The 48749-nt window shown below is 61.6% G+C and carries 46 protein-coding genes; 18 read left to right on the top strand and 28 right to left on the bottom strand.

Annotated elements, in window-relative coordinates:
- The 4 genes from N5D53_RS22570 to zur all read right to left on the bottom strand — a co-directional run.
- The coding region (locus tag N5D53_RS22570; RefSeq protein ID WP_279840860.1) for a PA5502 family lipoprotein at window positions 1-690 on the bottom strand (690 nt) is incomplete at its 3' end.
- Window positions 691-816: 126 nt separating this feature from the next.
- The gene (gene znuB / locus N5D53_RS22575) at window positions 817-1599 is read right to left on the bottom strand and encodes a zinc ABC transporter permease subunit ZnuB (protein ID WP_004575255.1); all 783 of its coding nucleotides are present in this window, start codon (window positions 1597-1599) and stop codon (window positions 817-819) included.
- On the bottom strand, window positions 1592-2365 hold the full coding sequence (znuC, locus tag N5D53_RS22580) for a zinc ABC transporter ATP-binding protein ZnuC (RefSeq protein ID WP_010951517.1): 774 nt from the start codon (window positions 2363-2365) through the stop codon (window positions 1592-1594). The genes znuB and znuC overlap by 8 nt, the downstream gene beginning before the upstream one ends.
- Window positions 2362-2847 (bottom strand): zinc uptake transcriptional repressor Zur, encoded by a 486-nt coding sequence (gene zur, locus N5D53_RS22585; RefSeq protein ID WP_020191160.1) that lies wholly within the window; start codon window positions 2845-2847, stop codon window positions 2362-2364. Before zur ends, znuC begins: the two co-directional genes overlap by 4 nt.
- 66 nt (window positions 2848-2913) lie before the next feature.
- On the opposite strand from zur, the gene N5D53_RS22590 reads away from it, so the two are divergent.
- Window positions 2914-3822, top strand: coding sequence for a zinc ABC transporter substrate-binding protein (locus N5D53_RS22590; protein ID WP_104960547.1), 909 nt, complete (start codon window positions 2914-2916; stop codon window positions 3820-3822).
- A 49-nt stretch (window positions 3823-3871) separates the two neighbouring features.
- Here N5D53_RS22590 and N5D53_RS22595 read toward each other — a convergent pair whose 3' ends face one another.
- Together N5D53_RS22595 and N5D53_RS22600 are read right to left on the bottom strand one after the other, a co-directional pair.
- The gene (locus tag N5D53_RS22595) at window positions 3872-4822 is read right to left on the bottom strand and encodes a homoserine kinase (RefSeq protein WP_003252998.1); all 951 of its coding nucleotides are present in this window, start codon (window positions 4820-4822) and stop codon (window positions 3872-3874) included.
- A gap of 69 nt (window positions 4823-4891) precedes the next feature.
- Entirely contained in the window at window positions 4892-5179 is a 288-nt protein-coding gene (locus N5D53_RS22600; RefSeq protein WP_010951520.1) for a DUF2782 domain-containing protein, read from the bottom strand.
- Window positions 5180-5254: 75 nt separating this feature from the next.
- Here N5D53_RS22600 and polA point away from each other — a divergent pair, with 75 nt between their 5' ends.
- Window positions 5255-8002 carry a DNA polymerase I gene (gene polA / locus N5D53_RS22605; protein ID WP_104960548.1) on the top strand — a complete coding sequence of 916 codons (2748 nt, stop codon included), beginning with the start codon at window positions 5255-5257 and terminating at the stop codon, window positions 8000-8002.
- A 537-nt stretch (window positions 8003-8539) separates the two neighbouring features.
- On the opposite strand, the gene yihA is transcribed toward polA, so the two are convergent.
- Window positions 8540-9172, bottom strand: coding sequence for a ribosome biogenesis GTP-binding protein YihA/YsxC (gene yihA / locus N5D53_RS22610; protein ID WP_010951522.1), 633 nt, complete (start codon window positions 9170-9172; stop codon window positions 8540-8542).
- A gap of 201 nt (window positions 9173-9373) precedes the next feature.
- Between yihA and N5D53_RS22615 the strand changes: the two genes are divergently transcribed.
- From N5D53_RS22615 to N5D53_RS22645, 7 genes are all read left to right on the top strand, one after another.
- Window positions 9374-9676, top strand: a complete 303-nt coding sequence (locus tag N5D53_RS22615; protein WP_003252992.1) for a c-type cytochrome — start codon at window positions 9374-9376, stop codon at window positions 9674-9676.
- 31 nt (window positions 9677-9707) lie between these two features.
- Entirely contained in the window at window positions 9708-10325 is a 618-nt protein-coding gene (locus tag N5D53_RS22620; RefSeq protein WP_003252989.1) for a c-type cytochrome, read from the top strand.
- Window positions 10326-10476: 151 nt separating this feature from the next.
- Window positions 10477-11109, top strand: a complete 633-nt coding sequence (gene dsbA / locus N5D53_RS22625) for a thiol:disulfide interchange protein DsbA (protein ID WP_010951523.1) — start codon at window positions 10477-10479, stop codon at window positions 11107-11109.
- Between the two features lie 12 nt (window positions 11110-11121).
- Window positions 11122-11976, top strand: a complete 855-nt coding sequence (locus N5D53_RS22630; protein WP_003252985.1) for an endonuclease/exonuclease/phosphatase family protein — start codon at window positions 11122-11124, stop codon at window positions 11974-11976.
- 27 nt (window positions 11977-12003) lie between these two features.
- The gene (locus tag N5D53_RS22635; RefSeq protein WP_121160904.1) at window positions 12004-13941 is read left to right on the top strand and encodes a GGDEF domain-containing protein; all 1938 of its coding nucleotides are present in this window, start codon (window positions 12004-12006) and stop codon (window positions 13939-13941) included.
- 73 nt (window positions 13942-14014) lie between these two features.
- A complete protein-coding gene (locus N5D53_RS22640; protein WP_104960550.1) occupies window positions 14015-14803 on the top strand; it encodes an N-acetylmuramoyl-L-alanine amidase in 789 nt (262 codons plus the stop codon).
- A gap of 204 nt (window positions 14804-15007) precedes the next feature.
- On the top strand, window positions 15008-16606 hold the full coding sequence (locus tag N5D53_RS22645) for an EAL domain-containing protein (protein WP_019437393.1): 1599 nt from the start codon (window positions 15008-15010) through the stop codon (window positions 16604-16606).
- Window positions 16607-16620: 14 nt separating this feature from the next.
- Here N5D53_RS22645 and N5D53_RS22650 read toward each other — a convergent pair whose 3' ends face one another.
- Window positions 16621-18402 (bottom strand): KinB sensor domain-containing domain, encoded by a 1782-nt coding sequence (locus N5D53_RS22650; protein ID WP_010951527.1) that lies wholly within the window; start codon window positions 18400-18402, stop codon window positions 16621-16623.
- A complete protein-coding gene (gene algB, locus N5D53_RS22655) occupies window positions 18399-19745 on the bottom strand; it encodes a sigma-54-dependent response regulator transcription factor AlgB (RefSeq protein ID WP_014589262.1) in 1347 nt (448 codons plus the stop codon). Before algB ends, N5D53_RS22650 begins: the two co-directional genes overlap by 4 nt.
- 210 nt (window positions 19746-19955) lie before the next feature.
- On the opposite strand from algB, the gene N5D53_RS22660 reads away from it, so the two are divergent.
- The 6 genes from N5D53_RS22660 (at window position 19956) to N5D53_RS22685 (ending at window position 25433) form a co-directional block, all read left to right on the top strand.
- The gene (locus N5D53_RS22660) at window positions 19956-20777 is read left to right on the top strand and encodes a BON domain-containing protein (protein WP_020191152.1); all 822 of its coding nucleotides are present in this window, start codon (window positions 19956-19958) and stop codon (window positions 20775-20777) included.
- Between the two features lie 174 nt (window positions 20778-20951).
- Window positions 20952-21242 carry a hypothetical protein gene (locus N5D53_RS22665; protein ID WP_003252968.1) on the top strand — a complete coding sequence of 97 codons (291 nt, stop codon included), beginning with the start codon at window positions 20952-20954 and terminating at the stop codon, window positions 21240-21242.
- A 43-nt stretch (window positions 21243-21285) separates the two neighbouring features.
- Window positions 21286-21447, top strand: a complete 162-nt coding sequence (locus tag N5D53_RS22670; protein WP_003252966.1) for a DUF1328 domain-containing protein — start codon at window positions 21286-21288, stop codon at window positions 21445-21447.
- A gap of 2 nt (window positions 21448-21449) precedes the next feature.
- Window positions 21450-21920, top strand: coding sequence for an inhibitor of vertebrate lysozyme family protein (locus N5D53_RS22675; protein ID WP_014861521.1), 471 nt, complete (start codon window positions 21450-21452; stop codon window positions 21918-21920).
- A gap of 744 nt (window positions 21921-22664) precedes the next feature.
- Window positions 22665-23993 (top strand): glutamate/aspartate:proton symporter GltP, encoded by a 1329-nt coding sequence (gltP, locus tag N5D53_RS22680; RefSeq protein WP_064490882.1) that lies wholly within the window; start codon window positions 22665-22667, stop codon window positions 23991-23993.
- Between the two features lie 210 nt (window positions 23994-24203).
- On the top strand, window positions 24204-25433 hold the full coding sequence (locus tag N5D53_RS22685) for a spore maturation protein (RefSeq protein WP_190869795.1): 1230 nt from the start codon (window positions 24204-24206) through the stop codon (window positions 25431-25433).
- On the opposite strand, the gene N5D53_RS22690 is transcribed toward N5D53_RS22685, so the two are convergent.
- The 9 genes from N5D53_RS22690 to N5D53_RS22730 form a co-directional block, all read right to left on the bottom strand.
- A complete protein-coding gene (locus N5D53_RS22690; RefSeq protein ID WP_014589268.1) occupies window positions 25415-26050 on the bottom strand; it encodes an ABC-type transport auxiliary lipoprotein family protein in 636 nt (211 codons plus the stop codon). The genes N5D53_RS22685 and N5D53_RS22690 overlap by 19 nt on opposite strands.
- Window positions 26047-26985, bottom strand: coding sequence for an MlaD family protein (locus N5D53_RS22695; RefSeq protein ID WP_010951534.1), 939 nt, complete (start codon window positions 26983-26985; stop codon window positions 26047-26049). The genes N5D53_RS22690 and N5D53_RS22695 overlap by 4 nt, the downstream gene beginning before the upstream one ends.
- A gap of 3 nt (window positions 26986-26988) precedes the next feature.
- Window positions 26989-27780 carry an ATP-binding cassette domain-containing protein gene (locus N5D53_RS22700; protein WP_010951535.1) on the bottom strand — a complete coding sequence of 264 codons (792 nt, stop codon included), beginning with the start codon at window positions 27778-27780 and terminating at the stop codon, window positions 26989-26991.
- Window positions 27777-28910, bottom strand: coding sequence for an MlaE family lipid ABC transporter permease subunit (locus tag N5D53_RS22705; protein ID WP_064490880.1), 1134 nt, complete (start codon window positions 28908-28910; stop codon window positions 27777-27779). Before N5D53_RS22705 ends, N5D53_RS22700 begins: the two co-directional genes overlap by 4 nt.
- A gap of 131 nt (window positions 28911-29041) precedes the next feature.
- Window positions 29042-30067, bottom strand: coding sequence for a DUF5924 family protein (locus N5D53_RS22710; protein WP_064490879.1), 1026 nt, complete (start codon window positions 30065-30067; stop codon window positions 29042-29044).
- Between the two features lie 93 nt (window positions 30068-30160).
- Window positions 30161-31567: a pitrilysin family protein gene (locus N5D53_RS22715; RefSeq protein ID WP_010951538.1), complete on the bottom strand. Its 1407-nt coding sequence runs from the start codon at window positions 31565-31567 to the stop codon at window positions 30161-30163.
- A gap of 30 nt (window positions 31568-31597) precedes the next feature.
- On the bottom strand, window positions 31598-33256 hold the full coding sequence (locus N5D53_RS22720; protein ID WP_129933001.1) for a Na/Pi cotransporter family protein: 1659 nt from the start codon (window positions 33254-33256) through the stop codon (window positions 31598-31600).
- A 282-nt stretch (window positions 33257-33538) separates the two neighbouring features.
- A complete protein-coding gene (locus tag N5D53_RS22725; RefSeq protein ID WP_003252940.1) occupies window positions 33539-34309 on the bottom strand; it encodes a TerC family protein in 771 nt (256 codons plus the stop codon).
- A 69-nt stretch (window positions 34310-34378) separates the two neighbouring features.
- Window positions 34379-35686, bottom strand: a complete 1308-nt coding sequence (locus N5D53_RS22730; RefSeq protein WP_010951541.1) for a CitMHS family transporter — start codon at window positions 35684-35686, stop codon at window positions 34379-34381.
- 267 nt (window positions 35687-35953) lie between these two features.
- Between N5D53_RS22730 and N5D53_RS22735 the strand changes: the two genes are divergently transcribed.
- The gene (locus N5D53_RS22735; RefSeq protein ID WP_104960558.1) at window positions 35954-36355 is read left to right on the top strand and encodes a GFA family protein; all 402 of its coding nucleotides are present in this window, start codon (window positions 35954-35956) and stop codon (window positions 36353-36355) included.
- A 38-nt stretch (window positions 36356-36393) separates the two neighbouring features.
- On the opposite strand, the gene N5D53_RS22740 is transcribed toward N5D53_RS22735, so the two are convergent.
- The 10 genes from N5D53_RS22740 to N5D53_RS22785 form a co-directional block, all read right to left on the bottom strand.
- Window positions 36394-38349 (bottom strand): DUF4105 domain-containing protein, encoded by a 1956-nt coding sequence (locus tag N5D53_RS22740; RefSeq protein WP_121160917.1) that lies wholly within the window; start codon window positions 38347-38349, stop codon window positions 36394-36396.
- Window positions 38346-38666, bottom strand: coding sequence for a DUF2388 domain-containing protein (locus N5D53_RS22745; RefSeq protein WP_020192357.1), 321 nt, complete (start codon window positions 38664-38666; stop codon window positions 38346-38348). Before N5D53_RS22745 ends, N5D53_RS22740 begins: the two co-directional genes overlap by 4 nt.
- A gap of 36 nt (window positions 38667-38702) precedes the next feature.
- The gene (locus N5D53_RS22750; protein ID WP_010951544.1) at window positions 38703-38996 is read right to left on the bottom strand and encodes a DUF2388 domain-containing protein; all 294 of its coding nucleotides are present in this window, start codon (window positions 38994-38996) and stop codon (window positions 38703-38705) included.
- A gap of 89 nt (window positions 38997-39085) precedes the next feature.
- Window positions 39086-39403: a DUF2388 domain-containing protein gene (locus N5D53_RS22755; protein ID WP_014589278.1), complete on the bottom strand. Its 318-nt coding sequence runs from the start codon at window positions 39401-39403 to the stop codon at window positions 39086-39088.
- 308 nt (window positions 39404-39711) lie between these two features.
- The gene (locus N5D53_RS22760; protein ID WP_003252924.1) at window positions 39712-39927 is read right to left on the bottom strand and encodes a DUF1127 domain-containing protein; all 216 of its coding nucleotides are present in this window, start codon (window positions 39925-39927) and stop codon (window positions 39712-39714) included.
- A gap of 373 nt (window positions 39928-40300) precedes the next feature.
- Window positions 40301-41794, bottom strand: a complete 1494-nt coding sequence (locus tag N5D53_RS22765; RefSeq protein ID WP_003252922.1) for an acetyl-CoA hydrolase/transferase family protein — start codon at window positions 41792-41794, stop codon at window positions 40301-40303.
- Window positions 41795-41980: 186 nt separating this feature from the next.
- A complete protein-coding gene (locus N5D53_RS22770) occupies window positions 41981-43417 on the bottom strand; it encodes an NAD(P)(+) transhydrogenase (Re/Si-specific) subunit beta (protein WP_003252919.1) in 1437 nt (478 codons plus the stop codon).
- A gap of 2 nt (window positions 43418-43419) precedes the next feature.
- Window positions 43420-43734, bottom strand: coding sequence for an NAD(P) transhydrogenase subunit alpha (locus tag N5D53_RS22775; RefSeq protein ID WP_003252914.1), 315 nt, complete (start codon window positions 43732-43734; stop codon window positions 43420-43422).
- Between the two features lie 11 nt (window positions 43735-43745).
- Complete coding sequence (locus N5D53_RS22780) at window positions 43746-44867, bottom strand: Re/Si-specific NAD(P)(+) transhydrogenase subunit alpha (RefSeq protein ID WP_020191551.1); 1122 nt, start codon at window positions 44865-44867, stop codon at window positions 43746-43748.
- Between the two features lie 418 nt (window positions 44868-45285).
- The gene (locus tag N5D53_RS22785; protein WP_104960561.1) at window positions 45286-46203 is read right to left on the bottom strand and encodes a LysR family transcriptional regulator; all 918 of its coding nucleotides are present in this window, start codon (window positions 46201-46203) and stop codon (window positions 45286-45288) included.
- Between the two features lie 160 nt (window positions 46204-46363).
- Between N5D53_RS22785 and N5D53_RS22790 the strand changes: the two genes are divergently transcribed.
- Window positions 46364-47545 (top strand): acyl-CoA dehydrogenase, encoded by a 1182-nt coding sequence (locus N5D53_RS22790; protein WP_003252907.1) that lies wholly within the window; start codon window positions 46364-46366, stop codon window positions 47543-47545.
- A gap of 13 nt (window positions 47546-47558) precedes the next feature.
- Window positions 47559-48749: CaiB/BaiF CoA-transferase family protein (locus N5D53_RS22795; RefSeq protein ID WP_279840872.1), on the top strand; the 1191-nt coding region annotated here is incomplete at its 3' end.

Below are 48749 nucleotides of genomic sequence, written 5' to 3' on the forward strand. Positions count from 1 at the left end.
CAGCACCACCTGCGCCGGCAGCGAGCGCTGGATCTGATGCTTCTGCTTCAGCTCGAACCCACTGTCAATCTTGCGCACGCGCTTTTCCAGCAAGGTCTTCAGCCAAGGCGCATCCTCGGTGCGCGGTACCTGGAATACCACCTCACACTGGTAACTCACCACATCGGCGGCAATGTCGTCCAGTTGGCGGCGCAGCGCACGGCTGTCAGTGGTCTTCAAGGCCACCACGGTACTTGGCGCTGTCGGGTCGATGATGCGTGCCTCGGGCTTGGCCTCGGCGGCTTTCAGCGCCGCTTCAGCCTTTTCCAGCTCGGCCTTGCGGGCCTGGGTCACGGCATCCCCGCCGGTGACCGCTGGCGCCTGCGGCATCAGTGCCCGGGCACGGGCCAGCGCGGTAGCTGCCGCGTTTACATCGCCCTTCTGCAGAACGATCTGGCTACGTTGCAGGTAAGCTTCGGCCAGTTGGCGCTGGTATTGCTCCAGGCGTGCATCATCCGGCGACTGGGCCTGCAGTGCAGCAAGCTGGTCTTCGGCGGTAGCCAGCTCATTGCTGGCGATGTTCTGTTGCAACTGCTGCCAGGCATCTGCTTGAGCAGGTGCGGTGGCCTGTTCGACCGGCGCATTGGAACAGGCAGCCAGGATCAGGGAAAACGCGGCAACAAGCAGATAACGGGAGGCGAACGGCTTCATTCCTGCGACTCTCTATTTGCGCAAAAAGCGAGCAAGTCTACACCCAGGTGCGCACGCTCGAAAATAGGCCTTACAGACCCTTTACGGGCCGAAGGTTGCAAGGCGTGCCTGCACACGCCTTGCTTTTCAGCGTTTTGGCAGAGCCAGGCTCAGCAAGAATAGCACCGCGGCGCAGACCACGATCGAGGGCCCGGCGGGGGTGTCCTTGAACCAGGACATGGCCAGGCCGCCGCACACTGCGGTGACACCCAGCAGGCTGGCACCCAGGGCCATCTGCTCTGGTGAGCGGGCGTGACGCTGTGCCGCAGCGGCAGGAATGATCAGCAGTGAGGTAATCAGCAACACGCCAACGATTTTCATGGCAACCGCAATCACCACCGCGATCAGCAGCATCAGCGCCATGCGCAAGCCGGCCACGGGCAGGCCTTCTACCATGGCCAGTTCTTCGTGCACGGTAACCGCCAGCAGCGGCCGCCACAGCACAGCGAGCAGCAGCAGGACCAGTGCACTGCCGCCGAGGATCCAGGCCAGGTCGGTGGTGCTGATGGCCAGCAGATCGCCGAACAGGTAAGCCATCAGGTCGATGCGCACATCGTGCATGAAGCTCAGCACCACCAGGCCCAGCGACAAGGTGCTGGGGGCCAGGATACCCAGGAGGGTGTCGGAGGCCAGCGGCTGGCGTTGCTGCAATGTCACCAGCAGAATCGCCAGCAACAGGCAGCCCACGGTTACCGCCAGTGCGGGGCTGACATCCAGGGCAAAGCCCAAGGCCACACCGAGCAGCGCGGCGTGAGACAGGGTGTCGCCAAAATAGGCCATGCGCCGCCATACCACGAAAGAGCCCAGTGGGCCTGCAACCAGTGCCAGGGACAAGCCGGCAAGCAAGGCGTAGAGAAGAAAATCAGCCATGCTTGCAGTGCTCTCCGTGAACATGGGTGCCAGGGGCGACCACCGAGCCATGCAGGTCATGGCTGTGGTCGTGATGGTGGTGGTAGATGGCCAGGCTCGGTGCGGTCTTGCCGAACAGCTCGACGAACGCCGGGTCACCGCTGACTTGCTCAGGGTGGCCCGAGCAGCACACGTGGCGGTTCAGGCACACCACCTGGTCGGTGGCGCTCATGACCAGGTGCAGGTCGTGGGACACCATCAGTACGCCGCAGCCGTGGCGGTCGCGCAGGCGGGTGATGAGGTTGTAAAGCTCGGTCTGGCCGACCACGTCCACACCTTGTACCGGTTCGTCGAGCACCAGCAGCTGGGGTTCGCGCAGCAAGGCGCGGGCCAGCAGCACGCGTTGCATTTCGCCGCCGGAAATAGTCTGGATCGGGCTGTCGATGACCTGCTCGGCGCCCACTTCCTGCAGCGCCGACAAGGCTGCCGCGCGGTCTACGCCGGGCACAAGGCGCAGGAAGCGCAGCACCGACAGCGGTAGCGTGGCATCAACCTGAATCTTCTGCGGCATGTAGCCAATGCGCAGCTTGGGCTTGCGCCATACCTTGCCGCGATGTGGCTTGAGCAGGCCAAGTACGGCGCGCACCAGGGTCGTCTTGCCCGCCCCGTTGGGGCCAATCAGGGTGACGATCTGGCCTGGGGCGACCGACAGGTCGATGCTGTCGAGCACCGCCTCGCCGCCAAAGGTGACGCCGACCTGATCCAGGCGAATCAGGGCGTCGCTCATGCCGCGCTCCGGCAGTTACCGCACAGGCCGACCACTTCCACGGTCTGGGTCTCGACGGTGAAACCCACGCCTTTGGCGCTGTTGATGATGGCCTCGCTGATGCTGCTCTGCTCGAGCTCGATGGCCACATGGCAAGCCCGGCAGATCAGGAACTGGCCTTGGTGCACGTGCTCGGGGTGGCTGCAGCCGATGAAGGCGTTCAGCGATGCGATGCGATGTACCAGGCCGTTTTCCAGCAGGAAGTCCAGCGCGCGGTACACCGTGGGCGGCGCGGCGCGGCGGCCGTCCTGCTCACTGAGCACAGCGAGGATGTCGTAGGCGCCCAGTGGCTTGTGGCTCTGCCACACCAGCTCCAGCACACGGCGGCGCAGGGCTGTCAGGCGCAGGCCCTGGCGGGTGCACAAGGTGTCGGCTTCAGCCAGTGCGCTGTGTACGCAATGGGAGTGGTCGTGAGGACGGTTGGCCAGCGGTGTGATGGACATGGGCAGCGACGGTTCTGGACAGAGACGTTATTATGTTACCTGTTTCTGAAGATTCGAGTATCCACCGTGTCCCGATTCCTGGCTCTGTTTGTCGCTTTCATCGCATTATCCGCGCAGGCCGACGTGCGTGTGCTCACCACTATCAAGCCCTTGCAGCAGATTGCCGCTGCCGTGCAGGAGGGTGTTGGCAGCCCTGACGTGCTGCTGCCGCCCGGCGCTTCACCCCACCACTATGCGCTGCGTCCCTCCGACGTGCGGCGGGTAGGCGATGCCGACCTGCTGTACTGGATCGGCCCGGACATGGAGAACTTCCTTGCGCGTGTGCTGGGAAGCCGCAGCAAGGCCACAGTGGCTGTGCAGTCGCTGCCGGGCATGAAGCTGCGCCACTTTGGCGAGGACAGCCATTCCCATGAGGAAGAAGACCATGACGATCATGACCACGATCACCGCCCAGGCAGCCTGGATGCGCATTTGTGGCTATCGTCGGTCAATGCGCGAGTAATCGCGGCAAAAATGGCAGCTGACCTGGCCCAGGTCGACCCGGCCAATGCGGCTCGCTATCAGAGCAACCTGAAGGCCTTCGATGAACGCCTGGATGCGTTGGATGGGCGTATCAAGGCGCGCGTGACCGGTATTGCCGGCAAGCCGTACTTCGTCTTCCACGAAGCCTTCGACTATTTTGAAGCTGAATATGGCTTGAAGCACGCGGGCGTGTTCAGCGTGGCATCCGAGGTGCAGCCTGGGGCGCAACATGTGGCGGCCATGCGCAAGCGTCTTCAGGAAGTGGGCAAGACCTGCGTGTTCAGCGAGCCACCACTGCGGCCGCGATTGGCCGAGACCCTGACTGCCGGGTTGCCGGTTCGCCTGGCCGAGCTGGATGCCTTGGGTGGCACCGATCCGGTGGATGGCAAAGGGTATGAGCGCTTGCTGGAGAAGCTGGGCGGTGACCTGGCAGGCTGCCTGGAGCAGTTGTAAGCCTGTACCGGCCCCTTCGCGGGCGTGCCCGCGAAGAAGCAGGCGCGGTCTACAGCGCGAACGGCAGGTGCAAAGCCACCTGCTGGCGCTGCGCCAGACGCACTTCGAACTCGCTCGGATCGTGGATCATCACATCCATCCCGGCGAACGACTCGGCCGCAATCAGGCGCGACAGCCAGAAACGCACGCAGCCTACCCTCAACATTTCCGGCCACAGCTCGGCTTCGGCTGCAGTGAACGGCCGCAGCGCCGCGTAGGCTGCCAGCAGTGCCTGGGCGCGTGGCACATCCACCGCTCCCTGCTCATCCAGGCACCAGTCGTTCACGGTGATGGCGATGTCATACAGCATCGGCCCGGAGCAGGCATTGTAGAAGTCGATCACGCCGGTCAGGTGGGTGCCTTCGAACATCACGTTGTCGCGGAACAGGTCGGCATGCAGGTTGGCCCGCGGCAAGGCCAGGATCTGCGCCTTGTGTGCGCTGATTTCGTCCAGCGCTGGCTGCAGCAATGCGGCTTGCTCCGCAGTCAGGCGTGGCAGTAGCTCGGCACCCGAGGCCAGCATCCAGTCCAGGCCGCGGTCGGTGCGGCGCTCGATGATGTGCTCGCGGGTGGCCAGGTGAATGTGTGCCAGTAGTTCGCCGACCTGGGCGCAGTGCTGGTTGTTGGGTGCCTTGATGTGTTTGCCCGACAGCCTGGGCTGCAGCAATGCCGGCTTGCCGCACAGCTCGCGCAGGCCGTTGCCGTCGCGATCACGAATGGCATAGGGCACCGGCATGTCGGCACCGTGCAGGGTATCGAGCAGCTCGATGAAGAACGGCATGTCCTCGCTGGGCCCACGCTCGATCAGCGTCAGGACGAACTCCCCCTGTTCGAGGCTGACGAAGAAATTGCTGTTCTCGGTACCGGCGGCAATGCCCTGGAAGTCGAGCAGACGGCCCAGCTCGTACGGCGCCAGAAAGGTTTCCAGCTCAGGCCGGGTCACGGGGGTGAAGACTGACATGATGAAAAATTGCCCATACGGGCACTTCCGCCGGGAAGTGCCGGGTTGATGTGAACGGTGCGCGTCAGCTTACCACTCGAAGATCTTCCAGGACGGAATCAGCATGTCCGGCTGGTCGGATCGAATGAAATTGGCATCAGTGCCATCAGCGCGTACCAGAAAATAAGGCTTGCCGTTTTTCGGCGTGATCTTGATCGCATACAGGAAGCCGTTCTGCCGGTATTCCTGGATGGTTTTATCGCCTTCCGTGCGAATGGTCACCTCGGGATCGGCCGAGGGGGCGTCGTCCGCCGCCAGGGTGACGACAGGCATGGTTGCCAACAGGCCGAGCAGTAACAGGCGATTGAGTGTGCGCATGATAACCTAGTCCCTTTGTCGTCAATGATTCTGGCTATTCTAGCGCCGGACCCGTCGAAAAGGTTGATTCTGCTCATGAGCCAAGCGCCCCTCGTCCTGGTGGACGGTTCCTCCTACCTTTATCGCGCCTTCCACGCGCTGCCACCGCTGACCACCTCCAAGGGCATGCCGACCGGCGCGGTGAAGGGTGTGCTGAACATGCTCAAGAGCCTGCGCAAGCAATACCCCGACAGCCTCTTCGCCGTGGTGTTCGACGCCAAGGGCGGCACTTTCCGCGATGCCATGTTCGCCGAGTACAAGGCCAACCGCCCCAGCATGCCGGACGACCTGCGGGTACAGATCGAGCCGCTGCACGCCAGCGTCAAGGCGCTGGGCTACCCGCTGCTGTGCGTGGAGGGCGTCGAGGCTGACGACGTGATCGGCACCCTGGCGCGCAGCAGCGCCGCCCTGGGTCGCCCGGTGATCATCTCGACCGGTGACAAGGACATGGCGCAGCTGGTGGACGGGCACATTACCTTGGTCAACACCATGACCGGAAGCGTGCTGGACGTGGCTGGCGTGCACGAGAAATTCGGCGTCGGCCCGGAACACATCATCGACTTCCTGGCCCTGATGGGTGACAAGGTCGACAACATCCCCGGCGTGCCGGGTGTGGGCGAAAAAACGGCGGTGGGGCTGCTGACCGGTATCGGCGGCGGTCTCAGCGACCTTTACGCCAACCTGGACAAGGTGCCAGCGCTGGCCATTCGCGGCGCCAAGACCTTGCCGGCCAAGCTGGAGGAGCACCGCGACGCGGCATTCCTGTCCTACGAGCTGGCCACCATCAAGGTTGACGTGCCGCTGGATGTGGAGGTCGAGGCGCTGGTGTGCGGTGAACCTGACCGCGAGGCGTTGCTGGCGTTGTACACCGAGATGGAGTTCAAGAGCTGGGTCGCCGAAGTGCAGCGCGATGCGGCCAAGGCTGGTGATGATGTCGCCCCGGCCGTGGAGCCTGCGGCCAAGATCGAGCCCAAATACGAAACCATTCTCGACCAGGCCCGTTTCGACGCCTGGCTGGAGAAGCTGCGCCAGGCACCGCTATTTGCCTTCGACACCGAGACCACCGGCCTGGACGCCCAGCAGGCGCAGTTGGTCGGCCTGTCCTTCGCAGTCGAGCCGCATGAAGCGGCCTATGTGCCGCTGGCCCACGATTACGAAGGCGCGCCGGCCCAGCTGGACCGCGAGGCCGTGCTGCTGGCGCTGAAGCCACTGCTGGAGGACCCGGCCAAGGCCAAGGTCGGGCAGAACGCCAAGTACGACATCAACATCCTCGCCAATGGCTCCCCCGCCATCGAGATGCGCGGCGTGGCCTACGACACCATGCTCGAATCGTACGTGCTGAACTCCACCGCCACCCGTCATGACATGGACAGCCTGGCGCAGAAGTACCTCGACCACACCACGATCGCCTTCGAGGACATCGCCGGCAAGGGTGCCAAGCAGCTTACCTTCAACCAGATCAACCTGGACAAGGCCGGCCCCTACGCCGCCGAAGACGCCGACATCACCCTGCGCCTGCACCATGCATTGCAGGCCCGCCTGGCACAGACGCCGAGCGTGCAACCGGTGCTGATGGATATCGAGATGCCGCTGGTGCCGGTGCTGGCCAGGATCGAGCGCCAGGGTGCGTTGGTCGATGCCGAGCTGTTGAAAGTACAGAGCGGTGAGCTGGGCGTGAAGATGGCTGAGCTGGAGCTGCGTGCCTACGAGCTCGCCGGTGAGACGTTCAACCTCGGCTCGCCCAAGCAGCTGGGCACGATTCTTTACGACAAGCTGGGCATGCCGGTGCTGAGCAAGACCGCCAAGGGCCAGCCATCCACCGCCGAAGCAGTGCTCGACGAACTGGCCGAACAAGGCTACCCGCTGCCAGAGGTGCTGATGCAGTACCGCAGCCTGAGCAAGCTCAAGAGCACCTACACCGACAAGTTACCGGGGCAGATCAACCCGCGCACCGGGCGTATCCACACGTCCTACCAGCAGGCCGTGGCGGCCACCGGCCGGTTGTCGTCGAGCGACCCGAACCTGCAGAACATTCCGATCCGCACCGCTGAAGGGCGGCGTATCCGCCAGGCGTTCATCGCCAGTCCGGGTTACAAGCTTCTGGCGGCGGACTATTCACAGATCGAGCTGCGCATCATGGCCCACCTGGCCAAGGACGAAGGCTTGCTGCATGCCTTCCGCAATGACCTGGACGTGCACCGCGCCACAGCAGCCGAAGTGTTCGGTGTGGCCCTGGAAGACGTGACCACCGACCAGCGCCGCAGCGCCAAGGCCATCAACTTCGGCCTGATCTACGGCATGAGCGCCTTTGGCCTGGCCAAGCAGATCGGCGTCGACCGCAAGCAGTCACAGGACTACATCGACCGCTACTTTGCCCGCTACCCAGGCGTGCTGGCCTACATGGAGCGCACCCGCGCCCAGGCGGCCGAGCAAGGCTTTGTCGAAACCCTGTTTGGCCGCCGGCTGTACTTGCCAGACATCAATGCCAAGAACCCTGCCCTGCGCAAGGGCGCCGAGCGCACGGCGATCAACGCCCCGATGCAGGGTACTGCTGCCGACATCATCAAGCGTGCCATGGTCAAGGTAGATAACTGGTTGAGCGAGAGCGGGCTGGATGCCCGGGTGATCCTGCAGGTGCACGACGAACTGGTGCTTGAAGTACGCGAGGACCTGGTGCAGCAGGTGAAAGATGAAATTCGCCAGCACATGAGTCAGGCCGCGCAGCTGGATGTGCCGCTGCTTGTCGAAGCAGGCGTTGGTGCGAATTGGGACGAAGCTCACTGATTGAGCAGGTAAAACTGTGTAGGATCTGCGACGTAGTGACGCGGATCCGAGCACCGCTCAGTGCCGGGGGTGCTTAAGTTTCATGAAACTATCGCAAATAGTTTTATGGGCTTCGGAACTAAACCGGTGAAGCGGAACTCAGAGTAACTGAATGGCTGGTGAAGCCCTTCGATGCTCCTATGTTGTGTTAAGTGTTGGCAGATATCTGGACCCCGCCCTAGCGGTCCGGACTTGGACCCCGAACTTCCCCCTCCCCATACGAAGTCCGGGGTTTTTTTTGCCCGGAATTTGCCGGATGGCTTGTACTGAGCCCCCGTAGGAGCGGGTTTACCCGCGAATGCGATGTCGAATTCACCGCTGCATTCGCGGGTAAACCCGCTCCTACAAGGACCTGCGCCCAATCACCAAAGCGTGTCCAACCCCGATCAGGTGTAGGAGCGGGTTTACCCGCGAATACGGTAGTGGCGGCAACGGTGAACGGCGGGTGGAGAGCAGGCCCGGCCCTTTCGCGGGTAAACCCGGGTCAGGCGCAAACCACTAAACGACCGGCTTGTCTTCCAGTTCCATCCAGTCCGCCAGCACACGGTAGGCGTCTTCCACGCCCAGGCGCTTGGGTGCCGAGAACAGCTGGATGGTCACGCCATCCCCCCAGCCCTTGCGGATTTCCGACTGCACTTTCAGCAATGTGTTCTTGCCCGCGCCGTGGGTCAGCTTGTCGGCCTTGGTCAGCAGGATGTGCATCGGCATGCTGCTGGCCTTGGCCCAGTCGAGCATCATCTTGTCGAAGTCGGTCATCGGGTGACGCACGTCCATCATCAGGATCACGCCACGCAGGCACTCACGGCTGCCCAGGTAGGCTTCCAGGTGTTTCTGCCAGTGCTGCTTGAGCGGAATCGGGACTTTTGCATAACCATAGCCCGGCAGGTCGACCAAACGCCGTTCATCGTCCAGACTGAAGAAATTCAACAGCTGGGTGCGCCCGGGAGTCTTCGAGGTACGCGCCAGGCTGGCATGGGTCAGGGTATTGAGGGCGCTGGATTTGCCGGCGTTGGAACGGCCGGCAAAAGCCACCTCGTAACCCTGGTCGTCCGGGCATTGTTCGACCTTGGCTGCGCTGAGGGCGAATTTGGCTTTCTGGCAGAGGCCGAGGATGGGGTTCTTGACTTGCATGGGATATCCGATGTGGGTGTTGCCTGACTTTGTAGAGCCAAGCCTGGCAAGCGGTGTCGTTTCCGTTTGGATGGCGGAAGTATATAATGCCCCAGTTTTTGTGTGCTCATTCTCCCAGCGAAGGAGAACGGGCATGGGGTGTCGAACAATAGCTCGCGCAACAGAACGCAGCGCGGCCCCCAACCCTGAAGGTCGTTCCGCATGGCGAAATGGCTGCTTGCTGTCGGTATGTTCCTGCCGTTTTTCAGCGCACAGGCTACACAGGATCCCGAGGTGTTGTACAACCGCACGTGTGCGGCCTGTCACACCGGGCAGTTGCCACAGGCACCCAGACGGGGTGACCGGGCAGCATGGGAGCCAAGGCTGGCGCAAGGCATGGATGTACTGGTGAAGCACGTGACCCAGGGTTTCAAGGCTATGCCGCCGCGTGGATTGTGCATGGACTGCAGTGCCGAGGACTACCGTTTGGTCATCCTTTGGATGAGCGGCAGTCCCGATACATAACATTTCACCCTTAGCCGTGTTGGATTAGCTGATGAACAAACTAGTCGTGAGTCTGCTGTTGACCTTGGGTGTCGCTGGTGCGGCCACTGCTGCGCAACCTATCAAAGGCGATGCCGCCGCTGGCCAGGCCAAGACCGCCGTGTGTGGCGCCTGCCACAACCCCGACGGCAACAGCCTGGCACCGAACTTCCCGAAACTGGCCGGCCAAGGCCAGCGCTATCTCGAAAAACAACTTCACGATATCAAGTCGGGCAAGCGTACCGTGCTGGAAATGACCGGCATGCTGGCCGCATTCAGCGACCAGGATCTGGCCGATATCGCCGCCTACTTCTCCAGCCAGAAAGGCAGCGTGGGTGCCGCCGATCCCAAGCTGGTCGAGCGCGGCCGCGCGTTGTTCAATGGCGGCGACCTGGAAAAGGGCATGCCGGCCTGCACTGGCTGCCACTCGCCCAACGGCGCGGGCATCGCCCTGGCCGGCTTCCCGCACCTGGGCGGGCAGCACTCGCAGTACGTGGCCAAGCAGCTCACTGACTTCCGCGAAGGCAACCGCACCAACGATGGCGATGCCATGACCATGCGCACCATCGCTGGCAAGCTGAGCAACCATGACATCGAAGCGTTGGCCAGCTACATCCAGGGCCTGCATTAACTTTCGGTTAATGTTGTAGGTCAATGATGAAAGGGCGGCCGGGCTGCCCTTTTTTCCGTCCGCAGCCGTTACACTACAGAACTCGAGCCCTTCCCGGCCTGTCTCAGTGCAGGTCGCGTCGTGGCGACCCATGACTGCTCAGGAGTAAAGCATGCGTAAACTGATTCTCAGCGCTGCGCTGGTCGCCGCCAGCGTATTCGGTATGACTGCCGTTCAGGCTGCCGAGCCTGTCGCCGGCAAGGAATACATCGAGCTGAGCAACCCTGTTCCGGTTTCCGTGCCTGGCAAGATCGAAGTCGTCGAGCTGTTCTGGTACGGCTGCCCACACTGCTACCACTTCGAGCCGACCATCAACCCTTGGGCTGAAAAGCTGCCGAAGGACGTCAACTTCAAGCGCGTACCGGCCATGTTCGGTGGCCCGTGGGATGCACACGGCCAGATGTTCCTGACCCTCGAAGCCATGGGCGTCGAGCACAAGGTTCATGCTGCGGTGTTCGATGCCATCCAGAACCAGCACAAGCGCCTGACCGACAAGAACGAGATGGCCGACTTCCTCGCCACTCAAGGTGTGGACAAGGACAAGTTCCTCGCCACCTTCGACTCGTTCGCCATCAAGGGCCAGGTCAAACAGGCCAAGGAATTGGCGAAGAAGTATGAGATCACCGGCGTACCGAGCCTGGTCGTCAACGGCAAGTACCGCTTCGACCTGGGGACTGCCGGCGGACCGGAAGGCGTGCTGAATGTCGCCGACCAGCTGATCGACAAGGAGCGCGCTGCCAAGTAGGCGGCGTCACCCATGCCCCGCTTCAGAGCTACGCGTGGCATTGGCCTGCACGAGCCGCAGGTCAACGAGCATCACCTGCAGGCCCCGGGCCTGCCCGAGGATGGCCGTCTGCGGCTGCTCAGTTTCAACATCCAGGTGGGCATCAGCACCGAGCGCTACCGCCATTACCTGACGCGTAGCTGGCAGCACCTGCTGCCGCATAACGGGCGTGCCGGTAACCTGCAGAAGATCGGCAGGCTGCTGGGCGACTTCGACCTGGTGGCCCTGCAGGAAGCCGATGGTGGCAGCCTGCGCTCGGGCTACGTCAACCAGGTCGAACACCTGGCCCACTTGGGGGCCTTCCCCTACTGGTACCAGCAGCTCAACCGCAACCTTGGGCGTTTTGCCCAGCACAGCAACGGTGTGCTCAGCCGCCTGAAGCCGCAACTGCTCGAAGACCATCCGTTGCCTGGCCCGGCCGGGCGTGGCGCGATTCTGGTGCGGTTTGGCGAAGGCGAAGATGCGCTGATAGTGGTGATGATGCACCTGGCATTGGGGGCCAAGACCCGCGCCCTGCAGCTGGGTTATATCCGCGAGCTGATAGGCGGTTACCGTCACCAGGTGCTGATGGGTGACATGAACACCCATGCCACTGACCTGCTGGAGCATTCGCCGCTGCGCGATTTGGGCCTGGTCGCCCCACAAGTCGAGGCCACCTTCCCCAGCTGGCGACCGCAGCGTTGCCTCGATCATATTCTGCTCAGTTCAAGCCTCACGCTGGAGCGTGTCGAGGTGCTGGCGCAGCCAATTTCGGACCACCTTCCCGTTGCTGTCGAGATTCGATTGCCTGATGCATTGACTGTGGATACGCTGCCGGTTTTGAGCTAATTGCCATCACCGTTTGCGGACCCGGGCATGACTGAAGACGCTGAGCGCTGGAAAGAAAAATACCTTAAAAGCATCGAGCAGCAAGAAAAGCTCGAGCGCCGTTGGGATGCCCGTCTTGACCTGCTGCGCCGAGGCCTGGTGCGCAGCACCCTGGCTGCTGAAGGCAGTGACAAGGTGGTAGACGAGTGCATGAAGGAAATGCGCGATGTCATTCGCAGCGACAATATGGACGCCGGCCTCGCTGGCTTGATTCCGCGCCTTGAGAAAGCGGTACTGGATTCCGAACAGCGTCGCGAAACCCGCATGAACCAGGTCAGCGATGCGCTGACCGCACTGGTTGGCCAACTGCAAGGCCTGCCCCTGCCCAGCGATATCTCGCGGCCATTGAAAAAACTGGCGAAGAAGCTCGAGGGCGGGGTTGCCCAGTCACGCGAGCTGCCGCCGCTGTTGGGCGAGTTGAGCGGCTTGCAGGGGCGCGCGCTGTCGGCCCTTGGCAAGCCGAGTGAAGAAGCCCGACCCGGTTTTCTGCAGCGGTTGTTTGGAAGCCGTGAGGAAGATGCACAGGCAGGAGCAGAGCTTGCGCCGGTAGCGTTGCCTGCAGCCGCGGTTGTGCCCCAGGCAGCCGGCAGTGCCGAGCCATTGCGGCACGATGACGTCGATGCGCTACAACCGTTGCCGGCCCCTGCTGCTCCGACTGCCGAGGTGGCCGAAGCGCCCGAGCTTGAGCTGGAGGCATTTGGCCCGGCGCTGATCGAAACGGCCGAAATGCCGCCAGCCCCGTTGCCAAGGGACAAGGCGCCATTGCCGGAAGCTGAAGTTTCCGCCAGCGAGCCGTTGGCAGAGGCAGAACCCTTACAAGCCCTTGAAGAAACCTTTGGTGAAGACGGCCCCTATGCCCTGCCCTACGCAGTGGAGCCCCCTTACAGCCAGGTTGCCGCGCACATCGAGCAGACCCTGATCGGTCTGCTCGATGACCTCAGCCTGCCCGAGCGACACAAGGCTCAGGCGCAGGAAATGCGCGAGCGGGTTGCTCGCGGCTTGAACTGGTATGAATTGATCCCGGTGTTGGATGACTTGGCAGTACTCATGCTGGCGATCACCGACAGCGGTCAGCACGAATTCGAAACCTACCTGCAGCAGCTCAATGAACGCCTGGAAGGTTTCCAGAGCCACCTGCACGAGGCCAGCGCCGGCCACGCGGACAACAGCACCGCTGCCCGCGAGCTGGATAGCCAACTGCGTGAGCACGTCGACGGCCTGCAGAGCAGCGTGCAAGGTGCCGCCGATGTAGACAGCCTCAAGCACATTCTGGAAAACCGCCTGGAAGGCTTGCTGGTGACGATGGACGAACACAAGCACGAGCGTGATCGCCGCGAGCAGGAACTGGCCGGTCGCCTGCAAGGCTTGTCGGAGCGGGTGGCGAGCATGGAGCATGAGGCGCTTGGCTATCGCGAGCACCTGGAAGAACAGCGCCAGAAAGCCCTGCTGGACCCGCTCACCGGCCTGCCCAACCGTGCGGCCTGGAGCGAGCGAGTCGAACGCGAAATGCTTGACTGGCAGGAAAACGGCGGCCATCTGGCGATGGCGATTCTTGACCTGGACCATTTCAAACGTATCAACGACAACTATGGTCATCTGGCTGGGGACAAGGTCCTCAAGATCGTGGCCGACCAGTTGCGCAAGCGTCTGCGGGGCCGGGATTTCATCGCCCGTTTTGGCGGCGAGGAATTCGTCTTGCTGCTGCCGCAGACTACGCCCGCAGTCGCTGCGCAAGTGGCCGAGGTGTTGCGTGCCACAGTCGAAGCCTGCCCATTCCACTTCAAGGGAGAACGGGTGGTGATCACCACCTCCATCGGCCTGGGTGCATTCCGTTCTGGCGAACGCAGCGACCAGGTGCTCAAACGGGCCGATGCAGCGCTGTACCGGGCAAAGGAGCTGGGGCGTAATCGCGTCGAGCATGGCTAGCCAGCCGCTGTCCGGCAGGCACAGCGCAGGTGAGCACGTTATACTGTAGCGCTCATACGCTGAGGCCACTGACGTGCTTTCCACGCTTAAAAAAACCCTGATTTCCTTTTTGCTGTTGTCTGTCGCCGGTTGCTCGACGGGCCTGCGTATCGACCGCAGTCACCCTTCGGCCAATCAGGACAACCGCATCCAGTTCGTTGTCCTGCATTACACCAATGCTTCGCTGGAGCGCTCCCTGGCGCTGCTTACCCATGGTGAAGTCAGCAGCCATTACCTGATCGGCGATGGCCCGGCTACTGTGTATCAGCTGGTGGATGAAAACCGTCGCGCCTGGCATGCCGGTGAGAGCCAGTGGCAGGGGCGCACCTGGCTGAACTCCTCGTCCATTGGTATCGAGATCGTCAACCCGGGCTTCACCGACACCCCGAACGGCCGGGTCTGGCACCCTTACAGCGAGGCGCAGGTCCAGGCGCTGATCGCGCTGCTCAAGGACATTGTCAAACGCAACAACATCGAACCACGCCATATCATCGGCCACAGTGACATCGCCCCGCTGCGCAAGCTGGACCCGGGGCCATTGTTCCCGTGGAAGCGCCTGGCCGACGCCGGGCTGGGTATCTGGCCGGATGCCAACGCCGTGGCACGGCAGCAAGCCTACTTCAGCGTCAACCCGCCAAGCGTTGGCTGGTACCAGCAGGAGCTGGCACGGTTTGGCTATCAGATCGAGCAGACCGGCGTGCTGGATGTCGCCACACGTCATGTGATCGCCGCCTTCCAGATGCGCTTCCGCCCGCAGCGCTTCGACGGCATGCCTGATGCGCAGACAGCAGCGATGCTGCAGGTACTAAACCGCATGCGTTGAGTCACGGCGGGCGGGGTCCTTGTTGCAAAGCCTTGCGCTGCGAAGAGGCGAGTTGGGTCGACGCAGTTGTATCGACTTAACGGTCGCATCGCAGCCACAAGGCTGTTTCTACAAAGCGCGTGGGTGGATTGCAGCGAAGCGCCAAACGGTGAGGGTGATTATTGATTCCGTTGCTATACCTTGGTTATCAACTGGATGCCTTCGATGTCAGCCTTCATCGCCTTGCTGCGCCAAATTTTTTACCGTCCCTGGATGCTGGCCACTTTGGCAGCGCTGGCCAGCGCCGCGGTGTTGCTCTCTGCCAGCATCGGCATTGCCCTGCAACAAATGAAACAAAGCGAAAGCGAACAGATGAATGCCCAGGGCGAGCGTTTTCTGGAACGGCTCGAACAGGTGTTCGGCCAATTGCGCGAAGGGGTCGACCTGCTGCAGGCCCAACCCTTGCGCGGCTGCAGCCCGGCAATGCTGGCAGCCTTGCAGCAGGTTGGCCTGAACTCGCGTTTCATCTATGAAGCGGCTTATGTAGATGGCAATGTTGCCTGCTCCAACCGCGGTGATGAGCGAGCGTTCGTTCCCTTGCGGGCGCCAGATATCCAGGGGCCGACGTACAGCTACTGGCTTAACACCACCACCGAGCCGAACGAGAACCTGGCAGCACTGATGCTGGGTCGGGGCAAGTTTCTGGTTTCCACCTCCCGTGGGCATTTGACCGATGTGGTGGACCTGCCCCCAGGTGGCAGCCTGGTGGTGGTGCTGGACAACGGCGCCCGGGCCATTCCGGTGCTTGGCCCGCCACAGGTATGGCCACCACCCTCGGCCTGGTCGACCAGCCACAAGTCGCTGTTGGAACTCAGTGATCGGCTGATCTACCGAATGCCGACCAAGTCGCCGGATTACCAGTTGGTGCTGATTGCCCCGAGGGCCAGTCTGCCGTTGAAGATGAACGGCATGCTCTGGTTGCTGTTCCCCGGTAGCGTGCTGGCGGCCTGCTGCATCGGTTGGTTGGTACTGCAGTTGATTCTGCAACGACGGTCGATGAGTTCAGAGTTGCAGAATGCCTTGCGCCGTGGAGAGCTGCAGGTGCTCTACCAGCCAATCATCGAGCTCGACAGCCGGCGCTGTGTGGGCGCCGAGGCCTTGGTGCGCTGGCGCCGCCCGGACGGCACCCTGACCAGCCCGGACCTTTTCATTCCGCTGGCGGAGAATACCGGGCAGATTCGTCAGATCACCGACTTTGTCCTGCAGCGTGTGCTTGAACAGCTAGGACAGCTACTGCGCTCGCACCCCAAGCTATACATATCGATAAACCTGGCGGCCTGCGATGTGATGGTGCCACGTATTGGCCGGGTGGCGGCGCGCTTGCTGGCCTTGCATCGAGTGGCGCCCAGCCAGATTGCCTTCGAGGTGACCGAGCGCGGCCTGATCGACGTGGTGGTCGCCCGTGACAATCTGCAGGCGCTACGTGCCGTGGGGCACCAGGTGCTGATCGACGACTTTGGTACCGGTTATTGCAGCCTGGCCTACCTGCAAACCCTGCCAGTGGACTGCCTGAAGATCGACAAGGCATTCATCGACGCTCTGGGCCACGATGCCGCCAGTAGCGGTGTGGCCCCGCATATCATCCGCATGGCCCATGACTTGCACCTGCGGGTAATTGCCGAAGGAATCGAGTTCGAGGACCAGGCGGTGCTGCTGAACAGCGAGGGGGTCAATTATGGCCAGGGCTGGTTGTTTGCCCGGCCGCTGAACGCCCGGCAGTTTGCCGAGTTGGTGACTCGTGGGCACCTGCCGCGGCGGGTGTAGGCGCGTTGAAGCAATCAGACCGGCAACGCCATGTAGAACTGGGTCCCCTGCCCCGGCCGCGAAAACACGCCCATGCGCCCTCCGTGCAGTTGCACAATTTCCTTGCACAGCGCGAGCCCCAGCCCAGCGCCGCCTTTCTTGCGACCTACCTGCACGAAAGGCTCGAAGATGCGCGCTTGTTGCCCATAGGAAATGCCCTCTCCGTTGTCCTCGACGCTGATGATCACCCGTTCTGCATGCCGTCTGGCATGCAGGCGGATGCGCCCGCCGTTGGCGGTATGGCGGATGGCGTTGTGCAGCAGGTTGTCCAGCACCCGGTCCAACTGGGCGACGTCGGCCTGGATGCGCGGTAGCGGCGGGTCCAGTTCCTTGATCAACTCGATCTGCTTGTGCGCGGCCTGTTCGGCAAAGCGCGATTGCGCGTGGTCCAGCAGGTCGTCGATGGCACAGGGGGCCAGCTCGAGCTTTTGCAAACCGCTCTGATAACGGGAGAAGTTGAGCAGGTCGTTGATCAGTTGGGTAAGACGCTGCATTTCTTCGCCGATGGTTTCCAGCAGGTCGTTCTCGCGGGCTTCGGGCGGGAACTTGACCCGCTCGCGCAGCAGGCCGAAGGCCATGTGCATGCCGGTCACCGGGGTACGCAGTTCGTGGGAGGCGCGCAGCACGAATTCGCTGCGCACCCGCTCGAAGGCCCTTTGCTCGGTCACATCGTGCAGCACCATCACCGCGCCGAGGATTGGTCCCTGCGGGTGGCTGACCGGGGTCAGGCTGTAGGTGAGCAGACGTGATTCTTCATCGACCTCCATGTTCAGGTCGTCCGGTGGCCGGTCGAGGCTGCCCCCGCGCAGAACCTGGCGCAGTTGTTGCTCAAGCTCGGGGCGCTGCAGGGCTTCGACCAGGCTGCTGCCCAAGCGGCTGTCGTTCCAGCCCAGCTGGCGCTGCGCCACCGGGTTGAGGTGCTCGAGGCGGCCCTGACGGTCGATGATCAGCAGGCCGTCGTCGATGCTGTCGAGTACCGCCTGTAAACGCTGCTGGCCGGCCAGCAGCTCGTCGACGTTGGTGGCCTGGTGCTTGCGCAAGGCATCGGCCATCAGACCAAAACGGCGGGTCAGCTGGTTGAGCTCGGCGGCCTGGGTGACCGGCAAGGTCACATCGAAATTGCCCTTGCCCAACTGGTCGGCCGCCTTGGCCAAGGCTTCGATCGGCTGGCCGAAACGCCGGGCGATGTTGTGCGCGGTGATAAAGCCCAGTACCAACACCACCAACCCCATCAGGCCGAGTACACCACTGACCAGCAAGGCGCGGTCACGGGTGCGTTCCTCGCTACGGGTAATCAGGTCCAATGCCTGCTTGTGGGAATCGATGAGGTCGGTGCGCACCTGATTGAACGCGGCCCCAAGCGGCTGATCGACACCCATGCTGCGAGCGGGTGTGGCGCTGTCGCGATAGGTCTGGAGGAAGGCCTGGTAATTGCTGCTCGCCTTGCTGAAACCGGTGCGCTCACCGCCTTGTTCCAGCCCTTGGTTGAGCAGGTCCTGGAAGTTGTCCTGCAGCAGCCGCAGGCTTTCTGGGGCGGTGTCTTCATCGAGAATCAGCATCAGCTGTTCGCCCAGGTTCTGGCGCAACTTCAGCCCCACTTCCAGGGCATGGGTGGTATCGCGCACCAGTCGCTGTTGCACTGTAGCCATCTGCAGCATGCTGACCAGACCCAGCAGCAGCCCCAGCAACGCCACGGTGACGAGCGTCGAGATGCTGAGGAAAAGCCGCGTACGCAGCTTCATGGGCGGCCATTTCATAGGTTGTACTGCTTGCGCTTGCGGTACAGGGTAGAAGCATCGATGCCCAAGGTCTTGGCGGCTTGGTCGAGGGTATCGCTGGCGGCCAGTACGGCACCGATATGGGCACGCTCCAGCTCATCCAGGCTAAGCGCGGCACCTACGCGCGGGGCATTGCCGGCGGGTTGTTCACCCATGCCCAGGTGGCTGATTTCCACGCGTTCCTGCGGGCAGATGATGCTGGCCCGTTCCACTACGTTGCGCAGTTCGCGAATGTTGCCAGGCCAGCGGTAGTTGAGCAGGGCAGTGCGCGCCTCGTCACTGAAACCGCGGGCGGGCCGGGAGTATTCCTTGACGAAACGGGCGAGGAAGCGGTCGGCCAGGATGAGGATGTCTTCACTGCGCTCGCGCAGCGGGGGCAGGTGCAGGGTAATCACGTTCAAGCGATACAGCAGGTCTTCGCGAAAGCGGCTTTCGCGCACCATCTCTTCAAGGTTGAGGTTGGTGGCAGCCAGGATACGTACATCGGCACGCCGGGTAACCGGGTCGCCGACGCGTTCGTATTCCTTGTCCTGGATGAAACGCAACAGTTTGGGCTGCAAGGTCAGCGGGAAATCGCCGATCTCGTCGAGGAATAGCGTGCCCCCGTCAGCCTGGCTGACCCGCCCGAGGGTGCTTTCGCTGGCGCCGGTGAAGGCGCCGCGGGTATGGCCGAATAGCTCGCTTTCCATCAGCTCGGCGTTAAGCGACGGGCAGTTGATGGTCACGCAGGCTTTGCGTGCACGCTTGCTCCAACCATGGATGGCCCGTGCCAGCTCGCCCTTGCCGGTACCCGATTCGCCAAGGATGAGGATGTTGGCGTCAGTGATGGCGACTTGGCGGGCGGTTTCAAGCACCGCCATCATGGCCGGGCTATGGGAGTCGAGGCCGTCCTTGGGTTTGCGTATTTCACCTTCCAGCGCTTCCAGGCGTGCAGAAAGCTGGCGCACCTCCAGTTGCTTGGCAGTGGCCAGGCGCAACTGGTCGGGGCTGCATGGCTTGACCAAGTAGTCGGCAGCGCCGGCCTGGATTGCGTCTACTGCGGTGTCGATCGCCGAGTGTGCGGTGACGATCACCACCCGCATCCACGGGGCCTGGATACGCATCTGTGCCAGCACGTCGAGGCCGTTGTCTTCACCCAGGCGCAAATCGAGGAAGCATAGGTCGAACACCTGGCGTTGCAGTAGGGTTTCTGCCTGGGCGGCGCTGTTCGCCGTGGCCACGCTGTAGCCCTCGTCTTCCAGGCAGTAGCGGAACGTGCGCAGGATCGCGGACTCGTCATCCACCAGCAGAATTCGGCCTTGGTTGTCCTGGGCTGATTCCATTTCCTGTGCTCCTTAGGGAAAGATCTTTATTTAGTGTGGGAAAAATCGGGCAAGTTGCATGGTCAATTCTGAAGGATTCTGTCCTTTGCATGCTAGCCAGTGGCCAAACGATGTCTACAAGCCGTGATTCTTCAATGATTTGCTTAGAGGCACGCGCTGGCACATTGGTTGCGATGATTTTCAGATTTTGCCCACGAAGGAGGCGCTGTCATGCCCTTTTCCCTGCGTACAGCCGTTTTGGCCGCCACCCTGCTGCCAATCTTTACCCCGGCATTCGCCGACCCTGTGCAGGACGCGCGCCTGGAAGGCGCCCTGCAAACCGCCTTGTCACTGAACCGCATGCTTGATTCATTTCGCATCAAGGTTGAAGTGGACGGCAAGCAGGCGCGGCTTTCCGGTGAGGTGGAGAACGAGGTCGAGCGGCAGCTGGCCGAGGACGTGGCCCGTGCTACCCGGGGCATCGAACAGGTAGAGAACCTGCTGCAACTCAATGCCCAACTGGTGGAGCGTCCGCAGGAGCTGCGTGCCTACGCCCAGCGCCTGGAGGACGTGACCCTGGCGGCGGTGATCCGTGCTCGGCTGTTGTGGAGCCGTACCACCGAAAAGGCACCTATAGAAGTACAGAGCAGCGAGGGTGTGGTGACGTTGCGTGGCAAGGTCGACAGTGCCGAAGCCAAGGAGCTGGCGGGCGTGGTAGCGCGTACCACCGACGGCGTGTACCTGGTCAACAACCTGGTCAGCCTCGATACCGCCGCCATGGCCAAGGCGCGGGAAACACCGGCGGGCGCGCCAATCGGGCCGCAGCCAAGCGACAGCTGGATCGTCGACAAGATCCAGAGCAGTTATCGCTTCAGCCGCAACCTCGATGGCCTGAACCTGAAGGTGGCCAGCGAAGCAGGCATGGTGCGGCTCTCGGGCGAGGTGGTCAGCGCGGAGCAGAAAACCATCGCCGTGGAGATCGCGCGGCAGATCATCGGCGTACGGGGCGTGGATGCTGACCTGCTGAAAGTCGCGACCAAGGTGGAAGGCTGATCGTGCAATTCGCACGACCACACAGGCGTCATCGTGCAGGATACGTCCTCACGGTGTCTTTTAATAATCACTAACTAGTTGATTTGTAAGGGTTTTATTTAAATCAAAAGGCTGGCATGCAGGCTGCAATTACCTGTTCAGGTTTGAACAAAAAATACAGCAGGAGGAGCCAGCATGAACCGCCAATCCGTCAACCGCTCGCAGAGCGCTGCACTGCCTTTGCGCCAGATGCTGACACTCGGCATGGCGATGCTGCTGACCTTGGCCGCTGGCCTCTTCTATTACAGCTTGCAGACGGCGCGTCTGGCTGAGCAGGTGGCGGCTCAGACTGCCCTGTTGACGCAAATTCAGGCAACTCGTGCCAACACCTTGGTCAAGGCCGCTGACTGGCAGCCCGCTGGCCAGGCCATTGCCTCACCGGCCACTGTGGAAAAAGTTGTTCCCCAGGAACGCTGGGTTTTTTGACCAGGCGGCCGGATCGATTCCGCAAAAAGAAAGGAGAACTACCATGCTGAGTTGGGCTATCACTTTCCTCATCATCGCCATTGTCGCCGCTGTACTGGGCTTCGGTGGTATCGCGGGCGCTGCTACAGGTATCGCCAAGATCCTGTTCATTGTCTTCCTGGTGTTGTTTGTAGCCTCCTTCTTCTTTGGACGCGGACGAGGTTGAAGATGAGCAGGAAGCTTCGTTCAGCCGTGGTCGCCGCCCTGTTGCTGGGCGGCAGCGCGGCGGCCATGGCGGCCAATGACGGCCAGGTTCGGGTCGACCAACTGCTCGGCTCCGACCCGGAGTACCGGGAAACCTGGCAGGACACCCTCGAAGGCGAGGAACGCCTGCCCGATTGGGTGGTCAATCTGACCGGCAGTGCCCAGCAGCAGATGTCTGCCGTTACTGAGGACGGCGACAAGTACCTGGTCGGCCCGCTGTGCGAAAAACAGGACAATTGCACCTACAAGCGGCTGATCGTGGCGTTCAGCTGGGACAAGGATGATGCCTACGGGATGCTCGTCGAGGTGCCCGAAGGTTTGCCGAGCGACAAGTCGCCCACCCGTCATGCGCAGTACCGCTGGCTGGGCGAACCTGACGACGGCATGAAGGCAATGCTGCAGGAGCAGCTCAAGCGTGACCCGAACTGGTACTGAGCATGGTTGCCGGTACGGATAAAAGGTCACTCACTGTCACGTAATAGAAGCTGAAGCTTTCTATAGTTCAGCCTTCTATGATGCGCCGCCCCGAGGAGGGGTAGCACATGACCAAGGGGTCGGGCTGCTCTGATTGTTACAGGACCGGAGTGGCCTAGGGGTACAGGGAGTGCCTCCAGTAATGGGCCGGGTCAGGAAAGGCGGAATCGGAAGTCTCAGGTCGGCGGTGTCACAGGGATACCTTGCCAGACCTGACTTCCGAGGAGCCATGTAGGAAACGTCGCCTCTCTTGCGCGTTTTTTCCCCTGGGACACATTTTGTCTCGACCGTACATCAATTTTTTTTCGACCTTCCTGGCGCTGCTACAAGTGGCATTTCCGCCATTCGGATTGTCGAACAGGCCATCTTTCGTGTCCTATCTGTCCCGCCAAATCTGCCGAAATATGGCGGTTTGGTCTTGTTCGGGATTCCGAATGTTATAAATCAAGCACTTGCGAAGCTGCCGGCTAGGTCGAAAACAGTATGCATAAACGGCATGGGCTATGCATTTCAGGCATTAGCTTTCGCCCCTTGCCGTCGCAATAGTTGCCGCCTTTTTCGCTGGCCAGAGCGCCCTGTCGCTCGCCTGCGGTGTCCTTACATGACGTCGCCTGACGGAAGTCCTTACTGCTCGTGACCTTGCCTATGGCTCTGTTACGCGTGTTTCCGCCAGGTGCCATGACCACTAAAACAAAGGGTAAAGACATGAAGAAGGCAAAACTGAGCCTCGCCTGGCAGATCGTTATCGGTCTGGTCCTGGGTGTTGCAATCGGCGCGCTACTGAATCATTTCAGTGCAGAAAAGGCATGGTGGATCAGCAACGTCCTTCAGCCCGCTGGTGACATCTTCATCCGCCTGATCAAGATGATCGTCGTCCCGATCGTGATTTCGTCGCTGATCGTGGGCATCGCCGGTGTTGGCGACGCGAAGAAGCTGGGCAGCATCGGCCTGAAGACCATCATCTACTTCGAAGTGGTGACCACGATCGCCATCGTCGTAGGCCTGGTGCTGGCCAACCTGTTCCATCCGGGTGCCGGCATCGACATGAGCACCCTGGGCACTGTGGATATCTCCAAGTACCAGGCGACAGCGGCCGAAGTGCAACATGAGCACGCGTTCATCGAAACCCTACTCAACCTGATTCCGTCGAACATCTTCGCAGCGCTGATGCGTGGCGAAATGCTGCCGATCATCTTCTTCTCGGTGATGTTCGGCCTGGGTCTGTCGAGCCTGCAGGCAGAGCTGCGTGACCCGCTGGTGCGTACCTTCCAGGCTGTTTCGGAGACCATGTTCAAGGTCACCCACATGATCATGAACTACGCCCCGATCGGCGTGTTCGCCCTGATTGCGGTGACCGTGGCCAACTTCGGTTTCAGCTCGCTGCTGCCGCTGGCCAAGCTGGTTGTGCTGGTGTACTTCGCCATCGCCTTCTTCGCCTTCATGGTACTGGGCCTGGTTGCCCGCCTGTTCGGCTTCTCGGTGATCAAGATCATGCGCATCATGAAAGATGAGCTGATCCTGGCCTACTCCACCTCCAGTTCGGAAACCGTGCTGCCGCGGGTGATCGAGAAGATGGAGAAGTACGGCGCGCCGAAGTCGATCTGCTCGTTCGTGGTACCGACCGGCTATTCGTTCAACCTCGACGGTTCGACCCTGTACCAGAGCATCGCGGCGATCTTCATTGCCCAGTTGTACGGTATCGACCTGTCGTGGAGCCAGCAGCTGCTGCTGGTGCTGACCCTGATGGTCACTTCCAAAGGTATCGCGGGTGTGCCGGGCGTATCGTTCGTGGTACTGCTGGCCACCTTGGGCAGCGTGGGCATTCCGCTGGAAGGCCTGGCCTTCATCGCGGGCGTGGACCGCATCATGGACATGGCCCGTACTGCACTGAACGTTGTGGGCAACGCCTTGGCTGCATTGGTCATTGCTCGCTGGGAAGGCATGTACGACGCGGTCAAGGGCGAGCAGTACTACGCCTCGCTGATGGCCGAGAAGCAGGGAGCTGCAGTGGTTGGCGAAACCGCCAAGCGCTGAGCCTGATGGCTGTTTGACCAAGAGCCCCGACTTGTCGGGGCTTTTTGCTATCTGCGAGAACCTGGGCCTCTAGTGGCAGCGACAGTCTTGCTCGAACGCTGAGGGGGCGCGCAGTCTTAAGGGTTATACAGTCCCTGTGTCAGGCCCGCGGTCTCCAGTCACCAGCTGCGATACGCTATTATTCGGGCACTTTTCAGGGGGAACATACGGATGCTCAACGGCCTTTGGCTCGGCTTTTTCCTGGTGGCGGCGTTGTCCGCCATAGCCCAATGGCTGGTGGGTGGCAACGCAGGCATCTTCGCGGCAATGGTCGAAAGCATCTTCGCCATGGCCAAGCTGTCGGTCGAGGTGATGGTGCTGCTGTTCGGCACACTGACCCTGTGGCTGGGCTTTCTCAAAATCGCCGAAAAGGCCGGCATCGTCGAATGGTTGGCCAGGGTGCTGGGCCCGTTGTTCGCCCGCCTGATGCCGGAGGTGCCGCCCGGCCACCCAGCCCTGGGCCTGATCACCATGAACTTCGCTGCCAACGGCCTGGGACTGGACAACGCTGCTACGCCGATTGGCCTGAAGGCCATGCGCGCGCTGCAGGAGCTGAACCCCGGCAGCACCACCGCGAGCAACGCGCAGATCCTGTTTCTGGTGCTCAACGCCTCGTCGCTGACCCTGCTACCGGTAACTGTCTTCATGTACCGGGCCCAGCAAGGCGCGCCAGACCCGACCATGGTGTTTCTGCCAATCCTGCTAGCGACCAGCGTCTCGACCCTGGTTGGTCTGCTGTCGGTGGCAGTGATGCAGCGTTTGCGTCTGTGGGACCCGGTGGTGCTTGCCTACTTCATCCCCGGCGCTTTGCTGCTGGGAGGCTTCATGGCTTTTCTTGGCACCCTGTCGGCCGCCGCGCTGGCCAGCCTGTCGTCGCTCCTGGGCAACCTCACGCTGTTTGGCGTGATCATGCTGTTCCTGGTGGTGGGCGCCCTGAAGCGGGTGAAGGTGTATGAAGCCTTTGTCGAAGGCGCCACGGAAGGCTTCGATGTGGCCAAGAGCCTGCTGCCCTACCTGGTGGCGATGCTGGTGGCGGTGGGTGTGCTGCGCGCCTCTGGTGCCCTGGAGCTGGCCCTGGACGGTATCCGCCATGCGGTTAGCTGGATGGGACTGGACACGCGCTTCGTCGAGGGCCTGCCCACCGCGCTGGTCAAGCCGTTCTCTGGCAGCGCAGCGCGGGCAATGCTGATCGAGACCATGCAGACCCAAGGCGTGGACAGTTTCGCTGCCTTGGTGGCAGCGACGATTCAGGGCAGCACCGAAACCACCTTCTACGTACTGGCCGTGTACTTTGGTGCCGTGGGCATCCAGCGCGTGCGCCATGCGGTCGGTTGCGCACTGCTGGCCGAGTTTTCAGGGGTGGTCGCGGCGATCTTCGTCTGCTACTGGTTCTTTGCCTGAAGCTTCAGTTGTGCCTGGTTGGCCTGGGTGATGGTCCAGTTCACGACTTGCCCCACCAGCTGGTCGCTGGCCTGGCCGAAGCCGGCGACCACTGCTGATACCTGTTTGTCGTCCAGCGGTTGGCGGATTTCGAAGCGCTTGCTGGCCAGGATGCGTTGGTTGCGGCCCTGGACCAAGCGAGCGTCATAGCGGATCACCACCTCCACTGCCCCATCCGTGCGGTATTCACTCTGAAATGCCTGCAGCTCGCCGGCCAGCTCGTAGTCTGCCTGCAGGTTACTGTCGTCAGCGCTCAGGCGCTGTACCTGGCCCTCACGCTGGAACCCGTCGAGCAAGCGGTTACGCAGCAGCACCGGGGCCGCATCGCTCCAGCGCGCGCCCTTGTAGCTGCTCACCACATTGCCCTGGGGAACCACGGCAATCCTTGGCCCGGCCAACACTTCACTGGCCAGCGGCTTGTTCAGGCGCAATGACCAGTCCAGCGGCGGCGCTGTGCGGCTGGGCTGGTTCACCGGCAGGCGATAAAGATCCACAGGTTCGCTCTGCGGCAGGATCGAGCAGGCACTGGCCAGGCTCAGCGAGGCCGCCAGGGTCAGCAGGCGCAGCGACGGATTCATGGCTGGAACTCCTTGTTGTTGTCGCGGCCAAGCAGGTAGCCGCTTGGGTCGGCCTCCAGTTGCCGGGAAATGCCTTTGAGTGCGTTCAGGGTTTCGCGCAGTTCACGAATGGCCGGGGCGAGCTGGTTCAGGCTCTGGGCGCCGTCACCGATAGCCTCGCTGTTGTTCTGGAGCAGGTTATTGATGGTTGCCGTGCTTTGGGCCAGTGACTGCATGGCCTGTTCGGCGCTGCCGATCGCCTGTTTGCCTTCGCTATCCAGCAGGCCGTTGGCATTGCGCATCAATGCCTGGGTTTCGGCCAGGGTGGCGCTGGCCTGCTTGCCCACCTGCACCAGCTGTGCGATGGCCTCGGCGATGCTGCCGTGCTGGCCGGCAAAGGCGCCGGTGGTCTTGTCGAGGTTGGCCAGCGTGTTGCTGAGGTGGCCTATGTTGTCCTCGGAGAACATCTGGTTGGCGTTATGGAGCAGCATGTTGATGTTGGTCACCAGGTCGCTGCTGTCGTTGAGCAGACGCGAGATTGGCGATGGCGAAGCGATGATCACCGGCAGCTTGCCATCCTTGCCTTTAAGCTCGGGGCTTTGCGGGGTGCCGCCGCTGAGCTGGATGAACGAGTTGCCGGTGACGCCGGCCAGGGTCAGCTTGGCCTGGGTGTCTTCCTTCACCGGGGTATCGGCGCTCAGGCGCACGCGTGCCAGTACCCGGCGCGGGTCTTTCGGGTCCAGACGCAGGGTGGACACGTCGCCCACCTTGATGCCGTTGTACTGGACCGTGCTGCCGGGAGAAAGGCCGGACACGGCTTCGTTGAACACCACTTCGTAATCCTTGAAGGCGTCGTCGACACTGGACTTGGCCAGCCACAGGCCGAACAGCATGGCCCCTGTCACCACCAGAACGGTGACCAGGCCTATGAGGACGTGATGGGCTCGGGTTTCCATTGCTCAGCGCTCCTGCCCGGCACGGGTGGCAGCCTGTTCGGCTGCGCGCCCGCGTGGGCCGTGAAAGTATTCTTGGATCCAGGTGTCGTTGGTCTTCTCGACCTCGGCCAGCGGGCCGGCCACCAGGACCTTCTTTTGCGACAGCACCGCGATGCGGTCGGTGATGGTGTACAGGGTGTCGAGGTCGTGGGTGATCAGGAACACCGACAGGCCCAGCGCATCGCGCAGGGTAAGGATCAACTGGTCAAATGCCGCGGCACCGATCGGGTCCAGGCCTGCCGTGGGTTCGTCGAGGAACAGGATGTCCGGGTCCAGGGCCAAGGCGCGGGCCAGCGCTGCGCGCTTGATCATGCCCCCCGACAACGAGGCCGGGTACTTGTCGGCAGCCGAGATCGGCAACCCGGCAAGGGCCAGTTTCACCCCGGCCAGGTGCTCGGCATCGCTACGGGACAGCCCGGCGTGCTCGATCAGCGGCAAGGCCACGTTTTCGGTCACCGTCAGCGAAGAGAACAGCGCCCCCTTCTGGAACAGCACGCCAAAGCGCCGTTCGACCAGTGAACGCTGTTCTTCGCGCAGGCCGGTCAGGTCCTGGCCGAGCACCTTGATCTGCCCTTCATTGGGCCGGCGCAGCCCAATGATGCTGCGCAGAAGCACCGATTTGCCGCTGCCTGAACCGCCTACCACGGCGAGGATTTCGCCGCGGTACAGGTCAAGGTCAAGGTTTTCATGCACCACCTGGCGGCCGAAGCGGTTGCAGATGCCGCGGGCTTCGATTACGCAATTCTGGCCACTCACCAGCCCATCTCCATGAAGAACAGCGCTGCCACCGCATCCAGCACGATGACCACAAAAATCGACTGCACCACTGCCGAGGTGGTGTGTGCCCCCACCGACTCGGCGCTGCCGCTGACCTTGAAGCCTTCCAGGCAGCCGATGGCGGCGATCAGGAAGGCGAAGAACGGTGCCTTGGCCAGGCCTACCAGGAAGTGCTGCACGCCAATGTCGGTTTGCAGCAGCGACAGGAACATGGCCGGTGAAATATCCAGTGTCAGGGCGCATACCACCGCCCCGCCAACGATGCCGCAGATCATGGCGACAAAGGTGAGCAACGGCAGCGAAATCAGCAGAGCCAGTACCCGCGGCACCACCAGCAGCTCCATGGGGTTGAGGCCCAGCGTGCGGATGGCGTCAATTTCTTCGTTGGCCTTCATCGAGCCGATCTGCGCGGTGAACGCGCTGGCAGTGCGGCCGGCCATGAGAATGGCTGTCAGCAGCACGGCGAACTCGCGCAGGAACGAGAACGCGACCAGGTCGACGGTGAAAATGGTCGCGCCGAAGTCGGCCAGCACCGTGGCACCGAGAAAAGCGACTACGGCGCCTACCAGAAAGGTCAGCAACGCAACGATGGGCGCGGCGTCCAGCCCGGTCTGCTCAATATGTGCCACCACAGGAGTGAAGCGCCAGCGATGTGGCTGGAAGGCGCGGCGCAGCAAGGTTTCCAGAATCACACCGACGAAACCAAGCAGCTGCATGCTGTCCTGCCACAGCGTGCCGACGGCGCGGCCGATACGCTCCAGCAGCAGCAACAGCACATTGCGCTCGGGCTCCTTGACCGGGATGCAGTAATCCTGGACCGAACAGTAGACGTTTTTCAGCAGCGCCTGGCTGGCTTCAGGCAGCGCGTGGGTGCAGTGCGACAGGCGCTCGGAGCCTAGCAGTTCGGCCAGCAGCGAAGCGCCGGCAGTGTCCAGGCGGCCCAGCTGGCTGAGGTCGGCGACGGTGTCGGCAGGGCACTGCGAGCGCAGGCGCTCGCTCTCGCGCTTGAGGTTGGCGTAGTGTGCCAGGGTCCAGTCACCGGTAATACGCAGGCAGGCCGGTTGGCTGCTGGTGTCCAGGGTGGCGCTGGGGTTGGTCATAGGCTCCATGCAATTGACTCGGCGCTAAGGCTTAGGGGCTGATCATAGCGCAGGGGGCATGGGCTGTTTGGTGATTATGTGCTGTGTGTACGCTTGGCAACAGTGACCTGGAGCCGCCTTGTGCTGCGCAAGGCAGGGGGTCAACTACTCGCGGGTGCATCATTGACCACCTTGAAGCGCAGCACGCCGATCACTTGCCCATCCTCGGTCAGCACCCTCACCTGCCACTTGCCTACCGGGTTGGGCGGGAAGTTCTGCTTGTGGGTCCAGGCACGATAGCCTTCCTTGCGCCCGCCGTGGATGTCCAGGGCAATGCGGTCGACCTCTTGGCCGTCCTTCTGCCACACGTGGTAGATCCGCTCGTTCAGGCCGCGTGGCGCGTTGATGGCGGTGTAGGCATACAGGCCACTGCTGCGGATGCGGCTGGCGGCAATTTCGTCCAGCGAGTCGCCCGGTTGGCGGTTCATTACTTCGGTACTCACCGCCACCTCGGTCATCCACAGGGTTGCCGGCGGTACCCAGGAGCGCAGCAGCCAGCCGCCGGCACCGACCGACAGGGTAACCAGCACCAGTGCCACGGCGCGGCGCCAGTTGTTGATCGGGAAGCTGCTGGCCAGGCTGGGGAACGACAAGGCCATGGCTGCGATCAGGGCCAGCTTGAAGCTTTGTGCGGTGGTCAGGTGCAGGATGATCGGTAGCGCGGTCAGCAGAGCGGCGAACAACGTCAGGGTATGCAGCGCCAGGAACAGCCAGCGCCGTGGTGCCAGCCACTTGTAGTACAGCGGGTCGGTGATCGAAACCAGGCCGGCGGCGCCGAGCAAGCCGGTGAAGACCAGCTGACCGCTGTTCCAGGTGGTGGTGATGAAAAAGAACGGCAGCACGAAGAACAGCGTTTCCTGGTGGATCATCTGCGTTGCGTAGCGCAGCAGCGGCTGAGGGATCTCGCGGTTGAAAGTGCGCGCGAATAGCCCGGTGAGGGTGTTCTCCAGCATCAGCCAGACCCAGCTGACCAGCATGAGCACGGCGACCCAGCTGGCCAGGCCAGCCTGGCGGTCGACCAGGATGAAGCTGCCGATACCGGAGAGGAAACCGCCGAGCGCAATGATGCCGGGGTAGCGCTTGAGTAGTTCGATGATGCGCTGGACGATATGGGGGATTTGGGGCATTGGGGGCTACGACAGAAAAGTGAGGTGGCTGTGCCAGCCTCTTCGCGGGCAAGCCCGCGAAAGGGTCGGTACTGGCAAAAGGATACCGCCGATTTACCGCTGCCGTGTAGCACCACTGGGCCGTTCAGGTCCATGCCGCCGCCAGCGCAACAGCCCCGCCGCCAGGCCCAGCCCCACAAGCAAGGCCATCAGCCCGTAAAGCTCGTCATAGCCTAGCAACGGCTTTTCGATGCGCACATAGCCATCTTCCTTGAGCAGATCCTTCAATGCCTCGTTGGCCTGTTCCAGGCTGACCTGGCGCAGCTTGCGCATCGGGTTGGCAAAGCGCCCGTCGGTATAGTCGTTCAGCGCCCCCCAGTAGTAGTCGGCCAAGGCGCTGTTGCCTTGGGTGCTCCAGCTTTCCTTGGCGATGCTGGCTTCCTTGATGCGGGCGAAGGTGTCCGGGTCCAGGCCTTCCTTGCGCAGGTGGTCGAACAGGGCCTGCATCACCTTGACAGCCTTGTCGATGTCATCGCGCTCAAGGTCCGCATTGAGGCTGAGCAAGCCGGTGTCGCCAAAGCTCTCACGCTGCACGGAGGGGCCGTAGGACAGCTCGTTGCGCAGGCGCAGCTGGTCGTACAGCGCCCAGTCCAGGTAGCGCGACAGCAGGTCGAGGGTGGCTTGGTGGTCATTGTCCAGCACCGGCTCGATGAACAGCCAGTGCAATTTGACGCCATCACCCAGCCAGCCGCGGGTCAGGTTGCGGCGCTGCTCGGCCTGTCGGGTGATGCTTTCAAGGTTGCGGCGCTCTTCGGGTTCAGTGGCGGGCAGTTCGCCAAACGACCGCTCCAGATAGGCCGGAAGCAGGCGGTCGAGGCCACCGACCATGATCAGGGTCATGTTGTTGGCGGCGTACCAGCGGTCACGCAACGCCTGAACTTGCGCCAAGGTCATGTCGTCGAGGTTGGAGCGCTCCGGGCATTTCAGCCCCAGCTCGGTGGCCAACTGGTCGCTGGCGGGGTGGCCGATATCCTGGCGGTCGAGCCAGCGCTGCAGATGGCCATAGTGGCCGCCATCCTCGCGCTCTATGATGCGCTTGGCGGTGGCCAAGGCCTTGGCGTCGATGGTGGTATCGCGGATGACTGCCAACAGCAGGTCGAGGACCTTTCGCTGGTTGCGTGCCGGGGCCTCGATGACAAAGGTGGTGTCGGCACTGCTGGTATAGGCGTTCCACTCTCCGCCGAGCGCTTGCAGGCGCTCTTCCAGCCCGCCTTCGCCTGTTTCGTCGATGCCACTGAACAGCAGGTGCTCAAGCAGGTGTGGCAGCTCTTTCTGCTCGCAGTCGAAATCATCCAGGCCCACGCCGACCACCAGACGAATCGCCACATGGTCACGTTCGTAGCCGTCTTTCAGGATGACCTGCAGACCATTGGGCAACAGGTAGCCTTCAACCCGCGAGCGGTCGAGGGCGAACGAGGGCAGGCTGCAGATCAGCAGGCAAACGAACATCAGGCAACGCATGGGCGAGCGAGGGTCCTCAGCTAGGAGAAATCACGGCAGGCGGGCTTCATCGGGCACACTGTCGAGCATCAGCCCTCCGGTGTCCGAGCCGCCCAGTACCACATAGGCACTGCTACAGAACAAAGAGTTCAACCGCTTCATGTCGGCGATCAGCTCCAAGTGTAGCGAACTGGTCTCGATACTTTGCACGACCTTGCGCTGCAGGCGGCTGACATGGGCGTGGGCGAGGCGCCGTTCCTGGGCCCGGAACCGGCGTTTTTCCCGCAGCAGCAAGCGGGCGCTTTCCGGGTCGGCACTGAGGAACACCGACAGGCCCAGGCGCAGGTTGGCCAGCAATTGCTCCTGCAGGCCGGTCAGCTCTTCCAGGCCTACCTGGGAAAATTCCCGACGCTGGCTGGTTTTCTGCTGCTGGACCTTGCGCAGCATGCGTTCGATCAGGTCGCAGGCGAGTTTGAGGTTAATCGACAGCTCGATGATTTCGGCCCAGCGGCGGTTGTCCTGTTCGCTGAGGTCTTCCCGTGACATCTGCGCCAGGTACAGCTTGATTGCGCTGTACAGGGCTTCGGCGTCTTCGCCCAAGGCGCGAACTTGCTGTGGCATGGCGGTCTGGGTGCCACGCAGGGCTCCAAGCATGGCTTCGAGCAGGCTGTCGACGATGTCCCCCAGGCGCAAAGTCTCGCGGGCGGCGTTGGCCAGGGCCAGGCTGGGCGTTTCCAGGGCCGAGGCGTCAAGGTGGCGCGGGCGCACCTGACCATTGCCGATTTCCCGTTCAGGTAGCAGGGCGTTGCACAGCCGACCCATCGGTTTGACCGTGGGCAGCATGATCAGACAGCGCAGCGTGTTGTAGAGCAGGTGAAAGCCGATGACCAGTTCCTGAGGGCTGAAACTCAGCGAGTCCATCCATGCCACCAGCGGGTGCAGCACAGGGATGATCAGCACCAGGCCGATCAGCTTGTACAGCAGGCTGCCCAAGGCCACCCGTCGCCCGGCGGCGTTCTGCATGCTGGTACTGATGAAGGCCAGCAGCCCGCTGCCGATGTTGGCGCCGACCACCAGCCCGATGGCTACCGGCAAGCTGATCAGTTCGGCGCCGGCCAGTGTCGCTGTGAGCAGAACGGCGGCCAGGCTGGAATAGGAAATCATGGCGAACATTGCACCGACCAGAGCGTCGAGCATGATGTCGCCGGTCAGTGAGGCAAACAGCACTTTCACGCCCTGGGCATGGGTGATCGGCGCAGCTGCCTGCACGATAAGCTCAAGTGCCAGGATGATCAGGCCAAGCCCGATGCCAACTCGGCCCAATTGGCCGGCCCGTGTCTGCTTGCGCGAAAGGAAGAAGATCACGCCAAGGAAGATCAGCAGTGGCGACAGCCAAGACAGGTCGAAGGTCAGTACCCGGGCCATCAGTGCGGTACCCACATCGGCACCCAGCATGATCGCCAAGGCCGGGGTCATGGCCATCAGGCCTTGGCCGACGAAAGAGGTGACCAGCATGGCCGTGGCGTTGCTGCTTTGAACCATGGCCGTGACCAGAATACCGGCGATGAATGCCAGCGGGCGCTTGTCCATGTTCTGGCTGATGATGCGTCGCAGGTTCGAGCCGAATACCCGGAGGATGCCGGTGCGCACAATGTGGGTACCCCAGACCAGAAGCGTCACGGCCGAGAGCAGGTTGAGCAGGGTCAGCATGGCGAAGGCCCCCTGTTGCATAGGCCCATCGGGCCAAGAAAAGAAACGTGAGCGTTTGAAGAATTTTCAGTGCTCACTCAAAGCTTTAGTTGTTTTGCGCAGCTGTCGCCAGCTTCGCATGGCAGTCATTTATTTGAAACAGATCTTGAAACGAATGACTGCCCGTGGGGGCTGCTTCGCGGGCAAGCCTCCACAGTGACAACGCGCAGGAAAAAACGCACAGAAAAAAGGCATTAAAAAGGGCCCTGCGAAGGGCCCTTGTTGTGCTGCACTTCCTTGGCCTTATTGACCCGGAATGTCCTTGCGCAGTTTCACCGGTTCATGATCCTTGCCTTCCTTGCGGGCCATGGCGGTGCGCATGCGTATGTTGATGGCTTCCACCCCCAGCGAGAAGGCCATGGCGAAGTAGACATAGCCCTTCGGCACATGCACATCGAACGCTTCAGCGATCAGTACAGTACCGACCACGATCAGGAACGACAGCGCGAGCATCTTCAGCGACGGGTGCTTGTCGATGAAATTGCTGATGGCGCCGGCGCACAGCATCATCACCAGCACGGCCACGACGATGGCGGCGATCATCACTGGTACGTGGGAAACCATGCCCACAGCGGTGATCACCGAGTCCAGCGAGAACACGATGTCGATGATGGCGATCTGGATGATGGTGTAGAAGAACTTGCCACCTGCGCCTTTGGGCTCCTCTGCGTTCTCGTCCTCGCCTTCCAGACCGTGGTAGATCTCTTGCGAGCTCTTCCACAGCAGGAACAGGCCACCGAAGAACAGGATCAGGTCACGCCCGGAGATGCCTTGGCCAAAGACCACGAACAGGTCGGCGGTGAGGCGCATGACCCAGGTAATCGACAGCAGCAGCATGATACGGGTGACCATGGCCAGGGCCAGGCCGAAGATCCGGGTGCGTGGCTGCATGTGCTTGGGCATGCGGCTGACCAGAATCGAGATCATTATGATGTTGTCGATACCGAGGACGATCTCAAGCGCGGTAAGGGTGAAAAAGGCAACCCAGATTTCCGGGCTGGTCAGCCATTCCATGTATTTTCCTTCGAGCGGTAATGGCAACGCGCCCCGGTCAGGGCGCGTCGCGTACGTGATACGGATGTATTAAAGACTACTGAACAGCGGGAAAATCCCCATCAGCAGTGCGCCGAGCATTATGCACAGGCATACCAGCACTGCCCACTTGAGCGTGAAGCGCTGATGATCGCCGAACTCGATACCGGCCAGGGCTACCAGCAGGTAGGTGGAGGGTACCAGCGGGCTGAGCAGGTGTACCGGCTGCCCGACGATCGACGCACGGGCCATTTCCACCGGGGTGATGCCATAGTGGCTGGCGGCTTCGGCCAGCACCGGCAGCACGCCGTAGTAGAACGCATCGTTGGACATGAAGAACGTGAACGGCATGCTCACGATCGCGGTGATTACGGCCAAGTATGGGCCCAGCGCCTCGGGGATGACCGCCAGCAGGCTCTTGGACATGGCGTCGACCATGCCGGTGCCGGACAGGATGCCGGTGAAGATGCCGGCGGCGAAGATCAGCCCGGTCACGGCCAGTACGCTGCCGGCGTGGGCGGCGATGCGGTCTTTCTGCTGTTGCAGGCACGGGTAGTTGACGATCATGGCGATACTGAAGGCAATCATGAACAGCACTGGCAGCGGCAGCAGGCCGGCGATCAGCGCGACCATCAGGGCAGCGGTCAGGGCACCGTTGAAGTACAGCAGCTTGGGCCGGCGTGCGTCCGGGTACTGCGAGACGGTGATTTCGCTGTGGTCGATGTCGTCGGTAGGCAGATGCAGTTCGCCCAGGCGGGCACGCTCACGCTTGCCATACATGTAGGCAATGGCCAGGATCGCCAGTACACCGAACAGCATGGCCGGGATCATCGGCACGAAGATGTCTGACGGGTCTACGTGCAGGGCGCTGGCAGCACGCGCGGTCGGCCCACCCCATGGGGTCATGTTCATCACGCCGCCGGCGAGGATGATCAGGCCGGCCATGATCCGCGGGCTCATGCCCAGGCGGCTGTACATCGGCAGCATGGCGGCGCAGCAGATCATGTAGGTGGTGGCGCCGTCACCGTCGAGCGAGACCACCAGGGCCAGTACAGCGGTGCCGACCGAGACTTTCAGCGGATCGCCCTTGACCAGCTTGAGGATCTTGCGAACGGCCGGGTCGAACAGGCCGGAATCGATCATCAGGGCGAAATAGAGGATGGCGAACATCAGCATCACGCCGGTAGGTGCGAGCTTGCTGATGCCCTCTAGCATCATGGGGCCGATCTTGGCGGAAAAACCACCGAACAGGGCGAACAGGATCGGTACCAGAATCAGCGCGATCAAGGCCGAAAGGCGCTTGGTCATGATCAGGTACATGAACGTGATGACCATGGCAAAGCCGAGGAAGGTCAGCATGGCAATACTCCAGGCGTGGCGCGGCGAAAGGACAGTCGATTCGGGCGTATCAGCGCGTAGGGCGCTGTGCGGGGAGCATGCGGAGGGGGACTACGAAAAGGCGGGCACAGGAAGACATCAGAATCACCATTGTTGTTGTTGATTGGGCCGGGCGCGGTATTGACCGGGTGCCCTGGCTGACCGGTCTTGTGCCGGTAGTGGGCGCTATCCTAAAAGGGCAAGCTTTCAGCCAGCTTTCGCTGAAGCAAAGGTGACGAGAGGTAGGTGATGCAGGATGTAACCGAAGGTGGCTGCCATTGTGGAGCCCTGCGTTATCGGCTGGAGGGCAACCTGACGGACATTGCCCACTGCCATTGTTCGATCTGCAGGCGGGTCAGCGGTGGACTGGTGGTCACCTGGCTTACCCTGCCCCGTTCTGGGTTCCAGTGGTTAAGGGGCGAGCCGAGCTGCTATGTGGCGCCTGCCAGTTGCAGCCGCTACTTCTGTGGGCAGTGTGGGGCGCATGTGGCGCTGGTGACCACGCATAGCCCGCAGACGATCGATGTGACGGTGGCGACGCTGGATCACCCTGAGCGGGTACGAGCCAACCGACATATCTGGGCAGGCAGCCGGTTGGCTTGGCTGCATCTGGATGAGGATTTGCCCTCGGAAGATGAGGAGCGCCTGTAGGCGCGGGCTCGCCCGCGAAAGGGCCAGCCCTTCATACATCACAACTGCAGGCCACCAGCAGCCTTGTGCAACGCTCGCAAGTGCTCGCCGATCTGCTTCACGTTTGCCTCGACCGCTGCAATTTCCTTGGCTCGCGACGGCTCCAGCAGCGCCCTCACCTCTTTGTCCAGGCTTGTGCTCAAGCGCAACAGCTGTGCCTGGCGCTCTCTGCTCACCTGCTCCAGGTGCTTGCGCTCTTCTGGCTGCGGCAGCCCGTAGCCTTTGGAATCGAGCAACTCTGCCGGGCGGCTGAGAAAACCGCTGTTGGCAAGCATTTGCTTGAGCGTGGCATCGGCTTTGTTGATGCTGCCATCCTTCAAGGCTGCGGCATTCAGGTAACGCTGCTTGACCTCGTCCTGGGCCAGCAGAAGCTGCCGGCGCAGGCTGGCCTGCTCAAGCAGAAGCAGTGCCGCACTGGTGCGCAGGTCAGCCTTGGCGAACCAGCTACGGCGCTGCTCGGCATTGAGGGCCAGCCAGTCTTCAACCAGAGCTTGCTTGATTGGCAACTGCTTTCTCAGCACCTCGAACATGGCCTGGTACCGGTCGCGGTAAGAATCGAAGCGGTAGCCCAGGCGTAACGCTTCGCGCGGGTTATCAAGCACGCTGGTGTCTGCCAACCCCCTGCCCTTGAGCACTGCCAGCAAACCGTTGGGCATGATGCTGTCCAGGTCGTTGAGGCGTGGATTGGCGGTGCCGCTGCGCAGCAGCTTCAACGACTCCACGGCACAGTTGTTGGACAGGAACCAGTAGTTGCCGTCATAGCTCCAGTGCATCTCGGCGGCCTGGCGCACCAGGTTCTCGATTTCGTCGCGGCTGAGCTTCAAGGGCACCGAGGCCAGGCTGCGCAGCTCGGTCTTGGTGTATTCGTCGATCACCTGGCCCAGCGGCAGCACGAATAGCCGCGACGGGTAGTTGCCGACCAGGCCGTCCCAGCTGGACAGTTGCACGTCGTTGACGAAGGCGCGGTACGACAGCACCAGGCTTTGATCGAGGTCCAGGCGGCAGTCTGGTCCGCGTGGGCGGCCCGGCTTGCAGATCACCAGGCGCAGCATGCTGTGCCCCCAGCGGCTGACCAGGTTCTGATTGGCTTCAGCCAGCAGATAGTCCACTTCGTAGACCCTTTCCGGGTCTATTTCACCTAGGGGCTGGCGGGCGAAGTCGCTGCCGGCATTGATGAATGGCAGGCCCTTGGCACAGGTGTCCTGTTGGGGTGCCCAGCCGAAGTGTTCGCGAAGGTACTGATACAGCGCCGGGCGACGGCAGCTGTAGCTCGGGTCGAGGAGGAAATACTCCATGTTGACCGCGATGTATTCCTTGGAGCTGCTCAACTCATAGCTGTCGGGGCTGCGCACGAATTGGCCATTGTGCTGTTCGCGCTCGCCTCGTCGGCCCACGTACTGCTGCCACCCGGCCAGGTCGAGCAGGCGTGGGTCGTCGCTCAGGGTGAAGCGGCGCTCGGCCTGCCCGCGGCATTCTTCCGGCAGGCCGACCTTGCCCAGCGTGCCTTGCTGGCGTTTGCAGCGTGCAATCAGCGCATTTTCGGCGCTGGGCCACAGGCGGGCACGGTCGTAGAGATGGGTGAGCTCGTGCAGCACGGTGGCCAGCAGCTCTTCACGCACCGTGCCATGTGGGCGGTCGGTGCGCTTAGCGGCGGCGCTGCCATCGGCGAGGCTGGGCAGCAAGCGGCGGTTGAGCTCGAGGGTGGATATCAGTGATGCCTGCCCATAGGCGTCGGCAGGCATGTTGTCGCTCCAGCTGACCCGCACGCGGCGGTCCAGCTGTTGCTTGAAGCGCGGTGGCAGCTTGCCCATGGCCTCGTCGAGCAGGGCTTGGGAGGCTTTTGTTTGTTGTGGGTCGAGGCCGGACGCCTGCAGCTCAAGCTGCAGGTCGGCCAAGGCGGGCGTGCCGAGCAGCGTCAGGGCGCAGCCAAGCAGCCAGGCACGCACGCGCTTCACAGTGCGAGTATGGCTTCAGCCAATACCTGGTCGCTGGCGCCGCGCGCTTCCGGTACTCGCTCGCGCAGGGTACTGAAGGCCGCCTCGAGTTGGACGCCGCGGATGTCACCGTTGCTGGCGACGAAGCTTGCAGCGTCGTCGTGGGCTTCGCGCACCACTTTGGAGTCGCGGATCGAGGTGGTGGTGTCTGAGGTGAAGTCGATCGAGCGGCCAAAGGCACGCACGATGATGTTGCTGGTGGCCACCAGGGTCTGTGCCTGGGCCAGGTCGGCCAGCAGCAGCATGCCGAGGGAAGCGGCAATCAGCGGTTTGCGCATGGAGCATCTCCGAAAAATACAGGGAGTCAGATGTAGTTATTGGACGAGAATTGCCTGCGCCAGTTCCAGATCGCCGACGGCGTGCCGTGCGCAATTGTGGCGTAATGATTCCAGGGCGGCTTCCAGGCGTGCACCACGGATCAGCCCGTCGCTGGCAACGAATGCGGCGGCATCGTCGCGGGCCTGTGTAAGCAGTTTGCGATCGAATGGTGCGACTGTGACCTGGCTGGTGACATAGCCGGTGATGACCAGGCTTTGTGTGGTGGTATCCATGGCATGGGCGCTGGCCATGCCTGCGGCGGCGAACAGCAATGGCAACAGATAACGCATGAGCTTTCTTGAAGGCTGGAAAAATGAACGGCGAAGCCTACCTCAGGTGCGAGGGCCGAAGCCAACGCACCTGTTGTGCATGGCGCGTATCAGAGTGCCAGGATGGCCTGGGCCAGCTGTGCATCGCTGGCTTGCAGGGCCGGCATGTTCGAACGGATGTGCACAAAGGCGCTTTCCAGTCGGGCGCCGCGGATAGCGCCCTGAGTGCCGACGAAGCTGGCTGCGTCATCGCGGGCTGCCTGGACAATCTTGTCGTCGCGGAAGGAAGAGCTCACGTCGGATGTGGCGTCGGTGGAGGCAGCAACGGCGCCCACTACCGCGTCGGTGGTGACAACGAAACTGGTGGCATTGGCAGTGCCAGCCAGGCCAAGCAGCAGGGCGGCGCCAAGCAGGTGTTTACGGTTCATGATGTGGACTCCTGGGTAGGTCAGGTTGGTTCTGCTGTATCGGACGTTTGCAGGGCTCGTCACGGTACGTTTTCATCAACGGGTTCTAGCAGACGGTTAGGCCAAGCGTATCACGCAGTGCTGCGTAGAGATGACAACGACTGCTGTGCCAGACAACTGTTAAGGCGAATTTTCATTTTTGTAAAACTGTACTGGTCGCAATCTGAAGCACGCGACTGCGCGTCTCTCGGGCAATAAAAAACCCGCTGCAGTCACCTGCAACGGGTTTGAGGAATTCACGGTGCCGGCGAAGCCGGCAAGCCGGGAGCTTAGCGCCAGAAAGGCTTGCTCAGCTCTTCGTAACGCTGCGACTCGCTGATACCGGCGTCTGCCAGCAGGCGGGAGTCCAGGCGAGCCAGTTGACGACGGCTGGTCATACGGCGCTGCCACAGCAGCAGGGTCGACAATGCGCGCAGTGGCAGCGAAGTGTTGGATTGCTGGGCGTTGCTTTCAAAAACCAGACCGGAACTGAGGGTACGTTCCATGATGCTTCATCCTTCCGCTTATGGCGGCATTAGGTAGTGATTTAACTGATGCCAATGATCCTCCTCTGTCGTCCATAACAGTAGATACAGTTCGGTTGAAAGACGATGGCTCAGTTAACTGTGTAACCCTACTGTTGCACTCGAAATAGGCGTAACTGTACTGGTCCGCACTTATTTGGTGCGTTTTGATTCGAAGAAGGGGATTTGTCAGTCGGGAAGGTCTGAAAGAACCAGTACAGTAGTACAGATTATTCTACTAGTAGAGGAGTGGCGTAGTGATAGAAGGGTTTGACTGTTATGGCCCATTCGCGGGCAAGCCCGCGAAGAGGCCGGAACAGCGGAAGCAGGGCCGCCGTTCCGTACCACATCTGGATCAGCTGGCCAGCATGCGCCCGGTTTCTTCCAGGTTTTCGTGCCAGCTCAGGGCTTCACGCAGGATGTGCGGGGTATGGCCGCCACGCTGGCAGGCGCGGTCGAAGTAGTCGTTCAGCGCAGCGCGGTAGTCTGGGTGCACACAGTTGTCGATAATCGCTCGCGCCCGTTCGCGCGGCGCCAGGCCACGCAGGTCCGCCAAGCCCTGCTCGGTGACCAGGATGTCCACGTCGTGCTCGGTGTGGTCGACATGGCTGACCATTGGCACCACGCTGGAAATCGCCCCGCCTTTGGCAATCGACTTGGTGACGAACACCGCCAGGTGGGCGTTACGGGCGAAGTCGCCGGAGCCACCGATGCCGTTCATCATCCTGGTGCCACAGACGTGGGTGGAGTTGACGTTGCCGTAGATATCGAACTCCAGTGCGGTGTTGATACCGATGATGCCCAGGCGACGCACTACTTCCGGGTGGTTGGAGATTTCCTGCGGGCGTAGCACCAGCTTGTCCTTGTAGCGCTCCAGGTTGCCGAACACATCGGCATTGCGGCGCGTCGACAGGGTGATCGAGCTGCCGGATGCGAAGCTAAGCTTGCCGGCGTCGATCAGGTCGAAGGTGGAGTCCTGCAGTACTTCGGAGTACATGGTCAGGTCTTCGAACGGCGACTCGATCAGGCCGCACATCACCGCATTGGCAATGCTGCCAATGCCGGCTTGCAGCGGGCCGAGCTTGTTGGTCATACGGCCTGCATCCACTTCCTTCTTGAGGAAGTTGATCAGGTGGTCGGCGATGCCCTGTGTTTCATCATCTGGCGGCAGCACAGTGGACGGCGAGTCCGGCTGGTCGCTGATGACGATACCGACGATCTTGGCCGGATCGATCGGGATCGCGGTGCTGCCGATACGGTCGTCCACCTTGACCAGCGGGATTGGCGTGCGAGTCGGGCGGTAGGTTGGGATATAGATGTCGTGCAGGCCTTCGAGGTTGGTGTTGTGCGAGAGGTTGATCTCCACAATCACCTGCTTGGCGAAGATCGCGAAGCTGGCCGAGTTGCCCACCGAAGTGGTTGGCACGATGTGGCCTTGCTCGGTGATGGCCACGGCTTCGATGACCGCGATGTCCGGCAGCTTCAGCTGCTGGTTGCGCAGTTGCTCGACGGTTTCCGACAGGTGCTGGTCAATGAACATCACCTGGCCGTCATTGATGGCTTTGCGCAGGGTGCTGTCGACCTGGAACGGCATGCGGCGGGCCAACACACCGGCCTCGGTCAGTTGTTTGTCCAGGTCATTGCCCAGGCTGGCGCCGGTCATCAGGCTGATTTTCAGTGGCGATTGCTTGGCACGTTCGGCCAGTGCATGCGGTACGGCCTTGGCTTCGCCGGCGCGGGTGAAGCCGCTCATGCCGACAGTCATGCCGTCCTCGATCAGACCAGCGGCATCAGCCGCACTCATTACCTTGCTGTGCAGGGAGGACAAGCGGATACGATCACGGTACATGGATTGTTATCTCGGGCTACTGAAACTACTGCAGCGCAGTCTAGAGATTTCGCCCATTGCCGTCCCACGACCATGGTCGTATGAGAAGCCTTGTATTTGAGCCGTTGATCCGGATCAATAAAAGAAAAGCCCCGGCAGATTCTGACCGGGGCTTCCTTTATATCAGCTGGTTTGCAGCGGCTGGTGTCACTCCACCGCCTTGACCATGTCCTCGATGACCTTCTTGGCGTCACCGAACACCATCATGGTCTTGTCCAGATAGAACAGTTCGTTGTCCAGGCCGGCATAGCCGCTGGCCATCGAGCGTTTGTTGACGATGATGGTCTTGGCCTTGAACGCTTCGAGGATCGGCATGCCGGCGATTGGCGACTTGGGATCGTTCTTCGCCGCCGGGTTGACCACGTCGTTGGCGCCCAGCACCAGCACCACGTCGGCCTGGCCGAACTCGGCGTTGATGTCTTCCATTTCGAATACCTGATCGTACGGCACTTCAGCCTCGGCCAGCAGTACGTTCATGTGCCCGGGCATACGGCCCGCCACCGGGTGAATCGCATACTTCACGGTCACGCCGTTGTGGGTCAGCTTCTCGGTCAGCTCTTTCAGCGCGTGTTGTGCGCGGGCTACCGCCAGGCCGTAGCCCGGAACGATGATCACGCTGTCGGCGTTGCTGAGCAGGAAGGTGGCATCGTCAGCCGAACCGGACTTCACCGGCCGCTGTTCTTGCGAACCTTGCGCCGCGCCAGTGTCGGTATCGCCACCGAAGCCGCCAAGGATGACGTTGAAGAACGAACGGTTCATCGCCTTGCACATGATGTACGAGAGGATGGCACCGGACGAACCTACCAGGGAACCGGCGATGATCAGCATCGAGTTGTTCAGCGAGAAGCCGATGCCGGCCGCTGCCCAGCCCGAGTAGCTGTTGAGCATCGACACCACCACTGGCATGTCGGCGCCGCCGATCGGAATAATGATCAGCACACCCATGATGAAGGCCAGGACCAGCATCAGGGTGAAGGCACTGTAGTGGCCAGTGAAAGTGAACAGCAGGCCCAGGGCGATGGTGGTCAGGCCAAGGATCAGGTTCAGTTTGTGCTGGCCAGCGAACTGTACCGGTGCGCCCTGGAACAGTCGGAACTTGTACTTGCCCGACAGCTTGCCAAAGGCGATCACCGAACCGGAGAAGGTAATGGCACCAATGGCGGCGCCGAGGAACAGTTCCAGGCGGTTACCGGTGGGGATCGGGTCGCTGATGGCAGCCACAATGCCCATCGACTGCGGCTCCAGTACGGCGGCGATGGCGATGAATACCGCGGCCAGGCCGATCATGCTGTGCATGAAGGCGACCAGTTCGGGCATCTTGGTCATTTCGACGCGCTTGGCCATGATCGAACCGGCGGTGCCACCGACCAGCAGGCCGACGATGACATAGCCGATACCGGCAGTGGCAAGTTCAGCCCCGAGCTTATAAATGAGGCCAACCGTAGTGAGGATGGCGAGCCCCATGCCGATCATGCCGAACAGATTGCCGCGCCGCGAGGTGGTCGGGTGCGACAGGCCCTTGAGCGCCTGGATGAAGCACACCGAGGCGACGAGGTAGAGGAGCGTTACCAGATTCATGCTCATGCTTACTTCTTCGCCTCGTTCTTGGTTTTCTTCTTGAACATCTCAAGCATGCGGCGGGTGACCAGGAAGCCACCGAACACGTTGACTGCGGCAAGGGCCACGGCCAGGGTGCCCATCAGCTTGCCAGCCGGGGTCACGGTCAGGGCCGCGGCCAGCATGGCGCCGACGATGACGATTGCCGAGATGGCATTGGTGACCGCCATCAGTGGGGTGTGCAGCGCCGGGGTGACGTTCCACACCACGTGGTAGCCCACATAGATGGCCAGCACGAAAATGATCAGGTTATAGATGCCGTGGGAAATCAGCATGTCTTCCATTGTCGTGCTCCTTAGCCGTTTTTGCGGACGACCTGACCATCACGGCACATCAGGCAGGCCGCGACGATGTCGTCTTCGAGGTTGATGATCAGCGCGCCATCCTTGTCGAACAGCAGCTTCATGAAGTCCAGCAGGTTGCGTGCATACAGTGCCGAGGCATCGGCACTCACCTGGGCCGGCAGGTTGGTCGGGCCGACGATGATCACGCCGTTTTCCTGCACCACCTGGTCTGCGACGGTCAGCGGGCAGTTGCCGCCTTGGGCTGCAGCCAGGTCGATGACCACCGAGCCGGGCTTCATCTGCGCCACGGTTTCGGCGCTTAGCAGGGTCGGCGCCTTGCGCCCGGGGATCAGCGCGGTGGTGATGACGATATCCGCCTGCTTGGCGCGCTCGTGCACGGCCTGCGCCTGGCGCTGCATCCAACTGGCCGGCATTGGTCGGGCATAGCCGCCAACACCTTCGGCGCATTCTCGCTCCTCGTCGGTCTCGTATGGCACGTCGATGAATTTTGCACCCAGTGATTCGATCTGCTCTTTCACTGCCGGGCGAACGTCGGATGCTTCGATCACTGCACCCAGGCGCTTGGCTGTGGCGATGGCCTGCAAGCCGGCAACGCCGGCGCCCAGTACCAGCACGCGTGCGGCCTTAACGGTACCGGCAGCGGTCATCAGCATTGGCATGAAGCGTGGGTAGTGATGGGCTGCCAGCAACACGGCCTTGTAGCCGGCGATGTTGGCCTGCGACGACAGCACGTCCAGGCTCTGCGCCCGCGAGGTTCGCGGCGCGGCTTCCAGGGCGAAGGCGGTAATGCCGCGTTCGGCCATCTTGCCGATCAGTTCACCGTTGAAGGGGTTGAGCATGCCCACCAGAAGGCTGCCGCTGTTGATCAGGGCCAGTTCCTGGTCGTTGGGGGCGACCACTTTGAGTACCAATTGGGCGCCGTAGGCATCGGCGGCGCTCCCAAGGGAAGCACCCACGGCTTCATAGGCACTGTCCGGAATGGCGGCGTTGAGCCCTGCCCCCCGTTGAACGGTGACCTGATGGCCCTGGCCAATCAGTTTCTTGATGGTTTCGGGGGTCGCAGCGACCCTTGTCTCACCGGTCTGCGTCTCGAGAGGAACACCAATGTGCACGACTATTTCTCCTGCGGTGACCTTTTGTCTTTGTAGAAGCCAACACACTTCGGATGGTGCGCTGGGGCGGCTGTGGAGCGCCAACCCGCCGGATCCCGGGCGGGGCGAAGCATTTTGCAGACGAACCCGAAGGCCTTCAACCGGTTCTGGAGCGAAACGAAGTCAAAACTACAAGTCACCCTGTGACCGCTTGTCGCAGCAATAGGGTTGCAGCCCGTCAAACATGCGCCATTGGCAGATTAGGAGAAAAAATCAAAAAAAAGCGGCCAATTCGCTTACGACTAGTTGGATGTCGCAAAATAACCCGCAAAGCCGCGTACTGAGCACGGTTAAAGGGTGTTTTTGTGCTTGCGTTACAGTTTGCGAATATGCGACATATACATACATCTGTAGGTGTTTAAAATAATTGACTACAGGGTCAATTTGTCGCGTTTGTCCCTGAGCTATTTATGTAGGCCTGAGCCTGGCTTACCAGCCAGTCGCGGAAGGCGCGTAGCGACGCCGACTCCACCTTGCGCTCTGGAATCATCAGATAGTAGGCCTTGTCGCTACTCAGGGCATGCCTGTTAGCGACCACCAGCCTTCCCTCCTCCAACTCCCGCTGGATCAGGAACGGTGGTATCAGGGCAATGCCCATATCGTGCATGGCCGCCTGGGCGAGCATCGAGAATAGTTCATAGCGCGGGCCTGTCATGTCGCGCTCCACATTCATGCCCACACTGCCGAACCATTGCCGCCAGGCATACGGGCGCGTGCTCTGCTGCAGCAGTGGTAGCTGCGCGATGTGGCGTGCCTCGAGCATGCCTTGGCCGTTCAGCAGCGCCGGGCTGCACACAGGTACCGGGTTTTCACCCATCAGTTGGTGCGATTGGGTGCCTGACCAGTCCGCATCACCAAAATAGATGGCGGCATCGAAGGTAGTGTCGGCAAACAAGAATGGCCGGGTGCGGTTGGTGAGGTTGACTGTGACCTCCGGATGGCGCTGCTGGAAGTCCTTGAGCCGTGGTAGCAGCCATTGAGTGCCAAACGTCGGAACTACCGCCAGCTCGATCACATTGGCGCCTTGCTGGCGCATCACCGACAAGGTATCGCGCTCCACGGCGTCCAGTTGGGCCGCCACCTGGCGACTGTAGGACAGGCCGGCTTCGGTCAGCCTTACGCCGCGGCGCGAGCGACGGAACAGTTCCACATTAAGGAAGGCCTCCAGGCCACCGATCTGCCGACAGACGGCACCCTGGGTCAGCGCGAGTTCCTGGGCAGCCTTGGTAAAGCTCTCGTTACGGGCTGCCGCCTCGAAGCAAATCAGGGCGGCGGTACTGGGGATCTTGCGGCGCATGTACGTCAACCTCACTTGTAAGGCTGTCAATAAGGCGTTTTGCCGATTTACGGAGTGACAAAATATCACTAATCGGTGCGCAATCCTCGTTTGTCCCCGCAGCCGATCAGGCCTAGGCTCAAAGGCACAAGAAACTGACCCCTATTTCGAGGATTCGCTCATGGCCGGTAAAGCAAGCTTCAACTGGATCGACCCGTTGCTGCTGGATCAGCAACTCACTGAAGAAGAGCGCATGGTGCGTGACAGCGCTTATCAGTTCGCCCAGGACAAGCTGGCGCCGCGTGTGCTCGAGGCCTTCCGCCACGAGCAGACCGATCCGGCGATCTTCCGCGAGATGGGTGAAGTCGGCCTGTTGGGTGCAACCATCCCCGAGCAATACGGTGGCAGCGGCCTGAACTATGTGTGCTACGGCCTTATTGCTCGCGAAGTGGAACGTATCGACTCGGGTTATCGCTCGATGATGAGTGTGCAGTCGTCGCTGGTGATGGTGCCGATCAACGAATTTGGCACCGAAGCTCAAAAGCAGAAGTACCTCCCCAAGCTGGCCAGTGGCGAGTGGATCGGTTGCTTCGGTTTGACCGAGCCTAACCATGGCTCCGATCCTGGCTCGATGATTACCCGGGCGAGAAAGGTCGACGGTGGCTACCGGCTGACCGGCAGCAAGATGTGGATCACCAACAGCCCCATCGCCGATGTGTTCGTGGTGTGGGCCAAGGATGATGCGGGCGATATCCGTGGCTTTGTACTGGAAAAAGGCTGGCAAGGCCTGAGTGCCCCGGCAATTCATGGCAAGGTTGGCCTGCGCGCCTCGATCACTGGCGAAATCGTCATGGACAATGTGTTCGTGCCAGAAGAGAACATCTTCCCGGACGTGCGTGGCCTCAAGGGCCCGTTCACCTGCCTGAATTCGGCTCGCTATGGTATTTCGTGGGGTGCGCTGGGTGCCGCTGAAGCCTGCTGGCACACCGCCCGCCAATACACCCTGGACCGTCAGCAGTTTGGTCGTCCACTGGCCGCCAACCAGTTGATACAGAAGAAGCTTGCCGACATGCAGACAGAAATCACCCTGGCGCTGCAGGGCTGCCTGCGTCTGGGGCGCATGAAGGATGAAGGGACGGCTGCGGTGGAAATCACCTCCATCATGAAGCGCAATTCCTGCGGCAAGGCGCTGGATATCGCCCGTATGGCGCGTGACATGCTGGGCGGCAATGGCATCTCCGACGAGTTTGGTGTGGCCCGCCACCTGGTTAACCTGGAGGTGGTCAACACCTATGAAGGTACCCACGACGTGCATGCACTTATCCTGGGGCGTGCGCAGACTGGTATCCAGGCGTTCTATTAATAAGGAGCAAGCCATGGGCGCGCTATCACATCTGCGGGTGCTAGACCTTTCGCGCGTGTTGGCCGGCCCATGGTCTGGTCAGATTCTGGCTGACCTTGGCGCCGACGTGATCAAGGTCGAGCGCCCAGGCAGTGGCGACGATACCCGCTCATGGGGGCCGCCTTTCCTCAAGGATGTTGAAGGTGAGGATACCAGTGAGGCGGCCTATTACCTGTCGGCCAACCGCAACAAGCGCTCGGTGACCATCGACTTTACCCAGCCGGAGGGGCAGCGGCTGGTGCGTGAACTGGCGGCGAAGTGCGATATCGTCATAGAGAACTTCAAGGTAGGTGGGCTGGCTGCCTATGGCCTGGACTACCAGAGCCTCAAGGCGGTAAACCCGCAGCTCATCTATTGCTCCATTACCGGCTTCGGTCAGACCGGGCCCTATGCCAAGCGCGCTGGCTATGACTTCATGATCCAGGGGTTGGGTGGGCTGATGAGCCTGACCGGCCGTCCGGAGGGTGAAGAAGGCGCAGGGCCGGTCAAGGTGGGTGTGGCGCTTACCGATATTCTGACCGGGTTGTATTCCACGGTCGCCATGCTGGCTGCCCTCGCCCACCGGGATCAGACAGGGGTCGGCCAGCATGTCGACATGGCATTGCTCGATGTGCAGGTGGCCTGCCTTGCGAACCAGGCGATGAACTACCTGACCACGGGCACCCCTCCCCGTCGGCTGGGTAATGCGCATCCTAATATAGTCCCTTACCAGGACTTTCCGACGGCAGATGGCGATTTCATTCTTACCGTCGGTAATGACAGTCAGTTCCGCAAGTTCGCTGAGGTGGCCGGGCAGCCGCAATGGGCGGAGGACCCTCGGTTCGTTACCAATAAGCTGCGGGTCGCCAACCGGGCTGAGCTGATACCTTTGATTCGCCAGGCTACGGTGTTCAAGACCACGGCTGAGTGGGTGGCCCAGTTGGAGGCTGCAGGAGTGCCATGTGGGCCTATCAATAACCTGGCGCAGATGTTCCAGGACCCCCAGGTGCTGGCGCGCGGGTTGGCGTTGAATATCCCACATCCATTGGCGGGTAGTGTGCCGCAAGTTGCGAGCCCGATACGGTTGTCGGAGACGCCAGTGGAGTATCGCCGGGCGCCACCACTGCTGGGCGAGCATACCGAAGTGGTGCTGGGGGAAGTGTTGGGGCTGGATGCTTGCGAGGTA

The sequence above is a fragment of the Pseudomonas sp. GD03862 genome (assembly GCF_029840855.1).
Lineage (GTDB): Bacteria > Pseudomonadota > Gammaproteobacteria > Pseudomonadales > Pseudomonadaceae > Aquipseudomonas > Aquipseudomonas alloputida.

Coding starts and splice junctions, on each gene's coding strand:
- N5D53_RS22765 (WP_003252922.1), bottom strand. CDS start 41,794: ATGTACCGTGATCGTATCCGCTTGTCCTCCCTGCACAGCAAGGTAATG.
- zur (WP_020191160.1), bottom strand. CDS start 2,847: ATGTCCATCACACCGCTGGCCAACCGTCCTCACGACCACTCCCATTGC.
- znuC (WP_010951517.1), bottom strand. CDS start 2,365: ATGAGCGACGCCCTGATTCGCCTGGATCAGGTCGGCGTCACCTTTGGC.
- N5D53_RS22600 (WP_010951520.1), bottom strand. CDS start 5,179: ATGCGCACACTCAATCGCCTGTTACTGCTCGGCCTGTTGGCAACCATG.
- N5D53_RS22695 (WP_010951534.1), bottom strand. CDS start 26,985: ATGGAAACCCGAGCCCATCACGTCCTCATAGGCCTGGTCACCGTTCTG.
- N5D53_RS22630 (WP_003252985.1), top strand. CDS start 11,122: ATGCCCCGCTTCAGAGCTACGCGTGGCATTGGCCTGCACGAGCCGCAG.
- N5D53_RS22750 (WP_010951544.1), bottom strand. CDS start 38,996: ATGCGTTATCTGTTGCCATTGCTGTTCGCCGCCGCAGGCATGGCCAGC.
- N5D53_RS22615 (WP_003252992.1), top strand. CDS start 9,374: ATGGCGAAATGGCTGCTTGCTGTCGGTATGTTCCTGCCGTTTTTCAGC.
- N5D53_RS22790 (WP_003252907.1), top strand. CDS start 46,364: ATGGCCGGTAAAGCAAGCTTCAACTGGATCGACCCGTTGCTGCTGGAT.
- N5D53_RS22635 (WP_121160904.1), top strand. CDS start 12,004: ATGACTGAAGACGCTGAGCGCTGGAAAGAAAAATACCTTAAAAGCATC.
- N5D53_RS22760 (WP_003252924.1), bottom strand. CDS start 39,927: ATGGAACGTACCCTCAGTTCCGGTCTGGTTTTTGAAAGCAACGCCCAG.
- N5D53_RS22775 (WP_003252914.1), bottom strand. CDS start 43,734: ATGGAAGACATGCTGATTTCCCACGGCATCTATAACCTGATCATTTTC.
- gltP (WP_064490882.1), top strand. CDS start 22,665: ATGAAGAAGGCAAAACTGAGCCTCGCCTGGCAGATCGTTATCGGTCTG.
- N5D53_RS22685 (WP_190869795.1), top strand. CDS start 24,204: ATGCTCAACGGCCTTTGGCTCGGCTTTTTCCTGGTGGCGGCGTTGTCC.
- N5D53_RS22645 (WP_019437393.1), top strand. CDS start 15,008: ATGTCAGCCTTCATCGCCTTGCTGCGCCAAATTTTTTACCGTCCCTGG.
- N5D53_RS22720 (WP_129933001.1), bottom strand. CDS start 33,256: ATGCTGACCCTGCTCAACCTGCTCTCGGCCGTGACGCTTCTGGTCTGG.
- N5D53_RS22735 (WP_104960558.1), top strand. CDS start 35,954: ATGCAGGATGTAACCGAAGGTGGCTGCCATTGTGGAGCCCTGCGTTAT.
- N5D53_RS22710 (WP_064490879.1), bottom strand. CDS start 30,067: ATGCCCCAAATCCCCCATATCGTCCAGCGCATCATCGAACTACTCAAG.
- N5D53_RS22730 (WP_010951541.1), bottom strand. CDS start 35,686: ATGCTGACCTTCCTCGGCTTTGCCATGGTCATCACGTTCATGTACCTG.
- N5D53_RS22770 (WP_003252919.1), bottom strand. CDS start 43,417: ATGAGCATGAATCTGGTAACGCTCCTCTACCTCGTCGCCTCGGTGTGC.
- N5D53_RS22755 (WP_014589278.1), bottom strand. CDS start 39,403: ATGAACCGTAAACACCTGCTTGGCGCCGCCCTGCTGCTTGGCCTGGCT.
- N5D53_RS22665 (WP_003252968.1), top strand. CDS start 20,952: ATGAACCGCCAATCCGTCAACCGCTCGCAGAGCGCTGCACTGCCTTTG.
- N5D53_RS22650 (WP_010951527.1), bottom strand. CDS start 18,402: ATGAAATGGCCGCCCATGAAGCTGCGTACGCGGCTTTTCCTCAGCATC.
- N5D53_RS22660 (WP_020191152.1), top strand. CDS start 19,956: ATGCCCTTTTCCCTGCGTACAGCCGTTTTGGCCGCCACCCTGCTGCCA.
- N5D53_RS22745 (WP_020192357.1), bottom strand. CDS start 38,666: ATGCGCAAACCGCTGATTGCCGCTTCCCTCGGCATGCTGCTGCTGGCC.
- N5D53_RS22620 (WP_003252989.1), top strand. CDS start 9,708: ATGAACAAACTAGTCGTGAGTCTGCTGTTGACCTTGGGTGTCGCTGGT.
- yihA (WP_010951522.1), bottom strand. CDS start 9,172: ATGCAAGTCAAGAACCCCATCCTCGGCCTCTGCCAGAAAGCCAAATTC.
- N5D53_RS22725 (WP_003252940.1), bottom strand. CDS start 34,309: ATGGAATGGCTGACCAGCCCGGAAATCTGGGTTGCCTTTTTCACCCTT.
- N5D53_RS22785 (WP_104960561.1), bottom strand. CDS start 46,203: ATGCGCCGCAAGATCCCCAGTACCGCCGCCCTGATTTGCTTCGAGGCG.
- N5D53_RS22715 (WP_010951538.1), bottom strand. CDS start 31,567: ATGCGTTGCCTGATGTTCGTTTGCCTGCTGATCTGCAGCCTGCCCTCG.
- N5D53_RS22690 (WP_014589268.1), bottom strand. CDS start 26,050: ATGAATCCGTCGCTGCGCCTGCTGACCCTGGCGGCCTCGCTGAGCCTG.
- polA (WP_104960548.1), top strand. CDS start 5,255: ATGAGCCAAGCGCCCCTCGTCCTGGTGGACGGTTCCTCCTACCTTTAT.
- N5D53_RS22675 (WP_014861521.1), top strand. CDS start 21,450: ATGAGCAGGAAGCTTCGTTCAGCCGTGGTCGCCGCCCTGTTGCTGGGC.
- N5D53_RS22705 (WP_064490880.1), bottom strand. CDS start 28,910: ATGGAGCCTATGACCAACCCCAGCGCCACCCTGGACACCAGCAGCCAA.
- algB (WP_014589262.1), bottom strand. CDS start 19,745: ATGGAATCAGCCCAGGACAACCAAGGCCGAATTCTGCTGGTGGATGAC.
- znuB (WP_004575255.1), bottom strand. CDS start 1,599: ATGGCTGATTTTCTTCTCTACGCCTTGCTTGCCGGCTTGTCCCTGGCA.
- N5D53_RS22670 (WP_003252966.1), top strand. CDS start 21,286: ATGCTGAGTTGGGCTATCACTTTCCTCATCATCGCCATTGTCGCCGCT.
- dsbA (WP_010951523.1), top strand. CDS start 10,477: ATGCGTAAACTGATTCTCAGCGCTGCGCTGGTCGCCGCCAGCGTATTC.
- N5D53_RS22595 (WP_003252998.1), bottom strand. CDS start 4,822: ATGTCAGTCTTCACCCCCGTGACCCGGCCTGAGCTGGAAACCTTTCTG.